Below are 57,671 nucleotides of genomic sequence, written 5' to 3'. Positions count from 1 at the left end.
CCGGAGCCGGCGTGGGTGAGGTCGACGTGCGCGACATCGGCCGGGTCGAGACCTGGGACGTCGCGCCGGGCGGACTGCCCCCGGAAGCCGTCGGCGACCGCAGGGACGAGGCGGCCCGCCGTGCCGTGCGCCGGGCCGCGCCGGACCGGCCGCCGCGCCGGACCGCTCAGTCCCCGCCCGAGGAAGGCACCCCCGGGTTCTCCCTGGTGATCTTCGCCCCGCGGGACGACGTCGCCGTGCACACTCCGGACCCGGCGGGGGCCGAGGCCCTGACGGCCTCGGGAACACCCCATCTCTACGCCGGCGTGGTGGAGGCGACCGGTGTCGTCGGTCCGTTCGTCCTGCCTGGTGAGACAGGGTGCGCGGGCTGTCTCCAGCAGGACAGGACCGACCGGGATCCGACGTGGCCGCGTATGGTCGCCCAATGGCGTTCCGGGCAGCAGCGCCGGGTGGGAGCCTGTGATCTGCTCCTGGCCGCGACCGTGGCCGGACTCGCCGGCGCCCATGCGCTCGCCTTCCTGGACGGCCATGTTCCGTCCAGCGCCGGTGCCCGCTGGGAGGCTTCCCTCCCGGGTCTGCACTGGCATGCGCGGCCGGTCGGGAGCCATCCCGGCTGTCCGTGCGGAGCGGCGGACCAGGAGACGGCGAGAACGGAGTCGGAGCACCACACCTCCGAGCACGGCCGGAGGCACGGGACAATGGCCATGCACGGGCCGTCGAAGAAGGTGTGCCGTCAGGCGGACGCGGAGCGGCCGGCAATGACTTGGAGGGCTCATGTCTGATCTTCCCCGGAAGGCGGTCACCCGGACTGCCAAGCTGGCCGCGCTCCCGCTCGGCTTCGCCGGGCGGGCGACCTGGGGGCTCGGCAAGCGGATCGTGGGCGAGTCCGCGGAGCTCGTCGGCCGCGAGGTGCAGCAGCGCACCGCGGAGCAGCTGTTCAAGGTGCTCGGCGAGCTCAAGGGCGGTGCGATGAAGTTCGGCCAGGCCCTGTCGGTCTTCGAGTCCGCCCTGCCCGAGGAGGTCGCCGGGCCCTACCGCGCGGCGCTGACGAAACTCCAGGAGGCCGCCCCACCGATGCCGACCCGGACCGTGCACGCGGTGCTGGAGGAGCGGCTCGGCGAGGACTGGCCCGACCTGTTCCTGGAGTTCGAGGACAAGCCGTCCGCCGCGGCCTCGATCGGTCAGGTGCACCGTGGGGTGTGGCACGACGGCCGTGAGGTGGCGGTCAAGGTGCAGTACCCGGGCGCCGGGGAGGCCTTGCTGTCCGACCTGAACCAGTTGAGCCGGTTCGCCCGGCTGCTGGGGCCTCTGGTCCCCGGTATGGATGTCAAGCCACTGATCACGGAGCTGAAGAACCGGGTCGCGGAGGAGCTGGACTACGGGCTGGAGGCCCAGGCCCAGCGGGCCCACGCCGAGGAGTTCGCGGACGACCCCGATGTCTTCGTACCGGCGGTGGTCCACCAGTGCGAGCAGGTGCTGGTCACCGAGTGGATGGACGGCGTCCCGCTCTCGGAGATCATCTCGGACGGCACGGAGGAACAGCGCGACCGGGCCGGCCAGCTCCTCGCCCGTTTCCTGTTCTCCGGGCCGGCCCGCACCGGACTGCTGCACGCCGACCCGCATCCGGGCAACTTCCGTCTGCTGCCCGGCGGCCCGGACGGCGAGGACGACTGGCGTCTGGGTGTACTGGACTTCGGCACGGTCGACCGGCTGCCGGGCGGGCTGCCGGCCCCCATCGGCGCGGCTCTGCGGATGACGCTGGACGGCGAGGCGGAGGCCGTCCACGAGATGCTGTGCGCGGAGGGATTCATCAGGGAGACCGTCGAACTGGATCCCGACGCGGTCCTCGAGTACCTCCTGCCGATCATCGAACCGGCGCAGGTCGAGGAGTTCACGTTCACCCGGGGCTGGATGCGCGGTCAGGCAGCCCGCGTCGGCGACCCCCGTTCCCCCGCATACCAGCTGGCCAAGCAGCTCAACCTTCCCCCGGCGTATCTGCTGATCCACCGGGTGACCCTGAGCACGATCGGCGTGCTGTGCCAGCTGGGCGGGACGGTACGGCTGCGCGACGAACTGCGGGAGTGGCTGCCGGGGTTCGCCCCGGAGGAGAGGGACGAAGCGCAAGCAGCGGATGCGGAAGAAACGGATCCGGAGGCAGCGGGACCGAAGGAAGCAGGGGAAGCGGAGGAAGCAGGGGAACTGCTGCCGAGGCAAGCGGTGGACGAGGCCCTGCCGAAGGAGCCCCCGGAGGAGAAGCCTGCCGGCCGGAGGACCGCGAAGCAGAAGCCGGCGAAGCAGAAGCTCGCGCAACGGAAGCCCGCGGCGAGGAAGGACAAGAAGGGGAAGACCACGAAGGCCAAGCCTTCGGACGCGGCCGCCGAGGACGAGGTGGGCGAGCCGGTGGAGGAGGCGTCGGCGACGCAGGGGTGAGAAACGCGGACCGCGCCTGCCGCCACCGACACCGGAGTGGCGCGTCACCCGGCCGACGGCCACGCCGCACCGGACAGCCCGCACCCGCACCATGTGCTCGGCGCAACGTGCCTCGGGGGCCGGTCCGTTCGGCACGGACCGGCCCCCGAGGGAAGGGCCACGACGGGCTGGATCACCTTGATCCGTTGGATCGGATCGTCGGATCGGTCGGATCGGCTACTGCATGACGGCCATGGCGAGCGCGCGGCGGGCGCGCCGGGAGGCACGCTCGGCGCGGCGCTGCATCCGGCGAGCGGTCACCAGGTGCGCGACCCGGCGTTCCCGCTCGGCCTCTCGCAGGCGCTCGTGCATATGTGCACGGGCCAGGGCTTCTGGAATGAGTTGCATCTCTCGGGTCCTGTTCTGACGCGAGTCGTTCGCGCCACGGGTGGTGAAGTCTTCGGTCGCGGAGCCTGCGGGCTCGTCTGCGGTCGGCATCATCGGGGCCTGCTTCTGGGGGTCGTGCGTGAGGGGGCGGTCGATCGTTCCTGGGGTGTTCATGCTGTGACCGGGTTCTTCCGCGGACGGCCACGCGGCCGCTTCCGGGCGACCACGACGCCCTGGACGAACAGCTCACCGCCCCAGACACCCCACGGCTCACGCCGCTCCTTGGCGCCGGCGAGGCAGGCCTCCATCAGCGGGCAGGTGCGGCAGAGGGACTTGGCGTACTCGACGTCCGCCGGCGACTCGGCGAAGAAGACCTCCGGGTCGTAGGAGCGGCAGGGGACGGGCACGCCGAGGTTCTCGATGGCGTCGTCGAGCGCGGTGAGCGCGGTGAGCGGAGTCAAGGTCGGGTCCTCCGTGGAGCCGGGCTTGGGGATCGTGTCGGAAGGCGGTACGGACGTGGCGTGCGCTTCGAGTTGCACGGTTCGTCTTCCTCGTCTGGTCGTTTCCGGCCGGTGGGCCGGGTGGCGGCTGGTACCGGGTCCTGCTCTTGTCCCGAGGCGCTTCGGTCCGTCGTCCCCGTTCGGGGACAAACAGAAGGGCCGCGGATCCCGGATGGGGTTCCGCGGCCCTGAAGGCGCCGGCCTGAGCGAATCAGGCTGGATCACTCCAGGGTTCTGGCCCACGGAAGGCCCACATCAGGTGGTGCTGCGTCGTCTGCTTCCGGAATCCGGCACCGGCCGCCGCAAAGGCATAGGCCTTCGCCTGTGCCTCTACCGCTTCCAGTGCCTTGATCGGTCGCTCATCGCGCTCACAGAGGGCAAGGCCCGCGGGAGCGACGGAGGACGCCGGACGTGCGGCAGGGATGCCGGACAGACCGGTGCCCTGATTCGAGGCGCCGAGAATGCACAGGGAGACGGCCGAGCGATCGGTCATTTTGACGATGGAGCTGGTGTTGATGCTGATCACAGGACTCGCCTCCTCTCGGCGCATCGGGGGACCGGGGTCAGCCGGTCCAACGGATATGCAAGTACAACACGGAATCAGGGCCTCCGAGAAGGCCGCTGTTCCCGTGTCTGAGAACCTATGGGGATTCCTGGGGCCTGCGCAAACTATTTTCTCGACGAGTTGGAATCAGGCCTGTTCCTTGTCCTCCGCTCCGTCTCCGCCGGCGCAGATGGCCAGTACGTCGGCCCCGTAGCGGTCCAGCTTGCGCTTGCCCACACCGGGGATGCGGGCGAGCCCCGGCGCGTCCTCGGGGACGGTCTCGGCGATGGCCATCAACGTCTTGTCGGTGAAGACGCAGAACGCGGGCTGCCCGCTGCGCCGCGCCTGGTCGCCACGCCAGTCGTGCAGCCGCTCGTAGACGCCCTCGTCCATGTCGGAGGGGCAGTCCTCGCAGCGCATCAGCTTCATCTCGCCCGCGTCCGTCAGCGTGCGCCCGCAGACCCGGCAGCGGGCGGGGCTGCGCTGCCTGCGTCCCGGCCCCGGGGCCACGGAAGCGGCCACCGGCCCGGACGCACCACGTTCCACACCGCCGACGCCTCCCGCGCCGTTGCGGCCGGCCGCGGCGGTCGGGCCGGAACGCAGCCCGTGGAGAAAACGGCTGGGCCGACGGCTCGCCCGGCCGCCGGGCGACCGGGCGAGCGACCAGGAGACATGGAGACGCTCCCGTGCCCGGGTGACACCCACATAGAGGAGACGGCGCTCCTCCTCGATCTGCTCGTCGGTCTTCGCGTAGGTGATCGGCATCATGCCCTCGGCGACACCGACCAGGAAGACGACGTCCCACTCGAGTCCCTTGGCCGAGTGCAGCGAAGCGAGCGTGACGCCCTGCACGGTCGGGGCGTGCTGGGCACCGGCCCGCTCGTCGAGCTCGGCGACGAGATCGGTGAGGGTGGCTCCGGGTCTCGCGGCGGTGAAGTCCTGGGCGAGGTTCACCAGAGCGGCCAAGGACTCCCAGCGCTCCCGCACCGCCCCCGAGCCCGCCGGCGGCTGCGCCGTCCACCCTTCGCCCGACAGCACGGCGCGTACCTGGGAGGGCAGGTCGACCACGTCGTCGAGGAGGCTGTCGTTGCCGCCGAAACGGGCCGCCGCGCGCAGGGCGCTGCTCGCCCTGCGCACCTCCGGACGGTCGAAGAAGCGCTCGGCGCCCCGCAGCTGGTACGGGACTCCGGCGTCCGCGAGGGCCTGCTCGTAGGTCTCGGACTGGGAGTTCGTACGGAACAGCACGGCGATCTCACTGGCCCGAACACCGGCACCGAGCAGTTCGCCGATCCGGCGCGCGGCGCCCTCGGCCTCCGCGGGTTCGTCGGTGTACTCGCTGAAGACGGGGTCGGGTCCCGGGCCGCGCTGGGAGACGAGTTCCAGCCGGTGGTCGGCGGCACGGCCGCGCGCCTGGGCGAGCAGGCCGTTGGCGAGGCGGACCACCTGGGGGGTCGAGCGGTAGTCGCGGACCAGTTTCACGACGGTGGCACCGGGATGCCGGGTGCGGAAGTCGAGCAGATGGTCGGGGGTCGCGCCCGTGAACGAGTAGATCGTCTGGCTGGCGTCGCCGACCACGCACAGGTTCTCCCGGTCTCCGAGCCAGAGCTCCAGCAGCCGCTGCTGGAGCGGACTGACGTCCTGGTACTCGTCGACGACGAAGTGCTGGTACTGGGCGCGGACCTGTTCCGCGATGTCCTGACGGTCCTGGAGCACGGCCACGGTGAGCAGCAGCACGTCCTCGAAGTCGATGACCCCCCGCTCCCGCTTGAGGTCCTCGTAGGCGGCGTAGAGCTGGGCGATCTCGGCGGGGTCACGGGTCGCCTCCCGCGCGGCCTTGGCAGCGGCGGGCGGGTATTCGGCGGGGACGGTCTGGGTGACCTTGGACCACTCGATCTCGGCGGTGACGTCCCGCAGCTCGCCCCGGTCGAGCCGGATGCGGCAGGCGGCGGCCGCGTCGGCGACGAGCTGGATCTTGCGGTCGGCCAGCCGGGGCAGGGAGCCACCGACCGCTTTCGGCCAGAAGTACTGGAGCTGGCGGAGCGCCGCCGAGTGGAAGGTGCGGGCCTGGACCCCCACGGCACCGAGCTGGCGCAGCCGGCCGCGCATCTCCCCGGCGGCACGGTTGGTGAAGGTGACGGCGAGCACGCTGGAGGGCTGGAGGATTCCGGCGCGCACCCCGTAGGCGATCCGGTGGGTGATCGCCCTGGTCTTGCCGGTACCGGCGCCCGCCAGCACGCACACCGGGCCGTGCAGGGCGGTGGCGACCTCGCGCTGCTCGGGGTCGAGCCCTTCGAGCACCGCGTCGGCCGAGTCCGGTACCCGCGGGAAGAGAGGGGAGTGCGTTGCTGCTGTCACACAGCCATGCTGCCAGGTCGCCAAAGACGGCTGAGCCGGTTGTCCACAGGCGCGCCCTCGCAGTCGTACCAATGCGGCAGGCATCACATCACACGAGCGGGCGGGCCACGGCCCCTGGGAATGACGGCGCTTTCACCTACGTTCCTTCCTCAGCGAGGACTTCCCGAGTCGCCGAAGGAGCGCGAGAGACATGCCGGGCACTGTGACGATGTACAGCACCACGTGGTGCGGATACTGCCGCCGTCTGAAGGGTCAGATGGACCGCGAGGGCATCGCGTACACCGAGATCAACATCGAGCATGACCCGGCCTCCGCGGCCTTCGTGGAGAAGGCGAACGGTGGCAACCAGACGGTCCCGACGGTTCAGGTGGTTCCCACCAATGGTGGGACCGAGGTCGTCATGACGAACCCGAGCCTTGCCCAGGTCAAGCAGGCGCTCAGCGCCTGACAACCCGCTCCCCCTTACACACAGAAGGCCCCCGTCCGAAGAGACAGACGGGGGCCTTCTGCTGTCCCCGCCCTGATGGGCCACACGAGGACGCGCGCACTCCCTCACTCCGGTGGAGCCGAGTACCGCTCGATCCACGCCTCTAATGACACCGGTTTACCGCCTTCGGAGTGGCGCCGACACGACACCCGAGGGCCGCCTCAAACGTCGCCGCGATGGTCACGCCCGATCCGGAACATGGTCGTCATGTCCCTCCGCATCAGCGCTTACCAGTGAGGACCGACGGCACTCGGACGAAGCCACGAACCCTGTACGAGGGCGAGGGCGGGGAACCTCCCGCTACTGGCCTCATGCCGCCGTGCCTGTGTTCCAAGTGCGCGGGTGGGCGACGTAACCGGAGCACCACGGAACCCTCATCACGTGGAGGCAGGCCAGCATGAGCAGGGAAGTAGCGATCCGTGACCCGAAGGCGTACGTCACGCCGGACGTGTTCGATGTCGTACTGTCGATCTTTGGTGCCGTGTGGTTCGTCGATCCGGACATCCTGCTCCCGCTGATCCGCTCGCGTATGGCGACGGGCGGAATCCTGGCGTTCTCGCACTTGCCTCCAGGCAACCAGGCGCCCCAGCCGGCCAGATCCGGACTGCGGCACGACCGTGCTCCGGATGAGTGGAGGCGCACCCTCACGGGGCACGGCTTCTCTGACGTGGGCGTGTCTCTGATCGGTCCGCCAGAGGGCAGGACCGTGGACACGATGCTTGTCCGCGCGATGGCTCCCTGATCCCACTTGCCTTCCACTGGGCCCCGTGTGACAGCACCCCTGACGCCTTACGTCAGGGGCCTGCCGGTACGTCTGTGCGCTTGCCTCAGAGCTTTCGCCGATGTGCCGGTACAAAGTGGCACGGGAGATTCCCAGGGCCTTGGCGATGGCTGTGACGCTCTCGCCCTTGGCGTGCCGCGCGCGGGCTACGGCCTGGACTTTCCCCGTGACGTCGGACACTCGATGCTTACGCCGCGAGGGCGTGTCCTTGATCGGAGGCGCCCACCCCGCTTCCGGGTGTCAGAAAGCGGTGCGGGTCGGGAGGGGCTTGCCGTACCAGCGCTCGATCAGGCGGGCCGCGATCGAGATGCCGTAGGGCGGGAGCACCTCGCCGGATTCGAAGGCCGCGCCCAGTTCGTCCCGGGAGAACCAGCGGGCCTCGTGGATCTCGTCGCCGTCGACGTCGATGTCGGTGGAGGTGGCGCGGGCGACGAAGCCCAGCATGAGGCTGGAGGGGAACGGCCAGGGCTGGCTGGCGACGTACTCGACCTCGCCGACGCTGATGCCGACCTCCTCGTGCACCTCGCGGCGCACCGACTGCTCTATGGACTCCCCCGGCTCGACGAAGCCGGCGAGGGTCGAGAAGCGGCCCTCGGGCCAGTGGACCTGGCGGCCGAGCAGGATGCGGTCCTGGTCGTCGACGACGGACATGATCACCGCGGGGTCGGTGCGCGGGTAGTGCTCGGCGCCGCAGGCCTGGCAGCGGCGGATGTGGCCGGCCGCGGCGATGACGGTGCGCTCGCCGCAGCGGGAGCAGAAGCGGTGCAGACGCTGCCAGTTCTCCAGGGCGACCGCGTGCACCATCAGGCCCGCGTCGCGGGGTGACAGGAGCAGGCCCGCCTCGCGCAGGCCGGCCGGGCGGGCGGAGTCGTCCATGCGTCCGGGCAGGGCGTCCTTCTGCAGGGCGAAGTAGCTGACGCCGTCCTGGTCGATGCCCAGGAAGTAGCGGTGTGCTTCGGTGAGCGGCGCCTCGAAGGAGGGCGTCATGACGAGTTCGGTGCGGCCGTCGGCCGTTTCGTCGATGAGGACCTGGCCGCCGGAGACCACGAAGCAGCGCGTCGAGGGGTGGCTCCAGGCCGCCGCGAGCCATGCTTCGTCGAGCCGGTGGTGGGCGGCGCGGTTGATGCCGTTCGGGGCGGTGAGCGAGACGGGGCGGTCGGCGGTGTGGTCGGTCCAGGTGGTCACGGGTGCTTCCAACTCCCCCGGTGAAACGGATGGGATCGGCGGTCGGCGGTCGGGTCGGCGGGTCGTACGGCGGGGGGCGGCCGGTCCCGTCGGCGCGCGGGGCGGCGGGGTGCTTCCAGTGTGCCCCGCGCGGGCGGCCGGGGCCGGACGGCCCGGGGCGTTCAGGGCACGCGCCGCCAGTGTTCGGCGAGGAGTTCGCGTTCGCGGTCGGTGAGCTCGGCGACACCGTCGTGGAAGCCGGGGACCGCCGCGCGCGCGTGCTCGTCGTGCAGCGCGGCGGCAAGGCGGGCGACGGAGGTGGCCGAGTGGGGCACCGCGACGCCGAAGGAACCGGAGTGGATGTCCTGGTCCGGGCCGTGCAGCCGGATCTCGCACTCGGCGAGGCCCCGCATGCCGGTGCACACGGTGGGGGTGTCCTCGGGCCGCGTCCCGGTGTCGGAGACGATCACCGCGTCGGCGGCGAGCCGGTCCGCGTGCCGCTCGACGAGGGACCGGAAGTGGGGTGGGCCGGATTCCTCCTCGCCCTCGATCAGCGGTTTCAGGTGCACTGCGGAGGCGGTGCGGCCGGCCGTGGCGAGGCGGGACCGGACGCCGAGGGTGTGGAGGAACACCTGGCCCTGGTCGTCGGCCGCCCCGCGGGCGTGCAGCCGGTTGTCCCTGTCCCGGACGACGGGTTCGAAGGGGCCGCTGTGCCGGCCGTCCTCGCGGACGGCGGGCTGCACGTCCTGGCGGGCGGCGGGCTGCACGGTGGGCGCCCCGGGGTCGGCGGAGGGCCGTTCGGCGTGGACGGCGGGGGCGCCGGGGGTCGGCCAGACCTCGGTGGTCGGGAAGCCGGTCGCGGTGAGTGCGGCGGCGAGCCAGTCGGCGCCGCGGCGCACGTCGGGTGCGTGATCGGGGCCGGCCGGCGCCGAGGGGCTGCGCAGCCCCTCGATGAGGTCGTCGAGGAAGGCGGCGCTGTGTTGTTCGACGTACGTGCGGACGGCGCTGACGGCACTGTCAACGGGCTGGCTCATGGCCTCGAGCCTATCGGCCCGCGGGGGTGTCCCCGGAGTGCGGTATCTCACCGGGCGTATCACCCTACGTGTCACCCGATGTGTCTGCGGAGGGTTCCTCCAGGAGCAGTCGTTCGACGGCCGCGCGGTCCGGCAGCGCGTCGTGGTGTACGACCTCGCCGGTGCGTACGTACAGGAAGGCGGCGGTGACCGACTCCAGGGGGACGCCCTGCTGCTCGGCCCACGCGAGCCGGTAGACGGCGAGCTGGAGCGGGTCGGCGGTGCGGTCGCGGCCGGTCTTCCAGTCGACGATCTCGTACGTCGTCCCGGCGCCGGTGCCGTTTTCGCCCGGATCCCTGTCGTCCTGCCGGTAGACGGCGTCGATGCGGCCACGGACGACCCGGCCGGCGATCTCCAGTTGGAAAGGGGCCTCCACGCGGTAGGGCGTGCGGTGGGCGTACTCGGTGCGCTCGAAGGCGTCCTTGAGGGCGGCGAGGTCGTGCTCGTCGGCGATCTCGGCCTCGCTGCCGGGGAGGTCGTCCGGTTCGAGCAGGGGCAGCGTCAGTTCCTCGAAGCGGGCCTCGACCCAGGCGTGGAAGCGGGTGCCGCGGCGGGCGGCGGGTTGCGGCGGGCGGGGCATGGGGCGGGCCAGTTCCCGCGCGAAGCCGTCCGGGTCCGCGGCCAGCCGCAGCAGTTGGGACGCGGTGAGCGACGCGGGCAGCAGGACGTCGGTGACGCCCTCGCGGGCGCGCAGCAGTTCGCCGGCGAGGGCGTCGAGATCACGGTCCCAGGAGGCGACGGTACGGGCCTCCTCCGGGGTGAGGCGGGGTGCGGCGGGCTCCGCCCGGAGGTCCGGGGCCTCGGGGCCGGGGGCTGCGGGGTCCGGGCGCGGAGCGGATGCAGGGGTGCCGTGGTGCGCGGCGGGCTCCGGGGCCGTCGCCTGGTGCGGGACGGTGGGACGGCGGCCGGCCGGGAGACCGCCGAGGGGCGGGCCGGCGGGCGGGCCGGCGGAGGGGAGGCCGTCGGTGGGGCGGTCGGCGGTCCAGGAGTGCCAGTCGTCCTCGTCGGCCTCGCCGGCCACGTCGTCGGCGAAGAGGTCGACGTCGTCGGGCGGGACGTCCTCGTCGTCCGGGGGCGGGGGCCAGTCCGGGTCGTCGTACGTGTCCTGGGCGGGTACGGCCGGGGGGCGGTCTGCGGGGTGGACGGCGAGGCTCTCGAGGTGGGCCAGGACGGTGTCGGCGGCGGCGCGGCGGCGGGCGAGGGCGTCGTCGTCCAGCGGGAGGGGCCACATCTGGTCCTGGCCGGACCGCTGCAGGGCAGGGTTCTCGTCGTCCTCGGCGGGCTCGTCGGCCCAGGCCTCGGTCTCGCCGTACCCGGCGGCGCAGTGGTCGTGGAGGGCCTGGAGGAACGCGGACGGCCCGCGCGGTCTCTTCTGCGAGGGCCCCCACCAGTGGCCGGAGCCGAGCAGCAGCGAGCGGGGGCGGGTGAAGGTGACGTAGCCGAGGCGGAGCTCCTCGGTGTGCTGGTGGTCCTTCATCGCCTCGTGGAAGGCCTTCAGGCCCCGGGAGTCCCAGGATCCGACGTCGGGCAGGGTGTCGGCGTCGCCGCGCAGCCCGTGCGGCAGCACCTTGCCCTGCGCGGTCCACTTCTCGCGGCCCTGGCCGCTGGGGAAGGTGCCGGTGACCAGTCCGGGGACGGCCACGACGTCCCACTCCAGGCCCTTGGACTTGTGCGCGGTGAGCACCTTGACGGTGTTCTCGCCGCCGGGCAGCGCGTTGTCGAGGCCCTTCTCGTACTGGGCGGCGGTGCGCAGGAAGCCGAGGAAGGCGAGCAGGGTCGCCTCGCCGTCCCCGGCGGCGAAGGAGGCGGCGATGTCGAGGAAGTTGGACAGGGTCTCGCGGCGGCGGGCGGCCAGGGCGTGCGGGGACGCCGACAGTTCGATCTCGAGGCCGGTGACGGCCAGGACGCGGTGCAGGATGTCCATCAGTGGGTCGGCCAGGGAGCGGCGCAGGTCGCGCAGTTCGGTGGCCAGCCGGGCGAAGCGTACGCGCGCGTCCGGCGAGAAGGGCAGCCCGTCGTCGTCCCTGTGGCCGTCGAGCGGGGTCTCCAGGAACGTGTCGAGGGCGTCGGCGAGCGAGATCACCTCGGACGGGTCGGTTCCCTCGACGGCCTCGGCGAGACGGCGGTCGGGGTCGTCCTCGCCGTCCACGCGCGCGGGGGACACGATCAGGCGCGCGCGGCGGCCGAGGAGGGCGAGGTCGCGCGGGCCGATGCGCCAGCGCGGGCCGGTCAGCAGGCGGACGAGCGAGGCGTTGGCACCGGGGTCCTGGAGGACCTCGCAGACGGCGACCAGGTCGGCGATCTCGGGCAGGTGGAGCAGCCCGGACAGGCCGACGACCTCGACGGGGACGTCCCGGGCGACGAGGACGCTCTGGATTCCGGCGAAGTCGGTCGCCGTGCGGCACAGGACGGCGATCTCGCCGGGCGCCGTGCCGGTGCGTACGAGGTGGGCGATGGAGTCGGCGATCCAGTCGAGTTCCTCGGCGTGGGTGTGCAGCAGGGCGCAGCGCACGGTGCCGTCCCGTTCGGCTCCCGGGGCCGGGCGGAGTGCCTCCACGCCCGCGTGCATGGCCCGCAGGGGCGCGGCGAGACCGTTGGCGAGGTCCAGCAGTCGACCGCCGCTGCGCCGGTTCTCGCTGAGCGACTGGCGGGTGGCGGGGCTGCCGTCGGCCCGTGCGAAGTGCTCGGGGAAGTCGTCGAGGTTGGCGACGGAGGCACCGCGCCAGCCGTAGATCGCCTGGCAGGGGTCGCCCACGGCGGTCACCGGGTGGCCGGTGCCGCCGCCGAACAGGCCGGCGAGGAGGACGCGCTGGGCGACCGAGGTGTCCTGGTACTCGTCGAGGAGGACCACGCGGAACTCGTCGCGCAGGGCGCGGCCCACCTCGGGGATGTGGCCGAGCCGTGCCGAGAGGGCGATCTGGTCGCCGAAGTCGAGCAGGTCGCGCTCGCGTTTGGCGGCCCGGTAGCGCAGGACGAGATCGGCGAGTTCGCGCCGCGCGGCGGCCGCTTCGGGCACTTTGCGCAGGTCGGCGTTGGTGAGCTTGGTGTTCTCCAGGATGCGCAGCAGCTCGGTGTCGTGGCCGCGCAGGTCCTCGGGCCGCACGAGGTGCTCGGAGAGCTCGCCGTCGAGGGTGAGGAGGTCCCCGACCAGGTCGGGGAAGGAACGGGTGAGGGCGGGGTACGGGCCGGGGGCCTCGCGCAGCACCCGCGCGGCGAGCTGGTAGCGGGTGGCGTCGGCGAGGAGCCTGGAGGTCGGTTCGAGGCCGATGCGCAGCCCGTGGTCGGTCAGGAGGCGGCCCGCGAAGGCGTGGTAGGTGGAGATCACCGGTTCGCCCGGCGGGTTGTCGGGGTCGATGGTGTCCGGATCGGTGACGCCTGCCTTGATCAGCGCCTTGCGGACGCGTTCGGCGAGTTCACCGGCGGCCTTGTTGGTGAAGGTGAGGCCGAGCACCTGTTCGGGGGCGACCTGGCCGGTGCCGACCAGCCACACCACGCGTGCCGCCATCACCGTCGTCTTGCCGGAACCGGCTCCGGCCACGATCACCTGAGGAGCGGGCGGCGCGATGATGCAGGCCGTCTGCTCGGGGGTGAAGGGGATCCCGAGGAGCTCCTTGAGCTGCTCGGGATCGCTGATGCGTGCGTGCACACGCAGAGGCTAGCGGCGGCCACCGACAGAAGGCCGCACCGCCCCGCGTCGGCCGGAGAACCGCAGGTCGGCGCGGGTGGTGCGATGCGTCACGCCGGTCGTGGGCGTCCCCGTCGGCCTGACGTCCCCCACCGGGCCGCTCACTCGATCACGTGCCGCCCCTCGGGACGTGCGCTGCACGAGGCGCGGAAGGCGCAGTGGGTGCAGTGCTGGCCCGCGCTCGGGGCGAAGCGTTCGTCGAGGACCTTTCCGGCGGCCGTGGCGAGCAGGTCGCCGACCCACTCGCCCTGCTCCCCCTCTCTCTCCAGCGGCTCCTGGGCCTGCACCTTGGGCAGGGTCTCTCCGCCGTCCCGCTTGGCTGCGGGCCGGCGCAGCTGGACCAGTTCGGCGCCGCCCGTCCCGGGGCGGGAGCCGTCGAAGACCTCGTCGACGGCTCCCGCCTGCACGGCGAGCTGGTAGACGGCGAGCTGGGGGTGGCGGGCCACCTCGGCGGAGCTGGGGGCGTGCTTGCCGGTCTTGAAGTCGACGACGTAGGCGCGTCCCTCGCCGTCCGCTTCGACGCGGTCCATCTGGCCGCGGATGCGGACCTCGTAGTCGCCTGCTTCGAGGCGGACGTCGAAGTCGTGCTCGCTGGCCACCGGGGTGCGGCCGGCGCGGTCCATGACGTGCCACTTCAGGAAACGTTCGAGGGCCACGCGCGCGTTCTGCTTCTCCTGCCGGGACTTCCACGGCGCGTCGAAGGCGAGCGCGTTCCACACGGAGTCGAGCCGTTCCATGAGGACGGCGAGGTCGGCCGGGGTGTGTCCGGAGGCCACCTCGTCGGCGAGGACGTGCACCACGTTGCCGAAGCCCTGGGCGGCGGTCGCGGGAGCGTCGGCCTTCACCTCCCGGCCGAGGAACCACTGCAGGGCACAGGTGTTGGCGAGCTGGTCGAGGGCGCTGCCGGAGAGCACGACGGGCTGGTCGCGGCTGCGCAGCGGCACCTTGCTCCGGGTGGGCTCGTACATGCCCCACCAGCGGTAGGGGTGTGCGGACGGCACCAGGGGGCGGCCCTCCTCGTCGGTGAGGGCCGCGAGCCGGGCGAGCCGGCGGGCGGCGGCCTCCCTGAGGGTGCCGGAGACGCGCGGGTCGACGGTGGTGGCGCGCAGCTCCGCGACGAGCGCGGCGACGGACAGCGGGCGGCGTGGGCGCCCGGTGACGTCCTTGGGCTCGACTCCGAGTTCGGTCAGGAAGCGGGAGGGCTGGTCGCCGTCGTCGGCGGGGGCCTTCACGGCCGTCACGACGAGCCGTTCACGCGCGCGGGTGGCGGCGACGTAGAACAGGCGGCGTTCCTCGGCGAGGAGCGCGCCGGGGGTGAGCGGTTCGGCGAGCCCGTCGCGGCCGATGCGGTCGGCCTCCAGCAGGGAGCCGCGGCGGCGCAGGTCGGGCCACAGGCCTTCCTGGACACCGGCCACGACGACGAGCCGCCACTCCAGGCCCTTCGCCCGGTGCGCGGTCATCAGGCGTACGGCGTCGGGGCGCACGGCGCGGCGGGTGAGGGTGTCGGCGGCGATGTCCTCGGCGTCGATCTCCTCCAGGAAGTTCAGGGCGCCGCGGCCCCCGGTGCGTTCCTCCGCGCGGGCGGCGGTCGCGAACAGGGCGCACACCGCGTCGAGGTCCCGGTCGGCGTTGCGTCCGGCCGCGCCGCCGCGGCGGGCGGAGCGTTCCAGGCGCGTCGGCCACGGGGTGCCGTCCCACAGGTCCCACAACGCCTCCTCGGCGGTGCCGCCGTTCGCCAGGCGTTCGCGTGCCGTGCGCAGCAGCGTGCCGAGCCGCTGGGCTCCGCGCGCGTACGCGGGGTCGTGCACGACCAGCCGTTCGGGTTCGGCCAGCGCCCGCGCGAGGAGGTCGTCCGAGGGCGGCGGCAGCGCGTTGCCCGCGGCCCGCTCCTCCTCGCGCAGGGCCCGGCCGAGGCGGCGCAGGTCGGCGGCGTCCATGCCGGCGAGAGGAGAGGCGAGCAGGGTGAGCGCGGTCTCGGTGTCGAGCCAGCAGCGTTGCCCCCGTGCCTGCTCCTTCTCCTGTCCTGAGGCATCCGGCTCCTCCCCCGGCCCGCCGGCCGCCTCCGCCGTCGCCACCGCTCGCAGCGCCGTGAGCAGAGGCGTCACCGCCGGTTCATGGCGCAGCGGAAGGTCGTTGCCGTCGACGTCCACCGGGACGCCCGCCGAGGTGAGGGCGCGACGGACGACGGGGAGGGTGCGGGAGCCGGCCCGCACCAGGACGGCCATGTCCCGCCAGGCGACGCCGTCCTCCAGGTGGGCCCTGCGCAGGATGTCGGCGATGTTGTCCAGCTCCGTGCCGGAGGTCGGGTACGTGTGGACCTCGGCCCGGCCGCCGTCCCGTACCGGGGTGAGCTCCCGGTGGGCGCGGACCTTCTCGGCGGGCAGGCGGGGCAGCGGCATGCGCTGGGTGACCAGGCGGGTGGCGGCCAGCAGGGCCGCGCCGGAGCGGCGCGCGACGCGCAGCACCTCGACCGGGGCCGGGCGGCCGTCCGCGCGGGGGAACGCGTCGGGGAAGTCCAGGATGCCGTTCACGTCCGCGCCCCGGAAGGCGTAGACCGACTGGTCCGGGTCGCCGAGGGCGACCAGGGTACGGCCGCCGCCGGCCAGCGCCTGCAGCAGCCGTACCTGCGCCGGGTCGGTGTCCTGGTACTCGTCCACGTACACGGCGTCGTACCGTGCGGCGAGCTGCCGGGCGGTCTCGGGGCGGCGGGCGAGGAGCACCGCGCGGTGGACCAGTTCGGCGTAGTCGAGGACGCCCTGCAGGTCGAGGACGTCGAGATACTCGGCGAGGAAGGCGGACGCGGCACGCCAGTCGGGGCGACCGATGCGGCGGGCGAAGGCGTCCAGGGCGTCGGGGCCGAGGCCCAGCTCGCGGCTGCGGGCGAGCACCGCGCGGACCTCGTCGGCGAAGCCGCGGGTGGTCAGGCAGGCGCGCAGTTCGTCCGGCCAGCGCACGTGCGCCAGGCCGAGGCGCTCCAGGTCGACCTGGCCGGCGAGCAGCTCACGGACGGTGACGTCCTGCTCGGGGCCCGACAGCAGTCGCAGCGGCTCGACGAAGAGGTCGCTGTCCTGGTGGGCGCGGATCAGGGCGTAGCACAGCGAGTGGAACGTGGTCGCCCGCGGGGCGCGCGCGGCCCCTGTGCGCAGGGCCATGCGGTCGCGCAGCTCGACCGCCGCCCTGCGGCTGAACGTCAGCACGAGAATGCGTTCGGGGTCGCCTCCCCGGGCGATGCGCGCAGCCACCGACTCGACCAGTGTGGTCGTCTTCCCGGTGCCCGGACCTGCGAGGACGAGCATCGGTCCGGTCCGGTGGTCAACCACGGAACGCTGTGCGGCGTCCAACCGAGGGGGGGATGTACGGGCCGGCGGGGTACGGACCAGTCGATGAGCGCCAGGGTTCCCCCGTCGCACCTTGGGGTGCGACAGGCCGTTGGTGGAGAAAGAGGAGCTCACGTGGTTCGCCGGTCCTGGTGGGTGTGCTGGTTGCCGTTCCACCGCGGGTGGAGGGCGGTGGCCGCGGGGTCGGGAGGGACACGTGCGGTTGACGCCGCGCCCACGGAGAGTGCGGAAGCGGAACGTCCGTTTCTTCCCTCCCGGCACACACGGCACGCGTGTCACCCGCCTCACGAACGTACGTCATGGCGCGGAGGTGCCCTGTTTCCCCCGTACGGGTCACAGGCCGCCCGGCGGTACGTCCGACGGCGGGAACCGGCCGCCGTCCTCCGCGGACCCGCCGCCGTCCCACCGCGCGCGCTTCATGTCGAGGCGCGGCAGGTGCCGCTCGGCGGCCCGGCCCGCCTCCCTCAGGGGAGTGCCCTCCGCGCGGTAGTGGTCGAGGGCTCGCAGTTCGTGGCCCGGCAGCAGCGTCCCGTCCGCGCGGACGACCCTCCACCACGGGACGGCTCCCCCGTAGAGCGCCATCACGCGCCCGACCTGCCGGGGGCCGCCCTCCTCCAGCCATTCGGCCACGTCGCCGTACGTCAGGACGCGGCCCGGCGGGATCCGCTCGGCCGCGTCGAGGACCCGCTCGGCGTACTCGGGCAGGGTGCCCGCGTGCGCCGGGCCGGTGTCGGACGGAAGGCTCTGCTGGCTCATCCTGCCCATCCTGCACCACCCCACCGACAACACGGCCGGCGCCGTCCCGGGCACCGGGGCGTACGTACGCCTCGCCCGGGAACCATGTGTCGGGCAGACTGTGCGACCCCGCACGTCGCCCCTGCCGCCCGTGTGCGGCGGTACGGCATGCCACCATCGTGCGGGCGGTGAACCGGTGATACGAGATCAAGACGAGGCCATGACGGAGCAGGGTGCGCACCCAGGGGACGCGGCGGGCACCCCTGCCGCTTCGGCGCGCCCGGACACCGGTCGTACCGACCGCCCGGGTCCCCGGGGCACCGATCCGCACGACACCGATCCACAGCACGCCGGCACCGAGGACGCCGGCACCGGGACGGCCGGGACCGGGAAGCAGGCCGCTCCGGGCGCCCACGGCACCGACGGCAGGAGCGGTACCGATCCGGCGCACGTCGACGAGGTGGAGGGCGACGAGCCCCTGCTCCCCGCGCGCGTGCACCGTCCGTCCGATCTCGTGCGGCTCCTGGTGGGCGTGTTCGCCATCGGGGTGCTGCTGGCGATCGCCACGTTCGCCCACGGCACCACCTCGGGGCTGGAACAGGACATCACCAAGGGCACCGGTCAGGCTCCGGACCTGCTCATCAAGATCGCCGGTCTGGCCTCCAGCATCGCGATCCTCCTCGTGCCGGTCGCCTTCGCCATCGAACGGCTGATCAAACGGGACGGGCTGCGGATCGCGGACGGTGTGCTCGCCGCGGTCCTCGCGCACGGGGTGACACTCGCCACCGATCTGTGGGTCGCGCGGGCGGCCCCCGACTCGATCCAGGAGGCGCTGACCCAGCCCTCCCCCGGCGACGTCCACGCCCTCACCGATCCGGTGCACGGCTATCTGGCGCCCGTCATCGCCTACATGACGGCCGTCGGCATGTCCCGCAGGCCCCGATGGCGCGCGGTGCTGTGTGTCGTGCTGCTCCTCGACGCCTTCTCCATGCTGGTCACCGGGTACACGACTCCGTTCTCGGTCATCCTGACGGTGCTGCTCGGCTGGACCGTCGCGTACGGCACGCTCTATGCGGTCGGTTCGCCCAATGTGCGTCCCACCGGGCAGACCCTGATGGCGGGCCTGCGGACGGTCGGCTTCCATCCGGTGAGCGCGTCCCGCCAGGAGGCGCCGGACGCCGCCGAGGCCGGGGACCGGGGCCGCCGGTACTTCGTCACCCTGGAGGACGGTCCGCCGCTGGACGTGACGGTGGTCGACCGCGAGCAGCAGGCACAGGGGTTCTTCTACCGTGCGTGGCGCAATCTGACCCTGCGCGGCTTCGCCACCCGCAGCAGCCTCCAGTCCCTGCGCCAGGCACTCGAGCAGGAGGCACTGCTGGCGTACGCGGCCATCGCGGCCGGTGCCAACGCGCCGAAGCTGATCGCGATGTCCGAGCTCGGCCCCGACGCGGTGATGCTCGTCTACGAGCACAGCGGCGGGCGCACCCTCGACTCGCTGCCGGACGAGGAGATCACCGACGAACTGCTGCGCGGCGCCTGGCATCAGGTGCAGGCGCTGCAGTCCCGCCGGATCGCGCACCGCAGGCTGGTCGGCGACGCGATCCTGGTGGACCGTTCCGGCGCGGTGATCCTCACCGATCTGCGGATCGGGGAGATCGCGGCCGGCGAGGTGCTGCTGCGCATGGACGTCTCCCAGTTGCTGGTGACGCTGGGGCTCCGGGTGGGCGCCGAACGCGCGGTGGCCTCCGCGCTGAGCGTGCTCGGCCCCGACGCCGTGGCGGACTGCCTGCCGATGCTCCAGCCGATCGCGCTGAGCCGCTCCACGCGCGCGACGCTGCGCCGGCTCGCACGGGAGCGGGCGGAGCGCGAACGTGAGGCGGTCCTGGAGGCCTCCCGGCAGACCAGGCTGCTGCGCACGGAGCAGGCCGCGGGCCACTCCGGGGGGTCCACGGCCGACGGGCGGTTCGAGGGGAAGTCCGGCAAGAAGGCCGTACGCGCCGAGCAGCGGGCCGAGAAGCGGGCGATCGAGGAGGCGCTGGAGGAGGCGCGCGAGGAGGACCTGCTCACGCAGATCCGTCACGAGGTGCTGCGGATCAGGCCGCAGGCGCCGGTCGAGCCGGTCCGCCTCGAGCGGGTGCGTCCGCGCACGCTGATCAGTTTCATCGCGGGCGCCATCGGCGGGTACTTCCTGCTGACGCAGCTCACCCATATCGAGTTCGGGCCACTGATCTCCAACGCGGAGTGGGGCTGGGTGGCGGCGGCCGTGCTGTTCTCGGCGGCCAGCTACTTCGCCGCCGCCCTGGCGCTGCTGGGATTCGTGCCGGAGCGGGTGCCGTACGTCAGGACGGTGGCGGCGCAGGTCGCCGGTTCCTTCGTGAAGATCGTCGCCCCGGCGGCGGTGGGCGGTGTCGCCCTGAACACCAGGTTCCTCCAGCGTGCCGGGGTGCGGCCGGGGCTCGCGGTGGCGAGCGTCGGGGCGTCCCAGCTGTTCGGGCTGGGCTGCCACATCCTGATGCTGCTCGCGTTCGGTTATCTGACCGGTACCGAGAAGACGCCCTCGCTGTCGCCGTCCCGTACGGTCATCGCGGGTCTGCTGACGGTGGCGGTGCTGGTGCTGGTGGTGACCTCGGTGCCGTTCCTGCGGAAGTTCCTCTTCACGCGTGTGCGGTCGCTCTTCGCGGGTGTCGTGCCGCGGATGCTCGATGTGCTGCAGCGCCCGCAGAAGCTGGTCACCGGCATCGGTGGCATGCTGCTGCTGACCGCCTGCTTCGTACTGTGTCTGTACGCCTCCGTGCAGGCGTTCGGCGACGGGACGACGTCGATCAGCCTCGCCGGCGTGGCGGTGGTCTTCCTCGCGGGCAACGCGCTGGGGTCGGCGGCGCCCACCCCGGGTGGTGTGGGCGCGGTCGAGGCGACCCTGACGGTCGGTCTGATCGCGGTCGGCCTGCCCAGCGAGGTCGCCGCGCCGGCGGTACTGCTGTTCCGGCTGCTGACCCTGTGGCTGCCGGTTCTCCCGGGATGGCTGGCCTTCAACCACCTCACCCGCAAGGGAGCCCTGTAAAGAAGGCCCTGCGTCGGGCAACGGCGAGCAGACGCCGAAGAGCTCCACAGAACAGCAGGTCAGAGGGTTATCCACAGGCTTCCGCGGTGAACGCGGGATCTGCCTACCATGGCCTGACCGCCATCCGCCGCACGGTGCGGACGGCCCGCGAGGGGAATGTGGCACATGACGCGTTTCGTACGGTGGACGGCGCTGGCGGCCTGTGCCGCGCTGCTGACGGCAGGGTGCAGCGGCGGCTCCTCCGACGACGGCTCCGACGACCAGGACAGGAGCGGCGGGACGGCGATCGACTGGGGGCGCTGCGAGGCCTCCGGGGACACGCCCGCCCCCGGTGGGGAATGGCAGTGCGGCACGCTCGAGGTGCCACTGGACTGGTCGGAGCCGGACGGCAGGACGATCGGGCTGGCGATGATCCGGGCGAAGGCCACGGGGGACGACCGTCTCGGATCCCTGCTGTTCAACTTCGGCGGCCCCGGCGGCTCCGGCGTGTCCGGGATGCCTTCCTACGCCACTACCGCCTCGCAGTTGCGCGAGCGGTACGACCTGGTGAGCTGGGACCCGCGCGGGGTGGCCGCCAGCGAGGGCATCCGCTGCCGGGACGACGAGGAGATCCAGGCGGCCGAGTCGGTGGACTTCACCCCGGACACCCCGGCCGAGAGGCAGGCGTACCTCGCGGACGCGGCGGACTTCGGGAAGGGCTGCCAGGAGTCGGCCGGCGAGCTGCTGGCCCATGTATCGACCACCGACACCGCCCGTGACATGGACCGCATCCGGCAGGCTCTGGGGGACGACAGGCTCAACTACTTCGGGATCTCCTACGGCACCGAACTCGGCGGCGTCTACGCCCACCTGTTCCCGAAGAAGGTGGGACGGCTGACTCTCGACGCGGTGGTCGACCCGACCGCCGACACGGTGGGGCACGCCGAGAACCAGACGCGCGGATTCCAGCGCGCGCTGGACAACTATCTGAAGTCCACCGGCCGGGACCCCGAGCAGGGGTCGCGTGAGATAGCGGAGCTCCTGGACCGGATCGACGCCGAGCCGCTGCCGACGTCCTCGCAGGGGCGGGAACTGACCCAGTCGCTGGCGCTGACCGGCATCGTCCTCCCGTTGTACAGCCGGACCAGCTGGCCGGTGCTGACCAGTGCCCTGGAGGCGGCCGAGGAGGGTGACGGCTCGGAGCTGCTGGCGCTGGCCGACGGCTACAACGAACGGGACGCGTCGGGGAAGTACGGCACGACGACCCACTCGCAGCGGGCCATATCGTGCCTGGACGACAAGCAGCGGATGACGGTGGCCGAGACGGAGGAACTGCTGCCGGAGTTCGAGCGGATATCGCCGGTGTTCGGCCCGTTCCTCGGCTGGGACACGGCCGGCTGGTGCCACGACTGGCCGGTCCCCGGCCAGCACGACACCCCGGAGGTGAGCGCGCCGGGTGCCGCGCCGGTCCTGGTGATCGGCAACACCGGCGACCCCGCCACCCCGTACGAGGGCGCGCAGCGGATGGCGGACGAGCTGGGCGAGGGCGTGGGAACCGTGCTCACCTGGAAGGGCGAGGGCCATGGTGCGTACGGCAGTGGGAGCGACTGTGTCGACTCCACCGTGAACGCGTATCTGCTGGACGGCACGGTGCCGAAGGACGGCAGGGTCTGCTCTTGACGACGGCGGGGGCTCCGCGCATCCGTGGTGCGCGGAGCCCCCGCCGAAAACGCCCGGGGCCCGGGGCCTGCCCGGGGATCGGTCAGTAGATCGGCTTGGCCGGTTCGATCTGGTTGACCCAGCCGACGACGCCGCCGCCGACGTGAACGGCGTCGGCGAAGCCCGCGGACTTCAGGACCGCGAGGACTTCCGCACTGCGGACGCCCGTCTTGCAGTTCAAGACGATCTTCTTGTCCTGCGGGAGGCTCTCCAGGGCGCTGCCCATGAGGAACTCGTTCTTCGGGATCAGCCGGGCGCCGGGGATGGAGACGATCTCGAACTCGTTCGGCTCGCGGACGTCGATGATCTCGATGCTCTCGCCGTCGTCGATCCATTCCTTGAGCTGCTTGGGAGTGATCGTGGAGCCGGCCGCCGCCGCCTGGGCCTCGTCGGAGACGACGCCGCAGAAGGCCTCGTAGTCGATGAGCTCGGTGACGGTCGGGTTCTCGCCGCAGATCGCGCAGTCGGGGTCCTTGCGGACCTTGACCTGACGGTACTGCATCTCCAGGGCGTCGTAGATCATCAGGCGGCCGACCAGCGGCTCACCGATGCCGGCGAGGAGCTTGATGGCCTCGTTGGCCTGGATGGAGCCGATGGACGCGCACAGCACGCCCAGGACGCCGCCCTCGGCGCAGGAGGGGACCATGCCGGGGGGCGGGGGCTCCGGGTAGAGGCAGCGGTAGCAGGGGCCGTGCTCGGACCAGAACACCGAGGCCTGGCCGTCGAAGCGGTAGATCGAGCCCCAGACGTAGGGCTTGTTCAACAGCACGCACGCGTCGTTGACCAGGTAGCGGGTCGCGAAGTTGTCCGTGCCGTCGACGATGAGGTCGTAGTCGCCGAAGAGACCCATCACGTTGTCGGCCTCGAGGCGCTCCTCGTGGAGGACCACGTTCACGTAGGGGTTGATGCCCTTGATCGTGTCGCGCGCGGACTCGGCCTTGGGCCGGCCGATGTCGGCCTGGCTGTGGATGATCTGCCGCTGCAGGTTCGACTCGTCGACCTCGTCGAACTCCACGATGCCGAGCGTGCCCACGCCCGCCGCGGCCAGGTACATCAGCCCCGGCGAACCCAGGCCACCGGCGCCGACGAACAGCACCTTGGCGTTCTTCAGCCGCTTCTGCCCGGCCATCCCCACGTCGGGGATGATCAGGTGGCGGGAGTACCTGCGGACCTCGTCTACGGTGAGCTCGGCGGCCGGCTCGACCAGGGGTGGCAACGACACGGGGACTCCGTTGGTCGGTCAATCACTACGGTTGTTCTTCCCCCCAACAGTGCCATGGCCTTTTTCATTCCGAGACACCCATCCCGACCTGCGAGACGACATCGTCCCAGTGGCCGGGCAGCGGCCCCCGGGCGGGTGAACGCGTTCCACTCGGCCGGAGCGGGGAGAGGACACGCCGGACCGGGCACCCCGGAGCCGGTGCGGACACCAGCGCTTGCGCCCCTGCCGGTGCCGGCCCCGGGTCTGCCGTCGCCCGCGGCGGCCGGCCGGGACGGGCCGGACCGCTCGGAGGCACCGGACTGCCCGGACGGGCCGGACCGCCCTGGTGACTCGGACCGCCCGGATGGTTCCGGTGGATCAGATACGGCATGCCGCCTCCATCCAGATGTCGGCGAGGGACTCCTCGAGATTGATACGGGGGCGCCAGCCGAGCCGGTCGCGCGCGGTGCGCACGTCCGCCTGCTGCCAGCTGCCGCAGCCGTCCGGGTAGGGGAACGCGACCGAGACCGTGTGCTGGTCGGACTCGCCCCGGGGGTGCCCGATGGCCGGCCTCGGATGCGGGGTGTGGGCGGTGTGCCCCGCGTGACCACCGTGCCCGCTGTGGCCGGAGTGGGAGAGGTGGGCGCCGGGCGGACCGTCGAGCTCGTTCAGGACGCCGCTGTACCCGGCGACCCGGGCGAGCGCCCCGGCGGCGTCCCGCAGGCGGACGGCGCGGCCCGAACCGATGTTGATGACCCCCTGCGCGGCGGAGAGCGAGGCCGCGTGGACGGCTCGGGCCACGTCCCGGACGTCGACGAAGTCGCGCTGGACGCCGAGACCGCCGAGCTTCAGTTCACCGTCGCCGGCCTGCATGGCACGGCGCATGGCCTCGGCGAGGCGGCCGAGCGGCGAGCCGGCGGGGGTGCCGGGGCCCGCGGGCGAGAAGACCCGCAGGACCACGGCGTCCAGGCCGGAACCGAGGACGAGTTCGGTCGCGGCGAGCTTGCTCACGCCGTACGGACCGCCGGGGCGGGGGACGGCGTCCTCCGCGGTGGAGGAGTTGGGCTGGCTGGGGCCGTACTCGGCGCTGCAGCCGATCTGCACGAGCCGGGCGCCGCAGCCGCTGCGGCGCAGGGCCTCACAGACGGTGGCCACGGCGACGGTGTTGTGCCGGGTGAGGTCGCGGGCTCCGCCGCGGGTGGTGCCGGCGCAGTTGACCACGACGCCGGGGTGGACGGCGTCGAGGAAGCGGGTGAGCGCGCCGGGGCTGCCGGTGGCGAGGTCGAAGCGGACGTCGGCGTCGTCGCCGCGGCCGAGAGCGGTGAGCTGGACGGCCGGGTCGGCGAGCAGGCGGTCGGCGACGAAGCGGCCGAGGTAGCCGCCTGCTCCGATCAGCAGGACTCTCATCGGGCGGCTCCTGTGGCGACCGGGGGTGCTGGACGGGTGATCATGCGGGATCTCCTTGGGATGGGGCCTCCGGCTGGGCGTGGGCCGAGGCTCGGGTGAGGGTGCGTGCTGCGTGGATCAGAAGGGTCAGGGCGGCCCCGCCGCAGATGAGGGTGGGGACGCCGCTGGGGTCCCAGGCGGTGACCAGGGTTTCCACGGGGGTGGCCAGCGCCCCGCAGCCGGGCAGGCGGGCCGTGAGGACCACGGCCAGGACGGTTGCCTGGGCGAGGGCCGCGGCGACGAGGATCACCTTCGGCGCGTGGGTGAATCCGTGCAGGGAGAGGAGGCGGGCCAGGAAGAAGAGGGCACCCAGGGTGAGGACCTCGTGGAGGGTGAAGGGCTCGTCCAGGGCCGTGGCGCAGAAGGCGAAGAGAGCGGCCAGGGCGCACAGGAACAGGGCGAGGGCGCCGAACAGCAGGGGGCGCACGGAGTCGGCGAAGTCCTCGAGGTCGCGGCTGGCCGCGACCTTGCGGCGGGCCCGTACGGCGAACAGCCGGGCGCTCCAGGCACCGGGGGCGAAGGCCAGGGTGAGGGCCAGGGCCGGGGCGACGGCGAGCGCCCAGCCGCCGTCGGAGGTGACGCCGGTGACGCCGGTGGGCAGGGTGTCGGGGCCGCCGGCGATCGCGGTCCGGAGCAGGCCGTCGCCCAGGAGGGCGTAGCCGACGAGCCAGCAGGTCCCGGCCGCCGTGCCCGTGGTGGGTGGGTCGGACACGGCGGGCCTGGTGCCTGACGGCCTGCCGCGTCGCAGGGCCGCGCGCATGGCCAGGGCGATGACGAGGACGCCCGCGGCGACCGCGTAGACGCGGGTCTGGCCGTGGGTGAGGCGCAGGGCGGCCACCGCCGCGAGGCCGAGGACGCCGGGGAGCAGGGTGAGGACGACCCAGCCGGCGCGGAGCCCGGGGGCGTTCCTGCCGGCGGAGGGGCGGGAGACGTCTCCGTCGCGCGGGATGCGGGCGTACAGCTCCTCCGCGAGGGAGAAGACGTCCCGGTGCCGGAAGCGTGCGGCGGTCCGGTCGGTGACGCCGTGCGCCTCGAGGCCCGCCGCGATCTCCAGGGGGTCCACCGCGCGTTCGCACAGCTCGCGGTGGCGGTGCAGCAGCGCCTTCACGGGGTCGGCGGTGCCCCGGCCGGCGCGGGGCTGCGCGGTCTCGTGGTCCAGTTCGTCCAGGCCCGTCATCGTGCCGCCTCCGTCGCGGGGACGGGCGACGCGTCCGCCACCGGGGTGGTCGCGGACCGGGCCGAGGCGGTGGCCCGCACGGGCGTGTCCGTGGCCCAGGCCGGGACGGTGCGGGACGGCCGGTGGGAGGCGGGGCCGGCCCAGCGGCCGGGGACACGGGCCTCGGCGGGTGCGGCGAAGGGCAGCGGATCACCGGTGCCGTTCAGGAGGACGCGGCGGACCGGGGTGCGCGCGACGGTCTTCAGGTACAGGTGGTGGAACGCGGCGACGTTCTGCTCGACGGTGAACAGTTCGAGTGCGCGGGCGCGCGCGGCGGCACCGAGGCGCGCGCGGCGCTCGGGGTCGCGCAGCAGCGACACGCACGCCTCGGCCAGCGCTCGCGGGTCGCGTGGGGGGACGACGAGTCCGGTGCCGCCGATGACCTCGACCACGGCGCCGACGTCCGTGGACACCGTCGCGCGGCCCGCGAACATCGCCTCGACGAGTCCGGCGGGGAAGCCTTCGACAACGCTGGACAGGACGGTCACGGCGCCCGCCGCGTACGCGTCGGCGGGGCCGGTGAGTCCCGGGCCGCCGATCTCCTCGAAGGACACCGGGCCGGAGCCGTCGGCGTGTGGGCTCCCGGCACCGTCCGGGAAGAGCCGTGCGGCCAGGTCCCTGCAGTGCTCGAGGTAGGGGGCGCCCTCGGGACCGGCCGGGCCGCCGATGATCCGCAGGCGGGCCGAGGGCTCGGACGTGCGGACCCGGGCGAACGCGTGCAGCAGCGAGACCAGGTCCTTGGCGGGCTCCACCCGGCCGGTCCAGACGAGGGTGTGCGGGGCGGCGCGCTCCGGCGACTCACCCGTCCGGGTGAAGGGCGCCGCGTCCATTCCGGGAGGGACCGTACGGACCTTCGCCCGGTCGGCGCCGCAGCGCTCCTGCCAGCGGCGGGCGTGCGCGTTGCCCGGGGTGATGAACGCGGCCCGCCGGTAGGTCTCGGCGGCGAGCCGGCCGTGGAAGGCCGCGAGCAGGGACCGGACCGCGGGTGAGGAGTCCGGCCGGGTCAGGTAGTGCGTGCGCAGTCGGACGCCGTACTCGGTCACCAGCAGGGGGACGCCGAAGAAGTGGCCGGCGAGCAGACCCGGCAGGGCGGCCGTGCCGCCGGAGGCGGCGTGGCACAGGTCGACCGCGCCGAGTCCGTCCTCCTCGTACCAGTCGAGGGAGAGGGGGCGCAGGGCCTGGTGCAGGTGCGCGGCCACGGCCAGCAGGTCCGGCACCCGGGCCTCCCGCGCGGCCGGCAGCACCCGGGGCTCACGGCAGGCGCTTTCCAGGACGCGTACGGCGGTCTCGGAGCGGAGGGCGGTGGTGAGACCGCCCTCGTCGCGGGCGAGTTCGGCGAGACCGAACAGCGCCCCGGCGAAACGGTCCGCCTCGGCCGGGGCACGGGTCGTCCCTGCCGTTCCGGCACCCCCGGGGCCCTCGTCGGGTGCCACCGTGAGGGTCGCCGTCGCGGAGTCGGGTGCGCAGAGGACGGCGACGAGTTCACCGTAGTGCTCGGCGAAGCGCCGGCGCGCGCGCCTGCCGTACACCACCCCGTCGTCCTCGACCGTCCACAGCGGCGCGGTGCGCACCCGGCCGACCTGCGGCGGCAGCGGCACCCAGCCGTCGTCCTCCTGGGCCTCGCTGCGACTGAACGCGTAGACGTCGAACTCGTGGTGCCCGAGTCCGCGCACGAGACGGTCGCACCAGAGTCCGGCGTCACCGCTCGCGTACGGATAACCACCCTCCGTAAGCAGCCCGATGCGCACGAGTGCACCCCCGATCTCCCGTATGGGGAGCCGCCGTTGACCCGGCGGCTCGTAGCGGGACGAACGTATGCGGACAAGGTGGTGGCGTGATGGACGGTTGTCCGTCGCACCATCAGAAGGGGTGAACGGTCGTAACTTTCCCGCGTGGGGCGCGTTGGGTCGCGCTAAGGGAGCGGATACCGTCAGCTGTTCGGATAAGCCCAGGCATTGGGCCGGCACCTGATCCCGTCGTGTTCGAGGAACTTGGTCTGCTGCTGCATGACCGGGGCCAGGTCGCCGTCCTTGTCACAGGTGACGTGGTTGTACCCGAGGCGGTGGCCGACCTCGTGGTTGATCAGCATCTGGCGGTAGGCGAGCAGCTCGTCGCCGTACGTCGTGGCGCCCCGCGCCCAGCGGAACGCGTTGATCATCACGCGCTCGGTGGCCGCCGAGTCGCAGGACACGTTGTCGACCGTGGTGTCCAGGCCGGACTTGGCGCACCACTCGGCGGTCGTCGCGGGACTGGCGAGCGTGATGACGAAGTCGGGGCGGCCGGAGTGGATGCGTTCGAAGGTGCGGGCGCCGTTGTGCGCCCAGCTGCGGTTGTCGTTGAGCGTCCTGTGCACCGCCTCGGCGAAGAGCGCCCCGTCCAGGCCGAGCCCCTGCTCCACGTCCACGCGGTAGGTGATCCGCTGTCCCTTGCCGGACCCGTCGGCGATGCCGGTCATCGCGTCGAACCTCCCCGAGCCCTCGGCCGTGGCGCTGAACGGGAACTTCTCGTCCATCTTCTGCGCGTACGTCAGCGGCTCGGCGCGGGAGGCTCCCGGGGAGGTGCCCCGTTCGTCGCCCGCGCCCCCGTTCACGCCGGGGTCCCGGACGTCGCGCGCCGCCTGTTCGGGGGCGGACTGCGCCTGGAGGTCGTCGGAACCGTCGCGTTCCTCGGCGACCTGACCGGCCACGACGACCGCCAGCACGGTGGTGACGGCGGCGGCCGCGATCCCGGTGAACGCGCGCCCCTTGGCACCCTTGCTCTGCTCCGTCGCCCCGGTGGGCGGCGCGTCGCCGTCGGGGCCGGCCGGGGCCCCGGCGACCGGGGCCGGGCTCCAGTCGGTGACGGCGGCGCAGGGATCCGCGGGGTGCGCACAGTCCGCGCCGGAGGCCGGGCGGGTCGTGGCGGGGGGACGGGGCGTGAAGACGTCGTCGCCCTCACCGAAGGCGTCGAGGTAGTCCTGCCGCGGGCCCTGCCGCCCGCGCGGTCCCCCTGGCCCGCGCGGCTGCTCGGGCGGTGCCTGGCGCTGTCCCGGCAGGGGCACGGCCCTGCCGGCCGGCCCGGCACCCGCGCCGCGTCCCGCCACCTCTCCCCAGCCGCCGCCGGGTTCCCGCTGCTCGGGGTGGCCGCCGCCACGAGCGGCCCGCGGAACGCCGTGCGCGGGGGTGCCGTCGGGCGGGCGGGGGAAGCCGTGGGCGGGCGTGCCGTCGGGGAAGCGGGGCGTTCCACGCGCCGGCCTCCCGTCCGGGAGCCGGCCGTCCGGAAGCCGCGGCACTCCGCGGGCAGGGGTTCCGGCTCCCGCGGGTGCGCCGTCACCCCGCGCCTCCTGCCCGGGCGGGCCGTACGCGCCGGTCCCGCCGGAGGCCGCCCCCTGCCCCGGGGGCGTCGCACTCCGCGCCGGTCGGGCGTCGCCCTTGGGCGCGGGTCCACGGCGGCTGTGGCGTCCCACGTCGCGCCTCAGCCCCTCAGGTTGTCGGCGGTTGGCCCGCCGTCGGCGGTCCCGTCCGCGGCGATACCGGCGGCCGAGCCCGGGGCGCCTTTCGCGCCCGGCTCCAAAGTATCCCCCTCCGGCGTCGAATCCGTTGCATCCGCGAGGAGTTCGCGGAACGCGGCGGCCACCGCCTCGGGGTATTCCATCATCGCCACATGTCCCGCGTCGGGCAGGGTGACCAGCCTGGAGTCGCGGAACGCGCGGGCCGCTCGCCCGGCCATCCGGAAGCCGACGAGCCGGTCCCGTCCGCCGTACAGCAGCAGGGTCGGCGCGAGCACCCGCTCGGCCTGGCGCCACAGCCCGTGCTGGCCGCCGAGGGTGTAGGCGTTGACGAGCCCCCGCGCGGAGCGGGCCATGGCGTCCCAGAAGTACGGCAGCCGCAGCCGTCGCTCCATCTCCTGCACGGCGTGGCGGAACGCCTCCGGCGTCACCTGCCCGGGGTCCCCGTAGCAGAGCGCCACGACCCCGCGGACGCGCTGTTCCGCGGTCCACCCCCGGGTGATCCGGGTGAACAGCGGGGCCACCCCGGGCACCGCCAGCAGTCCCGTCGGCACGGCGGTGCGCTGCACACGCAGTTCGGGAAGGGCCGGTGACACGAGCGTGAGCGTCCGGACCAGGTCGGGGCGTACGGCGGCGACACGGGTGGCGACCGCGCCGCCGAGCGAATTGCCCAGGAGGTGCACGGGGCCGCGCCCGGCCGTGTCGAGATAACGGATCACCGCGCGGGCGTGCGCCGAGATCGAGTAGTTGCCGTCGTCCGGGGGCGGCGAGTCGCCGAAGCCCGGAAGGTCGACGGCCTCGCTGTGGACGGCGTCGTCCAAAAGGGGCATCAGCGTCGACCAGTTCTGCGACGACCCCCCGAGCCCGTGGATGTGGAGTGCGGGCGGGAGCCCTTCTCGCACGGGCGGCCTCGACCGCACGGACAGGGTGACGCCCGGAAGTTGGACCGACCTGAGCCGCTCGCCCTCGGCGACCCTCACGGCGGCCGCTTCGGAAAGAACGGTCGCGGGCGGCACGGACGGCAGGTCGGTCGAAGACATGCGGCAATGTTACGAGACGATCACGCCGGGGTTCATGTGTCGACGATCACAGGACCGCCGCCCCCGCCGCGTGCACACGGCGTCACGCTCCGGTCGCGGACCGTACGGCGCCCGGATCGGGTGTCTCCCGGGCTCGAACCGAGGGCACCCGTATGTGGCCCCCCGCACCGGGCGGGGGCCACAGGAAGGAAGCCCAGCCATGGCATCAGACCCCACCGAGCCCGAGACGTTCGAGGAAGCCGACGACGCCCGCGAACACCTGGAGTACGGCGTCGAGGCGCCGGAGGCCGACACGGCCGAGCAGCACGCGGACCTCACCCCGGACCGTGACGAGCCGCTGACCGGCGCCGACATCGACCGCGCCAATGAGGCGGACCTCGCCGAGCAGGCCAGGGTCGTCTCCCTCGACGAGGACGACTACCGATGAGAGAGCCGGGGAGGCCGCCGAAGGCCGCCTCCAGGAGAGAGCTCCACACGGAGGCGAGGCCTCGCCGTGCCCTCTCTGACAGCTTTTGAAACCGTCCGTACGGCTTTCGGCGTCGTCCGGTGCGTGAAATTCTGCGCTCTCACCGCGCACAGCACGGTTACCGAAAAGTACGATGACGGCGCGGCTCACACCGCATGTGGACGACAATGGGAGGCGGCGTGACAGCCATCGAGCAGACAGAGACCGTGCGCCCGAGGGGCACACGCCTGCCGCGCCGTGCCCGACGGAACCAGCTGCTGGGCGCCGCCCAGGAAGTGTTCGTCGCGCAGGGGTACCACGCGGCGGCGATGGACGACATCGCCGAGCGTGCGGGCGTCAGCAAACCGGTGCTCTACCAGCACTTCCCGGGCAAGCTCGACCTGTATCTGGCGCTGCTGGACCAGCACTGCGAGTCGCTGATCCAGTCGGTGCGTCACGCGCTCGCGTCGACGCACGACAACAAGCAGCGCGTACGGGCGACCATGGACGCCTACTTCGCGTACGTCGAGGACGACGGCGGTGCCTTCCGCCTGGTCTTCGAGTCGGACCTGACGAACGAGCCCGCGGTGCGCGAGCGCGTCGACCGGGTCACCAACGACTGCGCCGAGGCGATCTGCGACGTCATCGCCGAGGACACCGGGCTGTCGCGCCAGGAGTCGATGCTGCTCGCCTCGGGGCTGGGCGGTCTGGCCCAGGTGGTCGCACGGTCCTGGCTGCACAGCGACCGCAGCGTGCCGCGCGACCAGGCGGTCCAGCTGCTGACCTCGCTGGCCTGGCGGGGCATCGCCGGATTCCCGCTGCACGGCAGCGAGCAGCAGTTCTGACAGCACCGGGCCGCGGAGGCCGGCGGGCGGAGACGGCCGTTTGTTCCCGTCCGCTGTTCGCTCCTGGCGTTGCGGGGGCTGAGCGTGCACATCCCCTCACCGGGCTAATGTGTGCTGGGTACGGCGCGGAAGGTCGCGCACTTCACTGACCGTCGGAGGGACATAGCCGTGGAGGTCAAGATCGGCGTGCAGCACGCGCCCCGCGAGATCGTTCTGGAGAGCGGTCAGAGCGCCGAGGAGGTCGAGCGCGTGGTGGCCGAGGCGCTGGCCGGGAAGTCTCAGCTGCTGAGCCTCGTGGACGAGCACGGCCGCAAGATCCTGGTCCCGGCCGACCGTCTCGCCTACGTCGAGATCGGCGAGCCGGCCCCGCGCAAGGTGGGCTTCGGCGCGCTGTAGGCGGCGGCCGGCGGAACACCGGCAGGCACGGAAGGGTCCGGCGGCTCGGCACCTCGAGCCGCCGGACCCTTCCGTGTCCGCGCCCCGTACCTCTCGCATACCCGGCGCTCCGCTCCGCGCGCCGAGCCTCTGCGCCCCGACACCTCCGGCCCTTCTCTCCGCGTCTGCTCCGTTCGGCTTCTCCCCTGTGTCGTTCCCTGCGCACCCCGTCGTTTCCCCCTGCCGCCCACCACCGTGTCCGCTCCTCACGGACGGCGCACAGGTCCCTTACAGGGAAGGATTGGATTCCGCAGGTCAGGGGTAGGACGGGTTACGACCGATGCGAGCAGGCCGGCCATGTGGGAGGGACCCCGACATGCTCTTGGAAGCGCTCAGTTCAGCGATCCTCGGCCTGGCTCTGGCATGGGCGGCCACGCGCCGCCTGCCGCACCGCCTCCCCGCCCGCACCCTGGTCCTGTCGACCGGTGTGGCCGGGGCCCTGTTCGGCGCGTTCCTCACACACAGCGCGCTGGACGCGGGCCGCCTGCTGACGGTTCTGTTCGGGGCGGCGATCGTCTCCGTGGCGTCGCTGTCGCTGCTGCTGCGCCCCTCGGGCAGACTCCGCGGCCGGTCGGCGACCGCCTGACCGGCCGCCGGAACCGGCCCCGCCGGCACCGGCCGCCCCGGGGCCTGTGGCGAAAGTGACGTCGTCGCCCGGAGGACGACCGCACTGCGTCATGGGGGTTCCCCGCTCGAGCCAAGCCGAGAGCCTGGGGGCGCGTACTCCCGGCGTGCCGCCCGGAAGCCCTCGTACCAAGCGGGCGTACCCGGGTTTCCGGGCGGTGCGGCAGGAGTGCCTGCCGGGCATCGCGCGGCAGACGCCCCTTTCGCCACAGCCCCCCAGAGCCCTGCGGAGCCGGGCAGAGCCCTGCGAGGCCCGGCGGCTCTCAGGCCGCCAGGCCCAGGGCCGCCATCCGCTTGGTGTGGGCCTCGGTGATCCGGGAGAACATCCGGCCCACCTCGGCGAGGTCGAAGCCGTCCGCAACACCGCCGACGAGCATCGTCGACAGGGCGTCCCGGTCGGCCACGACCCTCTGCGACTGGGACAGCGCCTCACCCATCAGCCGCCGCGCCCACAGTGCGAGCCGCCCGCCCACGCGCGGGTCCGCGTCGATCGCCGCGCGCACCTTCTCCACGGCGAACCCGCCGTGCCCGGTGTCGTCGAGCACGCCCAGCACCAGCGCGCGGGTGTCGGAGTCCAGCCGGGCCGCGACCTCCCGGTAGAAGTCGCTGGCGATCGAGTCGCCGACGTAGGCCTTGACAAGACCCTCGAGCCAGTCGGAGGGCGCCGTCTGCTTGTGGAAGCCCTCGTACGCGGCCACGAACGGCTCCATCGCGGCGGTCGGCTCCTGGCCGATCCCGGCCAGCCGGTCGCGCAGCCGCTCGAAGTGGTGGAACTCGGCCGACGCCATCTTCGCCAGCTCCGCCTTGTCCTCCAGCGTGGGCGCCAGTTTGGCGTCGTCCGCGAGCCGCTCGAACGCCGCCAGCTCCCCGTACGCGAGCGCGCCGAGCAGGTCCACGATGGCGGCACGGTACTGCGGGTCGGCGGAGGCGGCCGCCCAGTCCATGGCGGCGACGCCGGTCGGCGCGGCGGGGGTCTCGGGGGTGTCCTCGGCGCGGTCGGGCATGTCAGAGCTCGTCATAATCCGCACAATAGCCCGCTTGTCGCGAGCCGTAAGGTGCTGGTCAGCACGTGTGACGACGAGTACGTGGCCACATCGGCCATGGCGTGTGCGCGAATTCGGGGTATGGTGGTAATGCGCCTGCCGAATACTCTGACGTAGTCGACAGGGCGCTTGTATGAGGATGCCCGGTCGGAGGCCCGATCGGCTCCGCCCCGACCGCTCTCCCTGACCGTACGGCACATTGCGTACGACGATCGGAGGGACCCTCAGCGGTACGAGCGCTAGAGCGTCGGCAGTGGTCCCGTGCCCTACGGCATCCCCGTAAGGCAGCCGACGTCCCCGGCACGGTCCATAGACGACCCCCGCGCTCGCCTCGCACCGCGCACACAGAAGAGGCAGCACCCTGACTACGTTCCGAGAGCTCGGGATTCTCCCCGAGACCGCCGAAGCCCTTGAAGCCGTCGGCATCATCACCCCCTTCCCCATCCAGGAGATGACGCTCCCCGTGGCCCTGTCGGGGTCGGACGTCATCGGCCAGGCCAAGACCGGTACCGGCAAGACGCTGGGCTTCGGTCTTCCGCTCCTCGAGCGCGTGACCGTCCCCGCGGACGTGGAGGCGGGCCGCGCGAAGCCCGAGGACCTCACCGACACGCCGCAGGCACTCGTCGTCGTCCCGACCCGTGAGCTGTGCACGCAGGTCACCAACGACCTGCTGACCGCCGGCAAGGTGCGCAATGTGCGCGTCACCGCGATCTACGGCGGACGGGCCTACGAGCCGCAGGTCGAGGCCCTGAAGAAGGGCGTCGACGTGATCGTCGGCACCCCGGGCCGGCTGCTCGACCTGGCCGGGCAGAAGAAGCTGAACCTGAAGGACGTCAGGGCACTCGTCCTCGACGAGGCCGACGAGATGCTGGACCTGGGCTTCCTGCCCGACGTCGAGAAGATCATCAACCTGCTTCCGGTCCGCCGCCAGACCATGCTGTTCTCGGCGACGATGCCGGGCGCGGTCATCGGACTGGCCCGCCGCTACATGTCGCAGCCCACGCACATCCGCGCCACCGCGCCGGACGACGAGGGCGCGACGGTCGCGAACACCACGCAGTTCATCTACCGCGCGCACAACATGGACAAGCCCGAGATGGTCGCGCGGATACTCCAGGCGGACAGCAGGGGCCTGGTCATGGTCTTCTGCCGTACGAAGCGCACCGCCGCCGATCTCGCCGACCAGCTCAAGCAGCGCGGCTTCGCCTCCGGCGCGGTCCACGGCGACCTCGGCCAGGGTGCCCGCGAGCAGGCGCTGCGCGCGTTCCGCAACGGCAAGGTGGACGTCCTCGTCTGCACCGACGTCGCCGCCCGCGGCATCGACGTGGAAGGCGTCACGCACGTCATCAACTACCAGTCGCCCGAGGACGAGAAGACGTACCTGCACCGCATCGGCCGTACCGGCCGCGCGGGGGCGAAGGGTACGGCGATCACGCTGGTCGACTGGGACGACATCCCGCGCTGGCAGCTGATCAACAAGGCGCTGGACCTGGGCTTCGGCAACCCGCCGGAGACGTACTCCACCTCCCCGCACCTGTTCACCGACCTCGGCATCCCCGAGGGCACGAAGGGTGTGCTGCCGCGTTCGGAGCGCGTCCGCGCCGGGCTCGACGCGGAGGAGCTGGAGGACCTGGGCGAGATGGGCGGCCGTGGCCGGGGCGGCCGCGGCGACCGGGGCGAGCGGGGCGACCGGGGTGACTCCCGGTCGGCCGATCACGAGCGTCCGGCCCGTACGCCACGCCGCCGTCGCCGCACGCGTGGCGGTACACCGCTGAGCGAGTCGGCGCAGCAGCCGGCGGCCCCGGCCGTCGAGGGCAGCGGTGGGATCACGGGTGAGGCGGAGGCCGGCACGGCTTCCCGCGCTCCGCGTCGCCGTCGCCGTATGCGCGGTGGGGCCGCGGCCGAGGCGGCCACGGTTCCGGTGACCGCGGCCGAGTCCGCCGAGGCCGCTGTCGCGACGGCGGAGGGCACGACCGGGCACGCCCCAAAGGCCCCGGAAGTCCTCGGGGGCCCGTCGGACGAGACCCCGTCGAAGCCGCGCCGCCGCCGGACCCGCAGGTCCGCGGAGACGGCAGCCGTCGACACCGCGGCCGACACCGCGGCCGACACGGCGGTGACGGCCGCCGTCGCCCCGTCGGCCGAAAACGCCGCCACGACCGCAGCGACCCCGGTGACCGACGAGCCCGAGGCCCCCGCCGCCGAGCCGCTCCGCCGCCGGACCCGCAAGTCCGCGGCCGCGACTGTGCCTTCGGCTGCCGAGGCAGTGGTGGACACGGCCGAGGCGACCGCCGCGTCCGCCCCGGAGCCGGCGGAGACCAAGCCGCGCCGCACCCGCAAGAGCGTGGCCGGGGCCCCCGAGGCCGTCGCGGCCGAGGCCGTGCTCGACACCGCCGAAGGCACGGAGGCCAAGCCCCGCCGCCGCACCCGCAAGGCCACCGCGACGGCCGAGGCCACCACGACCGCGGCCGGCATTCCGGCCCAGGCCGCGTCCGAGGCCGAGCCGGAGGCAGCCGTGGCGACCAAGCCCCGGCGCACCCGCAAGGCCACGGCGACGGCGGAGACGACCGTGGACCCGGCCGAGGCCACCGAGGCCAAGCCCCGGGCCCGCCGCACCCGCAAGGCGGCCGCCACCACGCAGCAGGCGGAGGCCATGCCGGAGACCGCGGCGGTCGACACGGCCGAGGCGAAGCCCAAGCGCACCCGGAAGACGGCTGCCGCCAAGACCGTCGACACCGCTGGGGCTGTCGAGACCGCCGAGGCCAAGCCCCGGGTCCGCCGCGCCCGCAAGGCCACCACCGCGGGCACCGCCGACATCCCGGCACAGGCCGCGTCCGAGGCCGAGCCGGAGACGGCCGAGGCCAAGCCCCGGGTCCGCCGCGCCCGCAAGGCCGCCGCGACGGCTCCCGCGGAGCCCACGGAGGTCTGACGCGCACCAGAGGCGCCGTCCGACGGCCCGGTCCCGCACCTGTGGGGCCGGGCCGTCGGCGTCACCCGGCACCCCGCTCACACCCCGGTGCCCGCTACCCTCACCCCGTGACCAGCCACCCCTCCCCCGTTCCCCCTGCTTCTCCTTGCCCTTCCGCTTCCGCTTCCGCTTCCCCTGCCCCCTCTCCCTTCTCCGAGCTGCCGGCCGGCGCTCGGGCGTACCGGCTCCGCACCGCCCGTGGGGAGTTCGCCGTCGTCGACGTGCCGCCGGACGGCGGGGTCGAGCCGAAGGGGGTCGTGCTGTCGCTGCCCGGGCTCACGGGGAGCAAGGAGGATTTCACCCTGGTGCACGGGCCGCTCACCGCCCGCGGGTACCGCAGTGTCGCCGTGGACGGGCGGGGCCAGTACGAGTCGGACGGGCCCCTGGACGACGAGTCCGCGTACGCGCGGGCGGAGCTGGCGCGGGACGTGCTCGCGCAGGCGGAGGCGCTCCGCGCTCCGCACGGAGCGGACGTACCGCTGCATCTGGTCGGGCACTCGCTCGGCGGCCAGATCGCCCGCGCCGCGGTGCTCGAGGACCACTCCCCTTTCCGTTCGCTCACTCTGGTCTCGTCCGGTCCCGCCCGGATCTCGGTCTCCCAGGAGCAGCGCGTGAAGCTGCTGCGGGACGCGCTCTCCCGCATGACGATGGCGGAGTGCTGGGAGGCGGTCCTGGCCCTGGGCCCGCCGGAGGAGGTCGGCGGGCCCGCGCGCGGGATCGGCGGCCAGGAGCATCTGCGCCGCCGCTGGCTGGGCACCAGCCCAGCTCAACTACTTGCCACGGGAAGGCAGTTGTGCGTGGAGCCGGACCTGGTCACCGAACTCGCCGCCGTACCGCTGCCGTTCCACGTGCTGTCGGGGGCGCACGACGACACCTGGCCGGTACCGGACCTCGACGTCATGGCCGTACGCCTGAACGCGCACCGCACGGTCGTCGCCGGGGCCGAGCACTCCCCCGCCGTCGACCGGCCCGGGCCGACCGCGCAAGCCCTTGCCGACTTCTGGGACGGCCTCCAGCCCCGCCCCACCGGCAACGCCGGCACCACCGCCACCGCCGCCGGGCCCCTCACCCAGTACACCCGGTAACATCCAGTAACACCCGGTACGCCTAGTACTGCCCCTGGAGGTGGGTCCAGAAGCCGTCGCGCAGGGCGCGTCGCAGGTCGGCCTGGCCGCGCAGGGAGTACTGCAGCAGCCCTTCGGCCTCCACCAGCAGGTCCTGGTCGACCGAGCCGGGCAGGTAGGGACGGCCCGGCAGCAGTTCCACCAGCGAGTCCCGCCCGCGTGCGGAGAGCCACTTCGCGGCGATCTGCGCACCGACGAAGCGGACGTCCTCGCGGGCGGGCCGGCCCGTCGCGGGCTCGTACATGGGGCCCGTGCGCCGGGAGACGTACGGCTTGAAGAAGTCGAGGTCGAAGGTGCGCTGGCTGTCGACCTCCCAGAGCAGGGGCTCGGCCTGGTTGCGGCCCTCGGGCGCCTCTATGCCCCAGAGGTGGACCCGGGCGCCGTACCCCTGGGCGGCCTCGACCGCCGAGACCAGGTCCTCGTCGCCGCCCAGCAGGGCCGCGTCGCTGATGGCGCGGTGGCGGGCCAGTGACTCCAGGTCGGAGCGGATCAGGGAGTCGACGCCCTTCTGCTGGTTGTTGGCGTTGAGGTTGCCCAGGCGGACCTTCACGTCGGGGAGCTCGGCGATGGTCTGCTGCTCGGCGGTGTGGATGCGGCGCCTGGCACCGTCGTACCAGTAGACGCGCAGCAGTCTGCTGTCCGCGAAGATGGTGCGGGCCCGGTCGATGAGCGCGTCGATGAGCCCCTCGGCGTCGAGGTCGAAGGCCCGGCGGTCCTCCGTCCCGGCCACCAGCCGCCCCGCCGCCGCGTACAGATAGCCCGCGTCGACGAAGATCGCGTGCGTGGAGGGCGTTTTCGCCACCTCGGCGAGCATGCGCTGGAGCAGCTCGTTCGTGCGGTCGATGCGGGAGCTCAGGTCCGCCAGGTCGTCGTTCATCGCCTCCATTGTCCCGGCGGTCACTGTGCGAACACAACCGGTCCCGGTCGGTCTCCCACGAAAACCTTACTCGTCAGTATTTAGCAGATCGAAGAATTTCCTTAGCGTAGGGAATGTTTGCAGGGGGCAACTCGTTGAGCACTGATGGAGCACGGACCACTCCGGACCGTTCCGACCACCCCAGTAGTTCTCCTCCAGGAGGATGACCAGACGAAGGGAGAAGCCCTTGCGCTTCGAAATCATGCGACTCGACGACGTCGACGGCACTGCCGTGGACACCACCGTCGTGGACGCCGCCTCCGTCAACCACATCGTGCAGCAGGCCGCCGCCATCGGGCAGCGCCTGTGGATCCGCCCGGCCGACACACCGGCCTCGTAACGCAGGACACCGGGTCCGCGCCGACCTTCCGGAGCCCCCGTACCGCCATCGCCGGATACGGGGGCTCCGTGCGTCCCGCGCCTGGCCGTCCCGTCCTCCCCCGCCCCGCGCGCGGCCGTCCCGCGCGGCTCGGGCGGCATGGTCAACTGCCCTGGATCACCTGCGTGACCCCGTTGATGATCTGCTGCACGGCGATCGCGGAGAGCATCATGCCCGCGAGCCTCGTCACCAGGACCACCCCGCCGTCCTTGATGACCCTGATGATCAGCAGCGAGTACCGCATCACCAGCCACAGCACGACGTGGATGGCGAGGATCGCCGCCCACACCGACACCTGGGCCGTGCCGCCGTCGGCCTTCTGCACGGCGAGGATGACCGACACGATCGCGCCGGGCCCGGCCAGCAGCGGCATGCCGAGCGGCACCAGAGCGACGTTGACGTCCTTGGTCTGCTGGGGCTCGTCGGTCTTGCCGGTGAGCAGGTCGAGCGCGATCAGCAGGAGCAGCAGCCCGCCCGCGATCATCAGCGCGGGCACGGACACGTGCAGGTAGTCGAGGATCTGCTGCCCGATCAGCCCGAACAGGACGATCACGCCACCGGCCACGCAGACGGCCTGGAAGGCCATCCGCTTCTGCGCCTTGGCGGGCCGGCCGGCGGTCAGGGCCAGGAAGATCGGGGTGATTCCGGGGGGATCCATGATGACGAAGAGGGTCAGGAAGAGGGAGCCGAAGACGGCGACGTCGAACATGACTGCCTTGCTGTGAAACGAACGAGAGAAGAGGGAGAGGAGGGGTGGGGAGAGCGGCGAGCAGGGGGCACCGGAAGGACACGTGCCCGGAAGCACTCGACGCCCGGGCCCGGAACGGGGAGCCTCAAGGAGCGGGAAAGCCCAGGAGGAGGGCGGGCGCCGCCCCTGCGAGGGGCGCCCGCCCGGGGGCGTACGGACGGGCGGCTCAGGCGCCGCCGGTCCCCGGCACCGGGAACGCGCCGGTCGCACGGCGTGTGATCTCGCCGTACACCTCGGGGTCCGTGGTGAACTCGCCGGGCACGCAGCTCTTCCGGCTGCCGTGGTAGTCGCTGGATCCGGTGACGAGCAGTCCCAGTTCCTTCGCGAGGCCCCGCAGCCGCGCCCGGGTCCCTGGGTCGTGGTCCATGTGGTCGACCTCGATGCCGTCGAGACCGGCCTCGGCCAGTTCGGCGATGGCGGACTCCGGTACGGTCCGGCCGCGCTTGCTCGCGGCCGGGTGGGCGAAGACCGCCACCCCGCCCGCGCCCTTGATCAGCCGGAGCGCTTCGAAGGGGTCGGTCTCGTGCTTCGCCATGTGGGCCCGGCCGCCGTCGGCCAGCCACTGCGAGGTGAACGCGTCGTTCACCGTCTCCACCACACCCAGCTCGACGAGTGCCGTGGCGATGTGCGGGCGGCCCACCGAGCCGTCGCCGGCGATCCGCGCGACCTGCTCCCAGGTGACGGGCACCCCCAGGTCGTTCAGCTTGGCGACCATGCCCCGGGCCCGCGGCACCCGGTCGTCCCGGACCAGCTCGCGCTCGGCGAGCAGCGCCGGCTCCTCGGGATCGAAGAGGTAGGCCAGCATGTGCATGCTGATGCCGTCGTAGCGGCAGGAGAGCTCGGCGCCGGTCACCAGCGTGAGCCCCGCGGGGAGTGCCGCGAGGGCCTCGGCGTGTCCGCGGGTGGTGTCGTGGTCGGTCAGGGCGACGACGTCGAGACCGGCGACGGCGGCCGCGTGGACCAGCTCGGCCGGGGAGTCCGTACCGTCGGACGCGGTGGAGTGGGTGTGCAGATCGATACGCACGACGCGTGGCTCCAAGCGGTGACGGGCGGACGGGGACGCTTCAGGATAACCGCACTTCCGCGTACTCCGGTCACACCCGAACCCGCCCGGCGCCCCCTACATCCACCTTTCCCTGTCCGCGCACTCGCGCCGACGCTCCCCACCGGCTCCCCCGCCGCCACGGATCACGGCGCCTCCATCAGCCGCGGGGACAGCGCGCCGCAGGGCACCAGCTCCACCTCGGCCCCGGCGTCCCGCAGGTCGGTGAGGACCAGTTCGTCGTACATCAGGAGCCCGGACTGCTCGGGCCACACCACCGCCCACAGCCACATCCCGAGCGCCTCGCCCGCGAAGACGGCCCGGTCGTCCGGCGGCCCGGAGACGTGCCAGAGCGGTGTCGGGCGGCCGGCGGCCAGCACCTTGGTGTCGGCGGGTTTCTCGACGTCCAGGTACGGCCCCGGGTCCGGGCCGTCGACGCCCGCGTACCGCGCGCCGAGTCCGACGCCGAGTTCCTCGGCCACCAGGATCAGCTCGCCCATGCCGCCCAGCGGCCCGGGTCCGGTGCACGCGACGGCACTGGCGCGGCCGCCGCTGCGGTCGTCACCGGCGCTGGCCACACCGCTGAACAGCCAGCCCACCGGCAGCGGCCACGGCATCCACACCGGCACCCGGGTACGGTGCACGACGACGTCGAGAGCCTCGACGCTCGGCGGTATCACGGGCTGGACCGGATGCACGGTGCCGTGCGCAGCACACTGCCAGGCATCGGAGAAGAGGCCGGGAGCCCTGACCCGGCCACCACACTTCGGGCAACTGGGTTCGCCCCTCATAGGGCCCCACGGTCCTACCCTCGCACCGCCACGTCAAGGACGATCACCCGTCCGGACCGAACCGGTCACTCTCCACGTCAAGGACGGCCACCCGTCCGGGCCGAACCGGTCACCCTCCACCACCGACCGGCCCGCCCGTGCTCCCGGTTGCCCCCCAGGCCGTCGTGGTCCTCGCCAACCGGGACCTCGTGGATCGATGGTGACGGGCCGACACAGGTGAGTTTGCTCACTCCCACGCGGCGCTCGCCCACCCCGCGGGGGAGCCGTTCAGTCCAGTGCGACGGAGGCGCGGGCGGGATGCCTCAGGTCCGTTTCCCGGGTCAGCCAGCGTTCCTGGAGGGCCTGGGCGCCGTGCACCCGCTTCCAGGCGGCCTCGTTCGGCGTCATGGGCAGCAGCGGCAGGAACCGTACGGGCTCCATGGGCTCGTCGAGCTCCAGGTCCTCCACCAGACCGCCCGGCTCGGCGACCAGCACCGAGGTGAACGGGGCCCCGGGCCACAGTGGTCCACCGACGTCGAGGGAGGCGCCGGGGGCCACGACCACGCCCTCGACCTGCGGGGACGCGGCGAGCACGGCGAGCGGGCGGAGCACCTTGTCGGTGTCGGCGAGACCGGTCCGTACCGACAGCACCAGTTCCGCACGCGGGCCCGCGACCGGGTCCGCGATCACCGCCGTGGGGTCGGCCATGGGCTGCGCGGACATGCCGAGGGTGGCATAGCGCACGATGTCGCCCGCCTGGAAGCGCAGCACCTCGACGCGGTCCGTCCCCAGGAAGGTGACCGCCGCGCGTGCGTCCGGTTCGCCCAGGGCCGTACGCAACCGGGCTTCGACCAGAGGAAGAACGTCTGCCATGCGGCGAGCATAGAACTCGTCGGCAACGGGCGAAGCGGCGCCTTGACACGGAGGGCGGCTGCTAGTGTGGCCCGGTGGTTCGGGGCAGCACGCAGTAAGGCCCCCAGGCAACGCCCAGGCCCGTCAGGGCATTTTCAGGGCACTGGGAGAGTCCGTCGGAGCCCCTGTACCGCTATGACGCTCCCCTTGCGGGGGAATCCCCCCAGGGGATCAGGATCGTCCCTCACGGGGGACCGGCCGGAGGAGGTGGGGCTGGCATGGACCGAAGTCGACCGTGCAGTAGCACCCGCTCTTCCACCCGTTGATGTAGCTGCTCCGTTCCGGCTGCCACCTCGCATCATCGCGTCTTCATCGGAAGAGCATTTCGTTTCGTCCCGACTGATCTGCCCCAGTAGCTGCATCAGCGACGAGACTCGCCACCGCGACGATGCGGTGCTCCCCGCTTTGTGGACGTGCCAAACATCCCCTGCCCCGGCTTTCCCGGAGGCCGGGTCATTTCTGGTACGGACGTCCTCATTCCGGGTGGTTCCGCCCGTCGCACCGGCGCCTTTCGTTGCCCGTTTCGCGAAGGAGCCCGCCATGTCGATGATCCGCGACCTGCGCGCCGTGGTCCGTCCCTCCCGTGTCTCGCTGCGCAAGGAGAGCAGCTCCCCGTACGACACCACCCGTGACCCGGCGACGGCCACCGCGGTCGTCGACTGCGCCATCTACCGCGACGGCCGGCGCGTGGAGACCGAAGGCCCGCTCACCCCGCAGGAGGCGATGCGCCTGGTGCGCCGCGACTCGGGCTTCGTGTGGATCGGCCTGCACGAGCCGACCGAGGACGAATTCTCCGGTGTCGCACGCGAGTTCGGACTGCACCCGCTGGCCGTGGAGGACGCCGTCCAGGCCCACCAGCGGCCCAAGCTGGAGCGCTACGACGACTCACTCTTCACGGTCTTCAAGACCATCCACTACCTCGACCACGACCGGCTCAACTCCAGCAGCGAGGTCGTCGAGACCGGCGAGGTGATGTGCTTCACCGGCCGGGACTTCTTCATCACCGTCCGGCACGGCGGCCAGGGCTCCCTGCGGGCCCTGCGGCACCGCCTCCAGGAGGACCCCGAGCTGCTGGACAAAGGCCCCTCGGCGGTCCTGCACGCCATCGCCGACCACGTCGTCGACGGCTACCTCGCGGTCGCCGACGCGGTGCAGGACGACATCGACGAGGTGGAGACGGAGGTGTTCTCGCCGGGCCGGGGAGGCACCCCGCGCGGCACCGACGCCGGACGGATCTACCAGCTCAAGCGCGAGGTGCTGGAGTTCAAGCGGGCGGTGTCACCGCTGCTGCGGCCCATGCAGCTGCTGAGCGAGCGGCCGATGCGGCTGATCGACCCGGAGATCCAGAAGTACTTCCGGGACGTCGCCGACCACGTGGCCCGGGTGCACGAGCAGGTGATCGGCTTCGACGAACTGCTCAACTCCATCCTCCAGGCCAACCTCGCGCAGGCGTCCGTGGCGCAGAACGAGGACATGCGCAAGATCACCTCGTGGGCCGCCATCATCGCCGTACCGACGATGGTCTGCGGTGTGTACGGCATGAACTTCGACTACATGCCGGAGACGCACTGGAAGTACGGCTATCCGGTGGTCCTCGGCGTGACCGTCGCCCTCTGTCTGGGCATCCACCGCACGCTGAAGCGCAACGGGTGGCTCTGACACCGGCACCGGGAGGACCGGAAGCCGGAGACCGGGAAGACCGAAGGCCGGAAGGACCGGAAACCGGAGACCGGGAGGGCCCTGGCATCCGGAATCCGGCTCCGCGGCCCTGGATAGGCTGGGCCCATGACAAGTGCGACCAGTGCGCTGTTCGACCGGGCCCTCGTCGAGGAGGCCACCAAGAAGTCGGGCCTCGTCTGGGTCCAGGGGCCCGGTGTCCCGGCCCGGCCGCTGTGGCATGTGTGGCACGAGGGTGCGATGTGCCTGGTCGGCGACGGTCCCGGCGAGCAGCCGCTGCCGGGGCTGGTGGACGGCGGGCCGGCCGAGGTGACGGTGCGCAGCAAGGACAAGGGCGGGCGGCTGGTCTCCTGGGCCGCGACGGTCGTGGAGCTGCCGTCCGGCTCCGAGGAGTGGGAGGCGGCGGTCGCCGCGCTCAAGGGCAAGCGGCTCAACGCGCCCGACGGCGAGGCGATGCCGGAACGCTGGGCCCGTGAGTGCCGGGTCCTGCGTCTGGAACCGACCGGGGTGACGGCACCGCTGCCCGACGGTTCCCTGGCCGGGCCCCCGCCGGCGACCCCGGTGACGACCCGGCGTCCTGCCCCCGCGGGCCTGCCCCGGCTGCTGGCGGGCCGGAAGAAGCGCCGCTGACCGGCCGGCCGACCGGTGCTCCTAGGACGTCGGGAGCTGCCCCTCGTAATCCAGCGTCTCGTCCTTGGCCGGCTTCTCCAGGGCGAAGTCGGTGCCCCAGGCCGAGAAGGTGAGGGTGCCGGCCTTGCCGGCGCGTACCAGGCGCAGCGGGTACGGCTTGCCCTCGAGGGAGACGTCCAGGGTGCCGCCGGAGCCCTGGTCGCCGGTGACGCGGATGCTGCGGACGCCGTCCTGCTCGTGGTGGCCGTCCGTGGCGAGGGTGCCGTGCAGGGTCAGCAGGCTGTCGAGGAGAACATCCTTGTCCGCGAAGCCGATGAACTTCTTGTACGACGGGTCGCCCTCCGGCACCTTCACGTACTTCTCGGCGAGCTTGCCGGCCGCCGCCGCGTCCGGCGCGCCCTCGCCCTCGCCCTTCGCATCGCCCTCGCCGGCCCCGCCGTCCGCCTGGCCCCAGAACTTGGCGTCGGCCTTCAGGAAGAGCTCGTCGTCGACCTTCAGCAGCCGGAAGGTCTGCTCGCCGGCGGTGACCGATCCGATGCCGCCCTCGGGCTTGAGGCGCATGTCGAGCGTGTACGTACGCCCGCTGGTGACCACGTTCCCGTGCAGCCGCACGGTGTCGACCGACTTGGCGGCCGTCCGCGTCCTGTTCTGGATCTCGGCGGCGGACAGCTTGCCGACACCGTTGGTGCCCTTGTTCGGGTCTTCTTCCTCGGAGGAGCATCCCGTGAGCGCCGTTCCGGTCACGAGCAGCACGCACACGGCACTCGCCAGCGTGGCTGTGCGGGAACGGCCCGGGGAGATCGGAGTCACAGGTTGCGCTGCCTCTCTGACGGGGACCTGAACGGCGTACCGCAGATTACCGGGACCGCACCGGCCCCTCGGAGGCAGTCCGTCCGGACCGGCTCCCGAAGCACCGCCGGTCCGGACGGGCTAGCCTGAAGCCGCCTGAACGGGGCATCCGGACCACCGGCACGGTACGCGGGGGAGAAGCGGCAGGACCAGAGCAGGCAGCACGCAGCACAGGCAAGGCGGCACGGCAGCACCGCCCCGTACGAAAAGGAGCCGCCGCCATGGCAGCGGGTGCCCCCCGGTTCTTCGTCTCGCACATCTCCGGCGTCGCCACCTTCGACCCGGCCGGTGACCAGGTGGGGCGGGTGCGCGATCTGGTCGTCATGCTGCGGGTGGGCGGGCGTCCGCCGAGACTGCTCGGTCTGGTGGTCGAACTCCCCAGCCGGCGCCGCATCTTCCTGCCCATGAACCGGGTGACCGCCGTGCAGTCCGGTCAGGTCATCACCACCGGGGTGCTCAACGTCCGGCGCTTCGAGCAGCGGCCCACCGAGCGGCTCGTCTTCGGCGAGCTCCTGGACCGCAGGGTGACGCTGGTGGAGACCGGTGAGGAGGTCACCGTCCTGGACCTGTCGGTGCATCAGCTGCCGGCCCGTCGGGAATGGGAGATCGACCGGGTGTTCGTCCGCAAGGGCAGGAAGGGTGGAACGTTTCGGCGGGGCAAGGGGGAGACCCTGACCGTCGAGTGGTCGGCGGTCACCGGGTTCTCGCTGGAGGAGCAGGGGCAGGGCGCCGAGAGTCTGCTCGCCACGTTCGAGCAGCTGCGTCCCGCCGACCTGGCCAACGTCCTGCACCACCTCTCCGCCAAGCGCCGCGCCGAGGTGGCCGCCGCCCTGGACGACGACCGCCTCGCGGACGTACTGGAGGAGCTGCCCGAGGACGACCAGGTGGAGATCCTCGGCAAGCTGAAGGAGGAGCGCGCCGCCGACGTCCTGGAGGCCATGGACCCGGACGACGCCGCCGACCTGCTCTCCGAACTGCCCGAGGAGGACAAGGAGCGGCTGCTGAGCCTGATGAAGCCCGGTGACGCGGCCGACATGCGGCGCCTGATGGCGTACGAGGAGCACACCGCGGGCGGTCTGATGACGACCGAGCCGATCGTGCTCAGGCCCGACGCGACCGTCGCCGACGCCCTGGCCCGGATCCGCAACCCGGACCTGTCCCCGGCACACGCGGCCCAGATCTACGTGTGCCGTCCGCCGGACGAGACCCCGACCGGCAAGTACCTGGGCACGGTCCACTTCCAGCGGTTGCTGCGCGACCCCCCGTACACGCTGGTCGGCTCGATCATCGACGACGATCTGCAGTCGCTGGCGCCGGACGCGGCGCTGCCCGTGGTCGCCGGGTTCTTCGCCGCGTACGACATGGTGGCGGCGCCCGTGGTCGACGAGACGGGCGCGCTGCTGGGGGCGGTGACGGTGGACGACGTACTGGACCACATGCTGCCGGACGACTGGCGGGAGACCGAGTTCCACCTGGACGACGACGTCCCGGACGGGACCGACGACGCGGACAGCAGGGACGTCAGGGACGTCAGGGACGTCAGGGACGACGAGGGGGTGGTGACCGATGGCACCTGAGCGCAACGGTGTGCGCGAGCAGCGTCAGCCCGCGGGAGCCACGGCCTCCGGCCACCGGCCGCGTACGCCCCGGTTGGACCAGCCGCTCCCGCCCGGGCGCCGGCTGGTGCCCGAGTGGGACCCGGAGGCCTTCGGGCGTCTGTCGGAGCGGATCGCGCGGTTCCTGGGGACCGGGCGGTTCATCGTCTGGATGACGGTCGTCATCATCGTGTGGCTGGTGTGGAACGTGGCCGCGCCCGAGGAACTGCGCTTCGACGAGTACCCGTTCATCTTCCTGACCCTGATGCTGTCCCTCCAGGCCTCCTACGCCGCCCCGCTGATCCTGCTCGCGCAGAACAGGCAGGACGACCGCGACCGGGTCAACCTGGAGCAGGACCGCAAGCAGGACGAGCGGGTGATCGCGGACACCGAGTACCTGACCCGGGAGATCGCCGCCCTGCGGATCGGGCTCGGAGAGGTCGCGACGCGCGACTGGATCCGCTCGGAGCTCCAGGACATGATGAAGGAACTCGAGGGACGGCAGAACGGACACCGGCCCCATCAGGACCATCAGGACCACCAGGACACCATCACGGCAATGCGGGCACAACGGCCTCCGGAACGTGACGCAGACGACCGGTAGCGGGCTTACCCGGGGGCGTACCGGGCGCCGTACCATCGACACCATGGCTACGGAAGACGCGGTGCGCGAGGCACTGGCGACGGTGAACGACCCCGAGATCAACCGGCCCATCACCGAGCTGGGGATGGTCAAATCGGTGGAGATCGGCGCGGACGGGGCGGTCGCGGTCACCGTGTACCTGACGGTCTCCGGCTGCCCGATGCGGGACACGATCACGCAGCGGGTGACGGACGCGGTCTCCCGGCTCGAAGGCGTCACCCGGGTCGACGTCACGCTGGACGTGATGAGCGACGAACAGCGCAAGGAACTGGCGAACGCCCTGCGCGGCGGCCAGGCCGAGCGCGAGGTGCCCTTCGCCAAGCCGGGCAGCCTGACCCGGGTGTACGCGGTCGCCTCCGGCAAGGGCGGGGTCGGCAAGTCGTCGGTGACGGTGAACCTGGCGGCGGCGATGGCGGCCGACGGCCTGAAGGTGGGCGTCGTGGACGCCGACATCTACGGCCACTCGGTGCCGCGCATGCTGGGTGCCGACGGGCGTCCGACCCAGGTCGAGAACATGATCATGCCGCCGTCCGCGCACGGTGTGAAGGTCATCTCCATCGGCATGTTCACCCAGGGCAACGCGCCGGTGGTGTGGCGCGGGCCGATGCTGCACCGCGCCCTGCAGCAGTTCCTGGCGGACGTGTACTGGGGCGACCTGGACGTGCTGCTGCTCGACCTGCCGCCGGGCACCGGCGACATCGCGATCTCCGTCGCGCAGCTCGTGCCGAACGCCGAGGTCCTGGTCGTCACCACGCCTCAGCAGGCGGCGGCCGAGGTGGCCGAGCGGGCGGGTTCCATCGCCGTGCAGACCCACCAGAAGATCGTCGGCGTGGTCGAGAACATGTCCGGCCTGCCCTGCCCGCACTGCGGCGAGATGGTCGACGTCTTCGGCACCGGTGGCGGCCAGTCGGTGGCCGACGGACTGACCCGGACCACGGGCGCGAACGTCCCGGTGCTGGGGTCCATCCCCATCGACGTGCGCCTGCGCGAGGGCGGCGACGAGGGGAGGCCGGTCGTCCTGTCCGACCCGGAGTCCCCCGCGGGTTCGGCGCTCCGCTCGATCGCCGGCAAGCTCGGCGGGCGCCAGCGCGGCCTGGCGGGACTGGCGCTGGGCATCACGCCGAGGAACAAGTTCTGAGCGCTCCAGGGGCCCGTACGGGGCCGTGAGCGTGCCGTGGTCCGCTGTGCCGCGGGGCGCCGTCCGTCGGGCGGCGCCCTTCGCCACAGGGGACAGCCCCACGGGGAGGCCCGTACGAGGGCCCGTACGGGAGCAGCGATACGCTCCGCGGCTCAGGGGGCCGCGTAGGCGGTGATGTCCTTGACCACGGCGAAGCCCAGGCCGTACGCGCTCATGCCCCGGCCGTACGCGCCGACGTGCACGCCCGCCCGCGTCGATCCCGCGAGCACCCAGCCGAACTCGGACTCCCGGTAGTGGAACGGCGTCGGCACCCCGTCCACGGGGAGGGAGAGCGTCGACCAGTCCGGTCCGTCGAGGTCGTCCGCCAGCACCCAGGCCGTCTCCGTCTGCTGCTCCAGCCAGTCGTCGCGCAGGGAGTGGTCCATCTGGCCCGGCCAGGTGAACGACAGCAGCCCCACTCCGGCCAGCCAGGCGGCGGAGGACACCGAGGTGGCCTCCATCAGGCCGGTGCCGTCCGCGCTGCGGCGCACCGGGTTCGCGGCCACCGTCACGGCGACCGCGAACTTCTCCTTCGCGTCCTGGCCGGTCTGCTGGGCCGTGTACTCGCTGCGGACCGAGGGCTCGTCACCGTGTCCGATCGACCCGTGCTCGACGGCCCCGTCGGCCGCGGTGGCGACCTGCATCAGCCAGCGCCGCCCCGTGAACGCCTCGTCCAGGCCGTACCACGGGAAGGGCGCGCTCAGGTAGCCGTCGACCGTGCGCCGGCCGAGGGGGACCTGTCGTCCATCCTCCGCGGCCGACGCCTGCGCGACTGCCCGACTCGTCGTCTCCATGCCCGGACGCCTCCTCGCTCTCGTCGGACCGGGGGCGGCCCGCCCCCCTTCGGGCGTACTCGTCCGGACCGCACAACAACTCGGGCAGCATAGCCACCTCGTGGGCGCGCGCCGGGAAAGCACTCGGCACATGAGCCGCACGGACGTCCGGTTCAGGCCGTACGGGGGCCTGACGGAGTATGAAACGCGTCACGCACGGGGGGGTGTACGTGCGCGCCGGCCGGCCCTGCCGACGCCCGGTGGGGCTCAGGTGGCGTCCGCGTCGAAGGGCGGACGGTCGTCGACGGCCGCCTTCTCGGGCTTCTTCGTCATGTCGAGGCGACCGCCCGCTGCGGGCGCGGAGGAAGCAGCGGAGGAGGACGAAGAGGCCGGGGAGGACTCGGGGTCGCGGCCGTGGACGGCGTCCGTGACCTCGGTCATCTCCTTCTTCAGGTCGAATCCGCTGCGGATCTCCTTGAGCCCCAGCTCGTCGTTGTCCAGGTGCTTGCGGATGAAGGTCTTGGGGTTGAGGTCCTCGAACTCGAAGTCCTTGAACTCCGGGCCGAGTTCCTCGCGGATGTCCTGCTTGGCACTGTCCGAGAAGTCGCGGATCTTACGGATCGTCCTGCTCACGTCCTGGATGACCTTGGGGAGCTTGTCCGGACCGAAGACGAGTACGGCGAGGACGACGAGCGTGACCAGCTCGAGCGGTCCTATGTCATTGAACACCTGAAGCTCCTTGCGATGTCCTCGGCCCTCGGCCCTCGGTGGTCAATGCGTCGACGGGTCCGTGCGTCCGTGTGTCCGTGTGTCCGTGCGGTCTTCCGTGGTCCGGGCCGGGTCCACGGTACCCGGCCACCCCGTACGACCGGTACTGTGCCGGGCCCTCCGGCTGCGTGACGCGTACGGTCTTCGCCGACTGTTCGCCCTCCCTTGTCCCTCGCGCCCGAGTGTCTGCCGCGCTCCGTGCCGCCCCGTGTCCAGGGCCTGTGGCAGAAGGTGGCGCCGTCGCCCGGAGGGCGGCCGCGCGGCGCCATGAGGGCCCTCCTCTGCTCGAGCGACGCCGAGAGCTCGGGGGAGCGCGCTCCCGGCGTGCCGCCCGGAAGCCCTCGTACCGGGCGGGCGTACCCGGGCTTCCGGACGGTGCGGGTGCGGGTGCGGGTGCGGGTGCGGCGAGAGTGCGTGCCGGGGGCGCGCGGCAGGCGCCACTCCCGCCACAGGCCCTAGCCGCCTCCGGAGGAGCCGAGGACGAGCGAGACCTCGCGCTCCGTGCCGTCCCGTTCCAGGGTGAGTTCCAGCCGGTCCCCGGGACGGTGGGCGCGGGTCTTGACGATGAGTTCCTCACCGGAGTGGACGCGCTGCCCGTCGACCTTCGTGATGACGTCGCCGGCCTCGATCCCCGCCCTGTCCCCGGGGCCGCCGCTGCTGACCGGGGGGCCGCCGTCGCTGCCCCTGACGCCGACGCGGGCGCCGTCACCGGCGTAGTCCATGTCCAGGGTGATGCCGATCACCGGGTGGGTCGCCGTGCCGGTGTTGATCAGTTCCTCGGCGACGCGCTTGCCCTGGTTGATCGGGATGGCGAAGCCGAGGCCTATGGAGCCGGCCTGACCACCCTCGGCCTCGTCGCCGCTGCCGGCGGAGCGGATGGCCGAGTTGACGCCGATCACGTGCCCCTCGGCGTCGAGGAGGGGGCCGCCGGAGTTGCCGGGGTTGATCGGGGCGTCGGTCTGCAGGGCGTCGACGTAGGACACGTCACTGCCGTCGCCCTGTCCGCCGCCCGCCGTGATGGGGCGTTCGCGGGCGCTGATGATGCCGGCGGTGACCGTGCCGGCCAGGTCGAAGGGGGCACCGATGGCGACGACGGGGTCGCCCACCTGCGCGTTGTCCGAGTTTCCGAGGGGCAGGGGGGCGAGCCCGCTGACGCCCTTGACCTTCACCACGGCGAGGTCGTAGCCGCTGTCCCGGCCGACGATCGTGGCCTCGGCGGTGTCGCCGCTGTGGAAGGTCACGGTGATCTCGCCGTCGCGTCCGGCGGGCTGCACGACGTGGTCGTTGGTGAGGATGTGTCCGCGGTCGTCGAGCACGAACCCGGTACCGGTGCCCGCCGACGCCGCCCCGCTGACGTGCAGGGTGACGACGCTGGGCAGGGCCTGCGCGGCGATCCCGGCGATGCTTCCGGGTTCCCGTCCGGCGGGCTTGCCCTCGGCCTGCGGGAGTTCCACGGAACCGACGCCGCCGTTGCGCTCCAGCTGGGTGCCGACGATCCCGCCGACGCCGCCGGAGAGGAGCGCGACCACCAGCATGAGGCCGACGAGCACCCTCCTGGCCCGCTTGCGCCGCTGCCCCTCCGTGGCCACCACGCCCCCGGTCTGCTGCAACGGGGCACTCGCCGCGGCGGCGGCCCAGGGGTCGTAACGCCGCCAGGGGTCGGCCGGCACCTGGGCGTCCGCCGCCGGAGCGTCCGGGGCCGGGAACACGGCCGGGGGCGCGGGTTCGGCGGCGAGCGCGGTTGCGGGGTGGCTTGCGTCCGGAGTGCCGGAGGTGGGCACGGCGGGAGCAGCGGGCGTGGGCGTGCCGTGCGGCGGGGTGCCCGGCTCCGGGGACGGCGCCGGAAGCGATGCGTCCTGTGCGGGAGTTGCCACCGCGGGGTGCTGAACCGGGGGCGCGGGCGCCCAGGGCCCCGGCTCACCGTACGGCGGGGTGCTGTAGGGATCGGGGTCGTGCAACGGCCGGAGCTGCTCGGCCCGGCCTTCGAGGACACCGGGCCCGGCAGGCCGTGCGGGCTCCGGAGCAGCGCCGGGTCCACCCGGCCCGGCGACCGCCGCAGGCTCACCAAGGACACCGGACCCGACGGACCCGGCAGGCTCGGCGGACCCGGCGGTCCGTGCGGGTTCCAGGGCCGCGTCGGGCTCACGCGGGTCGGTGGTTCCCGCGGGCTCGACGTCCTCCGGCAGGCCGGGCCCCGTCGTCCCGGCGCTCAGGGGTCGGTGCAGTTCGTAGTCGTCCCCCGTGTCGGCCGGGGCCGTGGCGGGCCGCGCGAGTGCGAAGTCGTCGGAGCCGCCCGACGACGCCGGGCGCTCCAGCTCGAAGTCCCCGCCCCCGTCCCCGCCCGGCTCGGCCGGCTGTTCCCGCTCCCCCGATGGGCCCGCCTTCGGAGGCTTCCCCTCGTTCATGCTCTCCCCACAGCTGGCCGCAGATCGTCGACTCCGTGGCTCCGTACGCCTCCGCGCAGGAACTCTCCTGGTGCGGCGCCCGGCTGCATGGGCCTGGGCGCGCCCCTGGATTCAATCAGGTTCGCACGCCCGTGCGCAGCGGACGCGGTCGGTGCACAGGCCTGCGCACCGGTCAGCGGATGGTGCGGGAGGAGGCGACGGGGGCGGGCGCCGCGGTCGCGCCGGCGGGGGGCGACGAGACGGCGGCGACGGGGAAGGCGCCGGGGGTCTTGAGCCCTGGGGTCGTCTCCCACTCCGACAGGGTCAGCGGCGCTGTCAGCGGGGCCATCGGTGCCCCGCCGGCCATGACGGGAACGGCCGCCAGGGGGCTGTGGCGCCGGGGGGCGGGCGGTGGTACCCCGGGGAGCAGCGGCGCGGACGCCTGGGTCGGGGCGGCCGGGGTGCCGCCCGGCGCGCTCTGGCCCTGCAGCTGGCCCAGCAGCGGGGCGGTGCCCCGGCGTCGCTGGGACTCGGGCGCCGTCGCCGCCGTGCCGCCCTGGGTGCGCAGCGGCGTCACGTTGCTGCCGCTGCCCGAACCGCGGACCTCCGCGTCGGTGGGGGTGACGGTGGCGACACCGCCGAGGGCGATCGCCGCGAGGGACACCGCTCCCGCCGCCGCCGCGGCGAACCGCATCCCGCGCGAGGAGGACCGGTCCTGCTCGTGCCGGCCGACGTCGTGGATGCGGAAGCCCTGGTCCGCCCGGCCCGCGCCCGACGGGGAAGCGAGCAGGGGGGCGGGCCGCCGGGCAGGTGTGTAGGCGAACTCGAACCGCTCGCCGCGCCTGTCGGCCCCGAAGGTTCTGGGCATCCCGCCGAGCTGCACGGGCGGGTCGCCCGGCAGTCCTCCGCCGGCCGACGGCGAGCCGCCGAGGTCGCCGCCCGCGGGAAGTCCCTGGAGACGGGCCAGGAAGCTCTCGGACGGGGGCGGGGGCGCGACCTGTGCGAAGACGTTCTTCAGGCGGCGCTGCGCGTCCACCTCCGACTTGCACTTCGCGCAGGTGGCGACGTGCGCCAGTACGCGCTCACGCGCGTCATGACCGAGCTCCCCGTCCACCAGGGCGGAAAGGCGGTCTCCCAGGTGCTGCTCTGCGAGGTGTCCCTCGGCAGGTTTCGGCCGTGAACCGCTCACGTGCTCGCGCCCCCTCCTCCCAGTGCGGGGACACGCGGCATGAAGGAGCGGCGCTCCGCGCGCGCCTGGGGCGAGCGGTGGGCGAGGGCCTTGCGCAGCTGGGAGCGCCCGCGGTGGATCCGGGACCGGACCGTGCCGAGCTTGACTCCGAGGGTCGCGGCGATCTCCTCGTACGACAGGCCTTCGATGTCGCAGAGGACGACCGCGGCGCGGAACTCGGGCGCGAGCGTGTCGAGGGCCTGCTGGACGTCCGCGTCGAAGTGGGTGTCGTTGAAGACCTGCTGCGGTGTGGGCTCCTTGCTGGGGAGCCGCTCGGCCGCGTCGTCGCCCAGGGAGTCGAAACGGATGCGCTGCTTGCGGCGCACCATGTCCAGGAAGAGGTTGGTGGTAATACGGTGCAGCCAGCCCTCGAAGGTGCCCGGCGTGTACGTCGACAGCGAGCGGAAGACGCGGACGAAGACCTCCTGGGTGAGGTCCTCCGCGTCGTGCTGGTTACCGGTGAGCCGGTAGGCGAGCCGGTAGACCCGGCCGCTGTGCATACTGACGATCTCCTCCCACGTGGGCGGAGTCCACGCCTGCCCGTCCGCGTCGGTGGAGAAGCTCGCGGTCTGGGCCGGGTCAGCGGCGCGGCAGTGGTCAGCAGCTGTGTCGTTCACGGATTTCGGCCTGCCCGCCGATCCGAGGAAGCGCCTCAGCACTCCCCCCCGATCCATAGGCGCAGCCGCACCTCCCCTATCGGCTCTGATGGTGTCCGGTGGAGCCCCTACCATAGCCACCTCGCCCGTTAGCTCCGGATAAGCGGTTTTACGAGAATTTGATGCGGGCTGCCACGGCTCGTGCGCCTGCGTCAGTACTTGCTCGGTGTCCTCGCTCATTCGCCCACCCCCTCCACGGCACACGCCGCTCGCTCTTCCCTGTGAACGACCGGTCCCATCAGTGGGTTCCCCGCGTCAACGGATAAAGTCACGCCGAGGCAACCACGGGGACAGGAGAGGGTCATTACCGCCAACCGGCAGACGAGCTGGGCGTTCGCGGACGCCTATGTCGCCGAGGACGAGGCGCTGCACTGGGCCCGGGACCGGGCCCGTGAGGCAGGGCTGCGCTCGGTGTCGCCCGGTACGGGTGCGGCCCTGCGGTTGCTCGCGGCCACCGTGGACGCCAAGGCGGTCGCGGAGATCGGCACCGGCTGCGGCGTCTCCGGGATCCACCTGCTGCACGGCATGCGGCCGGACGGCGTGCTGACCACGGTCGACCAGGAGCCGGAGCACCAGCAGTCGGCCCGCCAGGCCTTCCGCACGGCGGGCTTCGCCGCCAACAGGGCCCGCTTCATCCCGGGCCGGGCGCTGGACGTCCTGCCCCGTCTCGCGGACTCCGGCTACGACCTCGTCTTCTGCGACGGCGACCGGCTCGAGTACCAGGACTATCTCGCCGAGTCGTTGCGTCTGCTGCGTCCGGGAGGCCTGGTCGCCTTCGAGGGGGTCTTCGCGAACGGCCGGACGGTGGACTCCGGTCCGCAGCCCACCGAGGTGCTGCGGCTGCGGGAACTGGTGCGGGCCCTGCGCGAGAGCCAGGAGATGGTGTCGTCGCTGCTGCCCGTGGGGGACGGACTGCTCTGCGCGGTGAAGCGGTAGCGGACGTCCGCGGGTGTCCGGTGGTGGACCCCGCCCCTCCTCCGGCCTGTGCAGACAGTCGCCCCGGTGCCGCATGCGGCACCGGGGCGACTGAAGGGGTATGGTCGCTTGCGCGTCAGCCGACGACCTTCTTGAGGGCGTCGCCGAGCGCGCCGGCCTCATCCGGGGTCAGCTCGACGACGAGCCGACCGCCGCCTTCGAGCGGAACGCGCATGACGATGCCCCGCCCCTCCTTGGTCACCTCGAGCGGGCCATCACCCGTCCGCGGCTTCATGGCCGCCATGCTCGTTCCCCTTCCTGAAACCCAGCTCAACCGTCTAGCCGACGGCCCACTGAAGGGCACCTGCGGTCCTTGAAGCAGGACACACGCCACCGGCATCGAACACATTGCTTCCAGACCATTATCCCGCATCTCAGGACCCGATGACCAACATCGGTCGGCATCGCTTGGGCAACGCGCGCGAGCAAAACCACCCAATTCGGCGATGTGGCTGCGACACTGCGCCACCGCACACCGCCCCACCGACGGAAAACGCACCGGAATTCTTTGACGCAGGTCACATGCGGGCTCCGCTCCACCGCCGTCGATCTCCGTCATGCTGTCCTGCACAGGGACGTACTGACGAGTAGGTCCACGAGCTGCGACGCGGAGGGACACACCATGGCCGACACCGTGCTCTACGAGGTGAGCGACGGACTCGCGACGATCACGCTGAACCGCCCGGAGGCGATGAACGCGCTGAACGTGGCGGCGAAGGTCGCGCTCCGGGACGCGGTCCTGGCCGCCGCGGACGACGACGGCGTACGGGCCGTGCTGCTGACCGCGGCCGGCGGCCGGGCGTTCTGTGTCGGGCAGGACCTCAAGGAGCACATCGGGCTGCTGGCCGCCGACCGCGAGGACGGCGGCCGGCGCACGATGAGCACGGTGCGCGAGCACTACAACCCGATCGTGAAGGCGCTCGCCGGGGCCGCGAAACCGGTGGTCGCCGCGGTGAACGGGGTCGCGGCCGGGGCGGGCTTCGGCTTCGCGCTGGCGGCGGACTACCGGATCGTGGCCGACACGGCGGCGTTCAACACGTCGTTCGCCGGGGTCGCGCTGACCGCCGACTCCGGGATCTCCTGGACGCTGCCGCGGGTCGTCGGCCCGGGCCGCGCCACCGACCTGCTGCTCTTCCCCCGCAGCATCACGGCCCAGGAGGCGTACGACCTCGGGATCGCGAACCGGCTGGTCCCGGCCGCCGACCTGCGCGCGGAGGCCCGGAAGACGGCGCGGGCGCTGGCCGCGGGACCGACGGTGGCGTACGCGGCGCTGAAGGAGTCGGTGGCGTACGGGCTCACCCACTCCCTGGAGGAGGCCCTGGAGAAGGAGGACGAGCTCCAGACCCGGGCAGGTGCCTCCGAGGACCACACGATCGCCGTGCAGGCCTTCGTCAACAAGGAGAAGCCGAAGTACCAGGGGCGCTGACCGGGGAACGGAAGGTGCCGGGCGGCCCGCGGCGG

47 protein-coding genes and 2 pseudogenes (1 of these 49 only partly in view) are annotated in these 57,671 nt (G+C 72.7%); 20 read left to right on the top strand and 29 right to left on the bottom strand.

Annotated elements, in window-relative coordinates:
• Both TU30_RS22395 and TU30_RS22390 read left to right on the top strand, forming a co-directional pair.
• Window positions 1–782: the 3' portion of a ThiF family adenylyltransferase gene (locus tag TU30_RS22395; protein ID WP_042172793.1), read on the top strand. It extends 448 nt beyond the left edge of the window; the window shows 782 of its 1,230 coding nt (coding positions 449–1,230); the start codon falls outside the window, past its left edge; it ends in the stop codon at window positions 780–782.
• Window positions 775–2,430 (top strand): AarF/UbiB family protein, encoded by a 1,656-nt coding sequence (locus TU30_RS22390; protein ID WP_234307950.1) that lies wholly within the window; start codon window positions 775–777, stop codon window positions 2,428–2,430. Before TU30_RS22395 ends, TU30_RS22390 begins: the two co-directional genes overlap by 8 nt.
• A 216-nt stretch (window positions 2,431–2,646) precedes the next feature.
• On the opposite strand, the gene TU30_RS22385 is transcribed toward TU30_RS22390, so the two are convergent.
• The 4 genes from TU30_RS22385 to TU30_RS22370 all read right to left on the bottom strand — a co-directional run bounded on the left by TU30_RS22385 (window position 2,647) and on the right by TU30_RS22370 (window position 6,279).
• Window positions 2,647–2,970, bottom strand: a complete 324-nt coding sequence (locus TU30_RS22385; RefSeq protein ID WP_042172791.1) for a hypothetical protein — start codon at window positions 2,968–2,970, stop codon at window positions 2,647–2,649.
• Window positions 2,967–3,335 (bottom strand): WhiB family transcriptional regulator, encoded by a 369-nt coding sequence (locus TU30_RS22380; protein ID WP_042172790.1) that lies wholly within the window; start codon window positions 3,333–3,335, stop codon window positions 2,967–2,969. The genes TU30_RS22385 and TU30_RS22380 overlap by 4 nt, the downstream gene beginning before the upstream one ends.
• Before the next feature lie 172 nt (window positions 3,336–3,507).
• Window positions 3,508–3,822, bottom strand: a complete 315-nt coding sequence (locus TU30_RS22375; RefSeq protein WP_042172787.1) for a hypothetical protein — start codon at window positions 3,820–3,822, stop codon at window positions 3,508–3,510.
• Between the two features lie 165 nt (window positions 3,823–3,987).
• The gene (locus TU30_RS22370) at window positions 3,988–6,279 is read right to left on the bottom strand and encodes an ATP-dependent DNA helicase UvrD2 (protein WP_042172785.1); all 2,292 of its coding nucleotides are present in this window, start codon (window positions 6,277–6,279) and stop codon (window positions 3,988–3,990) included.
• Window positions 6,280–6,385: 106 nt separating this feature from the next.
• Here TU30_RS22370 and TU30_RS22365 point away from each other — a divergent pair, with 106 nt between their 5' ends.
• Both TU30_RS22365 and TU30_RS22360 read left to right on the top strand, forming a co-directional pair.
• Window positions 6,386–6,643 (top strand): mycoredoxin, encoded by a 258-nt coding sequence (locus TU30_RS22365; RefSeq protein ID WP_042172783.1) that lies wholly within the window; start codon window positions 6,386–6,388, stop codon window positions 6,641–6,643.
• A 436-nt stretch (window positions 6,644–7,079) separates the two neighbouring features.
• Entirely contained in the window at window positions 7,080–7,424 is a 345-nt protein-coding gene (locus TU30_RS22360) for a hypothetical protein (RefSeq protein ID WP_176726149.1), read from the top strand.
• A gap of 117 nt (window positions 7,425–7,541) precedes the next feature.
• On the opposite strand, the pseudogene TU30_RS37540 reads toward TU30_RS22360, so the two are convergent.
• The 6 genes and pseudogenes from TU30_RS37540 to TU30_RS22335 form a co-directional block, all read right to left on the bottom strand.
• A pseudogene (locus TU30_RS37540) lies at window positions 7,542–7,643 on the bottom strand (helix-turn-helix domain-containing protein); the annotation flags it as partial.
• Between the two features lie 60 nt (window positions 7,644–7,703).
• Window positions 7,704–8,660: an NAD(+) diphosphatase gene (gene nudC / locus TU30_RS22355; protein WP_078878436.1), complete on the bottom strand. Its 957-nt coding sequence runs from the start codon at window positions 8,658–8,660 to the stop codon at window positions 7,704–7,706.
• A 170-nt stretch (window positions 8,661–8,830) separates the two neighbouring features.
• Window positions 8,831–9,661: pseudogene (locus tag TU30_RS22350) on the bottom strand (M20/M25/M40 family metallo-hydrolase); the annotation flags it as partial.
• Between the two features lie 64 nt (window positions 9,662–9,725).
• Window positions 9,726–13,346: an ATP-dependent DNA helicase gene (locus TU30_RS22345; protein WP_042172779.1), complete on the bottom strand. Its 3,621-nt coding sequence runs from the start codon at window positions 13,344–13,346 to the stop codon at window positions 9,726–9,728.
• A gap of 140 nt (window positions 13,347–13,486) precedes the next feature.
• Entirely contained in the window at window positions 13,487–16,837 is a 3,351-nt protein-coding gene (locus TU30_RS22340; RefSeq protein WP_078878434.1) for an ATP-dependent DNA helicase, read from the bottom strand.
• 219 nt (window positions 16,838–17,056) lie between these two features.
• Window positions 17,057–17,479: an MGMT family protein gene (locus TU30_RS22335; protein ID WP_042172777.1), complete on the bottom strand. Its 423-nt coding sequence runs from the start codon at window positions 17,477–17,479 to the stop codon at window positions 17,057–17,059.
• Window positions 17,480–17,678: 199 nt separating this feature from the next.
• On the opposite strand from TU30_RS22335, the gene TU30_RS22330 reads away from it, so the two are divergent.
• Entirely contained in the window at window positions 17,679–20,519 is a 2,841-nt protein-coding gene (locus TU30_RS22330; RefSeq protein ID WP_042172775.1) for a lysylphosphatidylglycerol synthase transmembrane domain-containing protein, read from the top strand.
• Between the two features lie 165 nt (window positions 20,520–20,684).
• Window positions 20,685–22,178 (top strand): alpha/beta hydrolase, encoded by a 1,494-nt coding sequence (locus TU30_RS22325; protein ID WP_042172773.1) that lies wholly within the window; start codon window positions 20,685–20,687, stop codon window positions 22,176–22,178.
• Window positions 22,179–22,260: 82 nt separating this feature from the next.
• Here the strand turns inward: TU30_RS22325 and moeZ are convergent, their stop codons facing one another.
• From moeZ to TU30_RS22295, 6 genes are all read right to left on the bottom strand, one after another.
• The gene (gene moeZ / locus TU30_RS22320; protein WP_042172772.1) at window positions 22,261–23,439 is read right to left on the bottom strand and encodes an adenylyltransferase/sulfurtransferase MoeZ; all 1,179 of its coding nucleotides are present in this window, start codon (window positions 23,437–23,439) and stop codon (window positions 22,261–22,263) included.
• Between the two features lie 357 nt (window positions 23,440–23,796).
• A complete protein-coding gene (locus tag TU30_RS22315) occupies window positions 23,797–24,825 on the bottom strand; it encodes an NAD-dependent epimerase/dehydratase family protein (RefSeq protein WP_042172770.1) in 1,029 nt (342 codons plus the stop codon).
• Between the two features lie 40 nt (window positions 24,826–24,865).
• Window positions 24,866–26,041, bottom strand: a complete 1,176-nt coding sequence (locus TU30_RS22310; RefSeq protein ID WP_042172768.1) for a hypothetical protein — start codon at window positions 26,039–26,041, stop codon at window positions 24,866–24,868.
• Window positions 26,038–27,828, bottom strand: a complete 1,791-nt coding sequence (locus TU30_RS22305; RefSeq protein WP_042172766.1) for a DUF3492 domain-containing protein — start codon at window positions 27,826–27,828, stop codon at window positions 26,038–26,040. Before TU30_RS22305 ends, TU30_RS22310 begins: the two co-directional genes overlap by 4 nt.
• A 182-nt stretch (window positions 27,829–28,010) precedes the next feature.
• Window positions 28,011–29,525 (bottom strand): DUF3152 domain-containing protein, encoded by a 1,515-nt coding sequence (locus TU30_RS22300; RefSeq protein WP_078878433.1) that lies wholly within the window; start codon window positions 29,523–29,525, stop codon window positions 28,011–28,013.
• A gap of 8 nt (window positions 29,526–29,533) precedes the next feature.
• Window positions 29,534–30,607 (bottom strand): alpha/beta fold hydrolase, encoded by a 1,074-nt coding sequence (locus TU30_RS22295; protein WP_042172762.1) that lies wholly within the window; start codon window positions 30,605–30,607, stop codon window positions 29,534–29,536.
• Between the two features lie 199 nt (window positions 30,608–30,806).
• On the opposite strand from TU30_RS22295, the gene TU30_RS22290 reads away from it, so the two are divergent.
• The 4 genes from TU30_RS22290 (at window position 30,807) to TU30_RS22275 (ending at window position 32,918) form a co-directional block, all read left to right on the top strand.
• On the top strand, window positions 30,807–31,034 hold the full coding sequence (locus TU30_RS22290; protein WP_042172760.1) for a hypothetical protein: 228 nt from the start codon (window positions 30,807–30,809) through the stop codon (window positions 31,032–31,034).
• A gap of 218 nt (window positions 31,035–31,252) precedes the next feature.
• The gene (locus tag TU30_RS22285) at window positions 31,253–31,897 is read left to right on the top strand and encodes a TetR/AcrR family transcriptional regulator (protein ID WP_042172863.1); all 645 of its coding nucleotides are present in this window, start codon (window positions 31,253–31,255) and stop codon (window positions 31,895–31,897) included.
• Window positions 31,898–32,065: 168 nt separating this feature from the next.
• Complete coding sequence (locus tag TU30_RS22280) at window positions 32,066–32,293, top strand: DUF3107 domain-containing protein (protein WP_019522837.1); 228 nt, start codon at window positions 32,066–32,068, stop codon at window positions 32,291–32,293.
• Window positions 32,294–32,648: 355 nt separating this feature from the next.
• Window positions 32,649–32,918: a hypothetical protein gene (locus tag TU30_RS22275; RefSeq protein ID WP_042172757.1), complete on the top strand. Its 270-nt coding sequence runs from the start codon at window positions 32,649–32,651 to the stop codon at window positions 32,916–32,918.
• 301 nt (window positions 32,919–33,219) lie between these two features.
• Here TU30_RS22275 and TU30_RS22270 read toward each other — a convergent pair whose 3' ends face one another.
• Window positions 33,220–33,975, bottom strand: coding sequence for a ferritin-like fold-containing protein (locus TU30_RS22270; RefSeq protein ID WP_042172755.1), 756 nt, complete (start codon window positions 33,973–33,975; stop codon window positions 33,220–33,222).
• 475 nt (window positions 33,976–34,450) lie between these two features.
• Here TU30_RS22270 and TU30_RS22265 point away from each other — a divergent pair, with 475 nt between their 5' ends.
• Window positions 34,451–36,925 carry a DEAD/DEAH box helicase gene (locus TU30_RS22265; protein WP_042172753.1) on the top strand — a complete coding sequence of 825 codons (2,475 nt, stop codon included), beginning with the start codon at window positions 34,451–34,453 and terminating at the stop codon, window positions 36,923–36,925.
• Window positions 36,926–37,122: 197 nt separating this feature from the next.
• Complete coding sequence (locus TU30_RS22260) at window positions 37,123–38,049, top strand: alpha/beta fold hydrolase (protein ID WP_107068546.1); 927 nt, start codon at window positions 37,123–37,125, stop codon at window positions 38,047–38,049.
• A 22-nt stretch (window positions 38,050–38,071) separates the two neighbouring features.
• Here TU30_RS22260 and TU30_RS22255 read toward each other — a convergent pair whose 3' ends face one another.
• Window positions 38,072–38,965 (bottom strand): NYN domain-containing protein, encoded by an 894-nt coding sequence (locus tag TU30_RS22255; RefSeq protein WP_042172751.1) that lies wholly within the window; start codon window positions 38,963–38,965, stop codon window positions 38,072–38,074.
• A gap of 226 nt (window positions 38,966–39,191) precedes the next feature.
• Here TU30_RS22255 and TU30_RS36565 point away from each other — a divergent pair, with 226 nt between their 5' ends.
• Window positions 39,192–39,344, top strand: a complete 153-nt coding sequence (locus tag TU30_RS36565) for a hypothetical protein (RefSeq protein ID WP_176726152.1) — start codon at window positions 39,192–39,194, stop codon at window positions 39,342–39,344.
• Between the two features lie 142 nt (window positions 39,345–39,486).
• On the opposite strand, the gene TU30_RS22250 is transcribed toward TU30_RS36565, so the two are convergent.
• The 4 genes from TU30_RS22250 to TU30_RS22235 all read right to left on the bottom strand — a co-directional run bounded on the left by TU30_RS22250 (window position 39,487) and on the right by TU30_RS22235 (window position 42,816).
• Window positions 39,487–40,092, bottom strand: coding sequence for a MarC family protein (locus TU30_RS22250; protein WP_042172748.1), 606 nt, complete (start codon window positions 40,090–40,092; stop codon window positions 39,487–39,489).
• A 205-nt stretch (window positions 40,093–40,297) separates the two neighbouring features.
• Window positions 40,298–41,155, bottom strand: a complete 858-nt coding sequence (locus TU30_RS22245) for a PHP domain-containing protein (RefSeq protein WP_042172746.1) — start codon at window positions 41,153–41,155, stop codon at window positions 40,298–40,300.
• Window positions 41,156–41,319: 164 nt separating this feature from the next.
• Window positions 41,320–41,964, bottom strand: a complete 645-nt coding sequence (locus TU30_RS22240; protein WP_042172744.1) for a DUF6758 family protein — start codon at window positions 41,962–41,964, stop codon at window positions 41,320–41,322.
• A 267-nt stretch (window positions 41,965–42,231) separates the two neighbouring features.
• Window positions 42,232–42,816 carry a suppressor of fused domain protein gene (locus TU30_RS22235; RefSeq protein ID WP_042172742.1) on the bottom strand — a complete coding sequence of 195 codons (585 nt, stop codon included), beginning with the start codon at window positions 42,814–42,816 and terminating at the stop codon, window positions 42,232–42,234.
• 579 nt (window positions 42,817–43,395) lie between these two features.
• Here TU30_RS22235 and TU30_RS22230 point away from each other — a divergent pair.
• Together TU30_RS22230 and TU30_RS22225 are read left to right on the top strand one after the other, a co-directional pair.
• A complete protein-coding gene (locus TU30_RS22230) occupies window positions 43,396–44,514 on the top strand; it encodes a magnesium and cobalt transport protein CorA (protein WP_042172740.1) in 1,119 nt (372 codons plus the stop codon).
• Between the two features lie 126 nt (window positions 44,515–44,640).
• Window positions 44,641–45,162: a hypothetical protein gene (locus TU30_RS22225; RefSeq protein WP_042172738.1), complete on the top strand. Its 522-nt coding sequence runs from the start codon at window positions 44,641–44,643 to the stop codon at window positions 45,160–45,162.
• A 21-nt stretch (window positions 45,163–45,183) separates the two neighbouring features.
• On the opposite strand, the gene TU30_RS22220 is transcribed toward TU30_RS22225, so the two are convergent.
• Window positions 45,184–45,972 carry a hypothetical protein gene (locus tag TU30_RS22220; RefSeq protein ID WP_042172736.1) on the bottom strand — a complete coding sequence of 263 codons (789 nt, stop codon included), beginning with the start codon at window positions 45,970–45,972 and terminating at the stop codon, window positions 45,184–45,186.
• Window positions 45,973–46,232: 260 nt separating this feature from the next.
• Here TU30_RS22220 and TU30_RS22215 point away from each other — a divergent pair, with 260 nt between their 5' ends.
• The 3 genes from TU30_RS22215 to TU30_RS22205 are packed head-to-tail and all read left to right on the top strand — an operon-like array spanning window position 46,233 to window position 49,387.
• Window positions 46,233–47,588: a magnesium transporter MgtE N-terminal domain-containing protein gene (locus TU30_RS22215; RefSeq protein ID WP_234307948.1), complete on the top strand. Its 1,356-nt coding sequence runs from the start codon at window positions 46,233–46,235 to the stop codon at window positions 47,586–47,588.
• The gene (locus tag TU30_RS22210) at window positions 47,578–48,210 is read left to right on the top strand and encodes a DUF1003 domain-containing protein (protein ID WP_042172734.1); all 633 of its coding nucleotides are present in this window, start codon (window positions 47,578–47,580) and stop codon (window positions 48,208–48,210) included. The genes TU30_RS22215 and TU30_RS22210 overlap by 11 nt, the downstream gene beginning before the upstream one ends.
• A 43-nt stretch (window positions 48,211–48,253) precedes the next feature.
• On the top strand, window positions 48,254–49,387 hold the full coding sequence (locus TU30_RS22205) for an Mrp/NBP35 family ATP-binding protein (protein ID WP_042172731.1): 1,134 nt from the start codon (window positions 48,254–48,256) through the stop codon (window positions 49,385–49,387).
• Between the two features lie 152 nt (window positions 49,388–49,539).
• Here TU30_RS22205 and TU30_RS22200 read toward each other — a convergent pair whose 3' ends face one another.
• The 5 genes from TU30_RS22200 to sigE form a co-directional block, all read right to left on the bottom strand.
• Window positions 49,540–50,220, bottom strand: a complete 681-nt coding sequence (locus TU30_RS22200; protein WP_042172729.1) for a hypothetical protein — start codon at window positions 50,218–50,220, stop codon at window positions 49,540–49,542.
• Between the two features lie 246 nt (window positions 50,221–50,466).
• Window positions 50,467–50,928, bottom strand: a complete 462-nt coding sequence (locus tag TU30_RS22195) for a sec-independent translocase (RefSeq protein ID WP_042172727.1) — start codon at window positions 50,926–50,928, stop codon at window positions 50,467–50,469.
• A gap of 494 nt (window positions 50,929–51,422) precedes the next feature.
• Window positions 51,423–53,372, bottom strand: a complete 1,950-nt coding sequence (locus TU30_RS22190; RefSeq protein WP_042172725.1) for a S1C family serine protease — start codon at window positions 53,370–53,372, stop codon at window positions 51,423–51,425.
• A gap of 172 nt (window positions 53,373–53,544) precedes the next feature.
• Entirely contained in the window at window positions 53,545–54,540 is a 996-nt protein-coding gene (locus tag TU30_RS22185) for an anti-sigma factor (RefSeq protein WP_042172723.1), read from the bottom strand.
• Window positions 54,537–55,196: an RNA polymerase sigma factor SigE gene (gene sigE, locus TU30_RS22180; protein WP_042172856.1), complete on the bottom strand. Its 660-nt coding sequence runs from the start codon at window positions 55,194–55,196 to the stop codon at window positions 54,537–54,539. The genes TU30_RS22185 and sigE overlap by 4 nt, the downstream gene beginning before the upstream one ends.
• Before the next feature lie 276 nt (window positions 55,197–55,472).
• On the opposite strand from sigE, the gene TU30_RS22175 reads away from it, so the two are divergent.
• The gene (locus tag TU30_RS22175) at window positions 55,473–56,171 is read left to right on the top strand and encodes an O-methyltransferase (RefSeq protein ID WP_078878431.1); all 699 of its coding nucleotides are present in this window, start codon (window positions 55,473–55,475) and stop codon (window positions 56,169–56,171) included.
• A 115-nt stretch (window positions 56,172–56,286) separates the two neighbouring features.
• Here the strand turns inward: TU30_RS22175 and TU30_RS34435 are convergent, their stop codons facing one another.
• Entirely contained in the window at window positions 56,287–56,454 is a 168-nt protein-coding gene (locus tag TU30_RS34435; protein WP_069086806.1) for a DUF3117 domain-containing protein, read from the bottom strand.
• Between the two features lie 378 nt (window positions 56,455–56,832).
• On the opposite strand from TU30_RS34435, the gene TU30_RS22170 reads away from it, so the two are divergent.
• Entirely contained in the window at window positions 56,833–57,636 is an 804-nt protein-coding gene (locus TU30_RS22170) for an enoyl-CoA hydratase/isomerase family protein (RefSeq protein WP_042172719.1), read from the top strand.
• Window positions 57,637–57,671: the final 35 nt, after the last annotated feature.

The organism is Streptomyces sp. NBRC 110035 (assembly GCF_000829695.1).
Lineage (GTDB): Bacteria > Actinomycetota > Actinomycetes > Streptomycetales > Streptomycetaceae > Streptomyces.
Note: the sequence above shows the minus strand (reverse complement) of the source record. Positions and strands in the feature narration are given on the sequence as shown.

Bases quoted from the DNA above. Each gene is read 5' to 3' on its own strand.
- TU30_RS34435 (WP_069086806.1), bottom strand. From the start codon at position 56,454: ATGGCGGCCATGAAGCCGCGGACGGGTGATGGCCCGCTCGAGGTGACC.
- TU30_RS22290 (WP_042172760.1), top strand. From the start codon at position 30,807: ATGGCATCAGACCCCACCGAGCCCGAGACGTTCGAGGAAGCCGACGAC.
- TU30_RS22255 (WP_042172751.1), bottom strand. From the start codon at position 38,965: ATGAACGACGACCTGGCGGACCTGAGCTCCCGCATCGACCGCACGAAC.
- TU30_RS22210 (WP_042172734.1), top strand. From the start codon at position 47,578: ATGGCACCTGAGCGCAACGGTGTGCGCGAGCAGCGTCAGCCCGCGGGA.
- TU30_RS22230 (WP_042172740.1), top strand. From the start codon at position 43,396: ATGTCGATGATCCGCGACCTGCGCGCCGTGGTCCGTCCCTCCCGTGTC.
- TU30_RS22240 (WP_042172744.1), bottom strand. From the start codon at position 41,964: ATGAGGGGCGAACCCAGTTGCCCGAAGTGTGGTGGCCGGGTCAGGGCT.
- TU30_RS22390 (WP_234307950.1), top strand. From the start codon at position 775: ATGTCTGATCTTCCCCGGAAGGCGGTCACCCGGACTGCCAAGCTGGCC.
- TU30_RS22385 (WP_042172791.1), bottom strand. From the start codon at position 2,970: ATGAACACCCCAGGAACGATCGACCGCCCCCTCACGCACGACCCCCAG.
- TU30_RS22215 (WP_234307948.1), top strand. From the start codon at position 46,233: ATGGCAGCGGGTGCCCCCCGGTTCTTCGTCTCGCACATCTCCGGCGTC.
- TU30_RS22225 (WP_042172738.1), top strand. From the start codon at position 44,641: ATGACAAGTGCGACCAGTGCGCTGTTCGACCGGGCCCTCGTCGAGGAG.
- TU30_RS22265 (WP_042172753.1), top strand. From the start codon at position 34,451: ATGACGCTCCCCGTGGCCCTGTCGGGGTCGGACGTCATCGGCCAGGCC.
- TU30_RS22190 (WP_042172725.1), bottom strand. From the start codon at position 53,372: ATGAACGAGGGGAAGCCTCCGAAGGCGGGCCCATCGGGGGAGCGGGAA.
- TU30_RS22235 (WP_042172742.1), bottom strand. From the start codon at position 42,816: ATGGCAGACGTTCTTCCTCTGGTCGAAGCCCGGTTGCGTACGGCCCTG.
- TU30_RS22360 (WP_176726149.1), top strand. From the start codon at position 7,080: ATGAGCAGGGAAGTAGCGATCCGTGACCCGAAGGCGTACGTCACGCCG.
- TU30_RS22270 (WP_042172755.1), bottom strand. From the start codon at position 33,975: ATGACGAGCTCTGACATGCCCGACCGCGCCGAGGACACCCCCGAGACC.
- TU30_RS22370 (WP_042172785.1), bottom strand. From the start codon at position 6,279: ATGCCTGCCGCATTGGTACGACTGCGAGGGCGCGCCTGTGGACAACCG.
- TU30_RS22275 (WP_042172757.1), top strand. From the start codon at position 32,649: ATGCTCTTGGAAGCGCTCAGTTCAGCGATCCTCGGCCTGGCTCTGGCA.
- TU30_RS22330 (WP_042172775.1), top strand. From the start codon at position 17,679: ATGACGGAGCAGGGTGCGCACCCAGGGGACGCGGCGGGCACCCCTGCC.
- TU30_RS22310 (WP_042172768.1), bottom strand. From the start codon at position 26,041: ATGACGGGCCTGGACGAACTGGACCACGAGACCGCGCAGCCCCGCGCC.
- TU30_RS22365 (WP_042172783.1), top strand. From the start codon at position 6,386: ATGCCGGGCACTGTGACGATGTACAGCACCACGTGGTGCGGATACTGC.
- TU30_RS22205 (WP_042172731.1), top strand. From the start codon at position 48,254: ATGGCTACGGAAGACGCGGTGCGCGAGGCACTGGCGACGGTGAACGAC.
- TU30_RS22295 (WP_042172762.1), bottom strand. From the start codon at position 30,607: ATGTCTTCGACCGACCTGCCGTCCGTGCCGCCCGCGACCGTTCTTTCC.
- TU30_RS22250 (WP_042172748.1), bottom strand. From the start codon at position 40,092: ATGTTCGACGTCGCCGTCTTCGGCTCCCTCTTCCTGACCCTCTTCGTC.
- TU30_RS22170 (WP_042172719.1), top strand. From the start codon at position 56,833: ATGGCCGACACCGTGCTCTACGAGGTGAGCGACGGACTCGCGACGATC.
- TU30_RS22315 (WP_042172770.1), bottom strand. From the start codon at position 24,825: ATGAGAGTCCTGCTGATCGGAGCAGGCGGCTACCTCGGCCGCTTCGTC.
- TU30_RS22325 (WP_042172773.1), top strand. From the start codon at position 20,685: ATGACGCGTTTCGTACGGTGGACGGCGCTGGCGGCCTGTGCCGCGCTG.
- TU30_RS22200 (WP_042172729.1), bottom strand. From the start codon at position 50,220: ATGGAGACGACGAGTCGGGCAGTCGCGCAGGCGTCGGCCGCGGAGGAT.
- TU30_RS22335 (WP_042172777.1), bottom strand. From the start codon at position 17,479: ATGAGCCAGCAGAGCCTTCCGTCCGACACCGGCCCGGCGCACGCGGGC.